Raw genomic sequence first — 56,937 nt, 5'->3', positions numbered from 1 at the left:
GTCGCCGGCGCCGTTCCAATACGTGTTCAGGGCGTCTTGAAAGCCGACGGGCAGGGTAGCGGGCAGGTCCGTAATCAACTGTTCGATAATCGCCATGTCCGGTTCGCGAGGACCGTCGGTGTCATAGGTCAAGCGCGCCGGTGGGCGCTGGGAGAGGAAGCAGCGGCGCTCGTCGATCGCCTCGGTGAGGTTCAACGGCGTGCCGTTGCCCAGGTAGTCGAGGACCACATCGGTCAGCCGCCGCAGGTCCCAGCCGCGCCGCTGGTTGGGGATCGCCAGCTTGACGGTGGAGATGTCCAGCACCAGCGACGGGAATTGTTCCAGCAGGCGTTCATGCAATTGGCGTTCGAGCACCTGGCGCAACGTAGGGCGCCCGGCAAACTGTTGGGCCACCGCCATGGCCTGGGTGTTGCTGCGATGGGGGAGCAGCAGGGGGGCGGATAAAGTGTCCGGCATCAGCGAATCCATTCTGTGGAGGGTCAGCCCTCAGAATGGCAAGCCGTGGTTGGCCGGGTGCGGTAGCCCGTTAACGCGACACGACGCCGGCCATGGATTGGCCTATCATCAACGTTTTTTCCCGTGATGAATGATCCTGATGACTGCCGCCTCCCTGCTTACTGAACTTCACGCCAGCGACATGCTCGAAATCGACGGCCTGCATGCCTTTGATTTCACCCTCGACGATCAAAAACTGTCGATCATCTCCATGGACGGCCGCGTTGAGAAACGTTGGTCTTTCAGCCTGGCGCAAGTGCAGGCCGCCACCTTTGATGACGCGTTGCAAAGTTGGACCCTCACCGGTGATTCGGGCGAGCACCGCCTGGTGTGCATGGCCGCCTTCACCGGCAACAATAACGACGAGGAAGACGAGCATGATGATGCGTAAATTCTGGCCATTGCTGATGGCCGGCAGTGTCGGCGCGATGTCGGTACAGGCCGCGCCGGCCGACACCTACGAACTGCTGGTGGGCAGCTACACCGCCGGCACCAGCCAAGGGATCTACCGCCTGCAGTTTGACAGCCGTACCGGCCATTTCCAGGGCCAGTCGGTGCTGGCGGCGAAGGCGGCCAACCCGTCGTGGCTGACCGTGTCCAAGGACCAGAAGCACTTGTTCGTGGTCAACGAAAACGGCCCGGGCCAGAAAGACCCGGTTGGCCGCGTGAGCAGCTACAGCATCGATCCGCAGAACCATCAGCTCACCCTGATCAACCAGGTACAGAGCCTGGGCAACGAGCCGACTCACTCCAGTGTGGCGGCTGATGGGCGTTACCTGTTCGTTGCCAACTATTCGGTGCTGCAGGATCCGGGCGGCAGCCTGGCCATCCTGCCGGTGGATGCCGAGGGCAAGCTGTCGGCACCGGTGCAGTTGAGCGGGCACCCGGCGAGCCGTGTAAACCCTGAGCGCCAGGCCTCCAACCATGTGCATTCGGTGGTGTCGTCGCCGGATGGCAAGTACGTGTTTGTGCAGGACCTGGGGGCAGACAAGATCTTTGCCTACCGCTACGACCCCAAGGCCAACCACGAGCTGCCGCTGACGCCCGCCGATCCGGCCTTTGTGCAATTGCCGCCGGGCAGCGGCCCGCGTCATCTGCTGTTCAGCGCCGATGGCAAACATGCCTGGGCAACCACTGAGATGAGCGCCCATGTCGCTGTATTCGATTACACCGATGGCAAGCTCACGCAAACCCAACTCGTGGAGTTCGCCGCCGGGCAACCGGTATCCGACAAGGCCGGCGCCGCGCTGCACGCATCCAGCGATGGCAAGTTCCTGTATGTGAGCAATCGCGGCACCGCCAACCAACTGCTGGTGTTCAGCATCGATCCGGCCACCGCGCACCTCAAGGAGTTGCAGCGGCGGTCGGTGGAAGGCGACCACCCACGGGAGTTCAGCCTGGATCCGAGCGGCAGGTTCCTGCTGATCGCCAACCAGAAAAGCAATGAAATCGTGGTGGTTGAACGCGACCCGAAGACCGGCCTGCTGGGTAAAACCGTGCAGAAACTGGCGATTGATGCCCCCAGCGACCTCAAGTTCCTGGTGCGTCAATAAGCCACAGGCCCCGCCGTGCGGGGCCTGACTCGTTGTATTAATTGTATTAATAGCGGCTACTGTTTCAAAGCATTTCTAAGGTTCAACCCTCGGGCGTAAGTTGGGTTCCAAGGCCTTCCCCGGCCACCCAACCAAACGCACACAAGGGTTACCGACATGAATTTGAATCTCTTCTCCATCATCGCCGCCTCCGCCGTTTCCGCCACCGTGGCTTTGCCTGCTGCCGCCAGCGTGGACGTCACCGGCAAAAAATCCAGCACCAGTGCCTACACCCAGAAATACCTGCAACAAAGCGCCAATTTCTATGCGGCCCTGGATCACAAGACCCAGCGCTGATCTGGCACAACCTCATCAATCAACTGATGGTCAGTACGCGCCGCAGTGATTCGTTCAGGTCGACCGCTCGTGCGCGAGTGAAGTTGGTCGAGATGACGTAATACAGCTGCGGCCGGTAGCCCTTGAACGGTTGCAATTGCGCACGGTAGATCAAGCGCTTGACCGGCGAGCCTTCGGGCCAGGCCTGGCCGACTTCCAGTGTTTCGATATGCAGGATGATATCGTTCAGCGACTTCACATAGCGCAGGATCAACGAAATCTTGTCGGTGGGTTGGCGCCAGGCGTAGTAAGGAGCGAGCAAGCTCGCTCCTACAAAACGGTATTAGGACAAGTCCGCTCGCCACAACAGGTCGGTTTCACATCTTAATATTTGCCGGCCCTAGGGTTTTGCCATTGCCGCACAGAACAGAGGCGATTGCAGAATCCGCGCTAGCCAGCACTGCAAACGGGTGTGCGGCGTACCGGCAAACCACTCCCGATCCACGTGGGCAAACTGCCGCACAAACGGTACCAGTGCCACGTCGGCCAGGCTCAAGTGGTCGGCCAGCAAGTATCCATTCTGTGCCAGCAACCCTTCCAGCTTCTGCAAGAACACTTCGCCGTCTGCCCGATAACGTTCCATCGGTTGCTCCGGGTAGCGTTCGGCGTACTTGTATCGATTCAAATGATGTTTGAACGTTGAGTCGTTTTCGGCGATCAGCTCAAGCACCGCCGGATTCCCCTGCAACAACCAGTCATCCGGGTCGTGCTGCGCCAGGGCCCACTGCATGATCCCCAGGCTCTCATCGATCACCCCGCCATCCACCACCAGCACCGGCACCGTGCCTTTGGGCGACAGCGCCAGCATTTCGGGCGGCTTGGCCTTGAGGCTCACCTCGACGATACGCACCGCCAGCCCCGCATAGCGCAATGCCAAGCGAGCGCGCATGGCGTAGGGGCAGCGTCGAAACGAATACAGCAGCGCCTCGCTCACTTGACCTCCAGGGTGCTCAAGCCATTGCCCTGGCGTTTGACCTGGATCTGCACCGGGATGCGCTCGTGCATTTCCTGTACGTGGGAGATCACCGCCACCTTGCGGCCTTGGGCTTGCAAGCCGTCGAGGGCGTCCATGGCCAATTGCAGGGACTCGGGGTCGAGGCTGCCGAAGCCCTCATCGATAAACAGCGATTCGATTTTCAAGGTGCTGGACGCCATTGATGCCAAGCCCAAGGCCAAGGCCAGCGAGACCAGGAACGTCTCGCCACCCGACAGCGAATGCACCGAGCGCAGTTCGTCGCCCATTTCCGTGTCCATCACCAGCAGGCCCAACATGCTGCCGCCGCGCTTGAGGCGGTAGCGGCGCACCAGTTGGCGCAGTTGCACGTTGGCGTGGTGCACCAGCAGGTCGAGGTTGTAGGCCTGGGCGATCTTGCGGAAGGTGTCGCCGGTGGCGGAGCCGATCAGCGCGTTCAGGCGCGCCCAGCGTTGCCACTCCTCATAGGCCTTGGCGATTTGCTCGGCCAGGGCACTGTTGGCGTCCTGGCGACGCTGGTCTTCGGACTGGCGCGCGCGCAGTTCGGCGCAGTGTTTTTCGCCCTCGGCCAAGTGCTGATTGAGTGCGGTCAGGGCGCCATCGAGTTGTTCGGCGTCCAGGTTGCCGTTGTGCAGGGCCTGGTGTTCGGCGAGGCGTTGTTCGCGCTCTTGCAGCAACACCTTGGCTTGCTCAACGGCTTTTTCGCTGCTGTGCAGATGCTCGCGCAGCGCGGTGATGTGCGCGTCATCGAACGCCAGCAGACGCGCCAGGCCCTCGTCATCCAGCTCGGGGTGCAGGGCGCGCCATTCGGTGGTGCGGGCATCGAGGCTGTGCTGTTCGGCTTCGAAGGCTTGCTCGCGCTCCTGCTGGGCCTTGAGGTCGGCGGCCAGTTGGATCAGTTGGTTGCGGATGTCCTGCAACTGCTGGTTGGCATCGGCCTCGCTCTGGCGTGCCTGCACCACGGCCTGTTCCAGTTGCTGTTGCCAGTGTTCGGCGCTGGGGTGTTCGCCCAGCAAGGCACTGAGTTTTTCCTGGGCGGCCTGCTGCTGCGCTGCCAGTTCGGCAAATTGCTGGTTCAGGGCATCGAGTTGCTGCTGGCGATGCTGTTGATGGGTGTGTTCTTTCTCGATGGCCTGTTGGCGCTGCTGTTGCTCGTCCCGCTCATCGCGTTGGTGGCCCAGTTGTTCAAGGCGTTGGCTGACCTGCTGGTCGAGCAGCATAAAGGTCGCGGCGGGTTCGCTGCGCAAGCCTTCGAGGGTTTCTGCCGGCAGGAGGCTGGCGAAGGCGTGCAGCTCTTCGTCAAGACGCTCGCGGTCGTTGGACAGTTCGCGCTGTTGATCCAGCATCAATTGGCGGGCCTGCTGGCTGCTGTCCTGAGCGGTTTGCAGTTGTTGCTGCAAGCGCCCGGCGTTTTGCTGCAGGTTGAGCAGGGCGCCCTGGCGCTGTTCGTCCTGAGTGATGCTTTGGCTCAGTTGGCTGAGTTGCTGGGCCAACCAATGGCTGCGTTTGGCTTCGTCCTGATTGAACAGCGAGGCCGCCAGTGGGTGCGCGTCCAGGCTGGGCTTGAGTGCTTGTTGTTGCGTGGCCAGGAGCTCCTGTTGGTGCAGGAATTCTTTTTGCTGGGCGATCAGGCCGCCGACTTCGCCACGTAGCTCGGTGAGTTTTTCCTTGAGGCTCTCGACGGCTTGCTGCGCCGTGGCCTCTTCGTTGTCGTCGTGGCGACCGAGACTGTGCAGCAGGGCTTCGGGCTGGTGATACGGGTGCTCGTCGCTGCCACACACCGGGCAGGGCTGGCCGTCCTGCAGCTGCTCGCGCAATTCCTCGACGCTGGCACTGCGCGCCAGGCGCTGGCGCTCCAAGAGTTGCTTGGTCACCGTCAGGGTCTGTTCGGCCACCGCCAGCTCGGCCTTGGTTTGCAGGCCGGTCTGGTTCAGTTGGTCGCGTTGCTGCGCGGCATCGGCGAGCTTTTGCGTGATGGCAACCGCTTGCTGCTCCAGCTGCTGCTGACTGTCCCACAGGCGTGACAGGTCTTCGAAGGCGCGCTGCTGCTTGCGATTGTCCTGCAACAGGCTGGCCAGCAGTTGCACCTGTTCGGCCACGGCATGGGGTTCGGCGCCGGCTTCTTGATACAGCAGGTCGAGGGCTTCGCGTTGCTGGGCAAATTTTTCTGCGGCGCTGGTCGCACGCTGTTCAAGCTGTGGCAGTTCGGCCTGGCCTTTTTTCAGGCGATTACCGATCAGCATCAACTGTTGCAGGCGATCGCGGTAGGCGTTCCAGGCATCGCTCAACGGCGCGAGTGCGCTGCTGCGTTCCAGTTCGGCGGCGAGGCGTTGCAGGCGCTCGTCGACTTGTTTTTGCTTGTCGAGCAAGCCATTCAAGTTGGCCTGACCTTCAGTGCAGGCGGTTTGCGCCAAGTGTTTTTCAGACGCGAATTTGCCCAAGCTCTCGGTCAGGTGGGCGAGGGTATTTTGCGCATCGAAGGCTTGGCGTAGTAGGGGGGCGGCGGCGGTTTGCTGCTGCTGTGCGTCAACCAGCGCGGTCTGGGCGGCGGTCTGCTGTTGTTGCAGTTGCGCCTGGCGGGTATGCAGTTCGACCTGTTGCTCGGTGTGCCGCTGAATCTGCGCGGCCAGGGGCGTCAGCAAGGTGAGCAGTTCAGCCTTGCGTGCAAACTGATGGCGTTGCGGTGCCAGTTGGTCGAGACGGTTCAGGTCCTGGCGCTGCGGGGCCTGGTTGTCCCACTCGGCTTGCGCACGCTGCAATTGTTCGGTGGCACTGCGCTGGCGGTCTTGCCATTCATGCAGTTCCTTGAGCCAGGTGTGCTGCAACTCCAACTGCTTGAGCTGGGCCTGCTGGGTCTTGAGCTGCTGCTGGGCCGCATCGAATTGCTGGTCCAGTTCGGCGCGAGCTTCGGGGGCCAGGGGCACCACGCCGGTGGCCTGGTCCTGCAGGTGTTTGTGCGCGTCCTTGGCCTCCTTGGCTTTGTCGAATGCGCGACGGCCAAGCTGGGTATAGAGCGCGGTGTCGGTGAGCTTTTCGAGCAGTTCGCTGCGCTCGTTATCGTTGGCCTTGAGGAAGGCGCTGAACTCGCTTTGCGCCAGCAACACCGCGCGGGTGAACTGCTCGAAGTTCAGGCCCAGGGCCAGTTCCAGCTGGGTCTTGTATTCAGTTTTCTGGCTGGCCAGCAGTTGGTCGCTGTCCAGGTCGATCAGACTCTGACGGCTGTTCTGCAGCTTGCCGCTGGCCTTGTCGCGGGCGCGGTTGGCTTCCCAGCGTGCGCGATAGCGACGGCCGCTGACGCCGACAAAGTCCACCTCGGCATACCCGCCACCGGTGCCGCGACGGATCAGGGTGCGTGGGTCACCGATGGAAATATCGCTGTCGGCATCCGGCATCTTGGCCTGGCCGGTGTCACCCAGGCGTGGCACCGCGCCAAACAGCGCCAGGCACAGGGCATCGAGCAGGGTGCTTTTGCCGGCCCCGGTCGGCCCGGTGATGGCGAACAACCCGGCACTGGCCAAGGGTTCGGCGGTAAAGTCGATTTCGAACGGGCCCGCCAGGGAGGCGAGGTTTTTCAGGCGGATGGCGAGGATCTTCATGGCTGTTCACCCTCCTGTTGCACTTCCTGGAGCAGCACGGCGAAATCCTTCAAGGTCTGTTCATCCACTTCACTGCCGTAGCTGTCCTGCCAGGCACGGCTGAACAACTCCTGGGGCGTGAGCTGGTCGAGTTCGATCAGGTGCTCATCATCGGTGTTTTCGCTGCCGCGTTTACCGGCGTATTCGGCAGCAATACGCACCAGGCGCACGGCCTTGCCTTGCAGGGCGGTTTCGATCTGCTGGCGCAGATCCGGTTGCGGCTCGTCGAGGCGCACGCGCACTTCCAGCCAGGGGTGGCGCTGGGTTTCGGCGAGCAGGTCGATGTCGGGCAAGTCGGCCAGCTGTTTGAGGATGTCTGCCAGGGGCGCTGCTTCCAGACGTTGCAGGTTGACCGAACGGGGAATCAGCAGCGGCTCGACGCTGACCAGTCGTTCGCCCTGGAACGTCACGTCGAGAATCTGGTGCTTGTAGCCAATTTCGGAAAACGACAACGGAATCGGCGAGCCGCTGTAGCGAATGCGCTCTTCGCCATTGACCTTTTGCGGCTTGTGCAAATGGCCGAGGGCAACATAGCCGACACTTTTATCGAACAGTTTGGCCGGCAGCGCCTCGGCATTGCCGATGATCAGGCTGCGCTCGGAATCTTCCGATACCGAACCGCCGGCCATATGCGCATGGCTGATGGCGATCAGTGCCTGGCCTTTTTTGCGTTTGGCGTTAGCCGCCGCGATCAGCCACTCATGGACCTGGCCGATACCGTGCAGGTAGTCGTCACCCAGGTGCGCCCCGGTGACTTCCGCCGGGCGCAAGAATGGCAGCGCCAGGCACCAGCCGGCGACCTTGCCCTTGGCATCCGGCAGAGGGATCAGCAGGCGCTCGGCGTCCAACTGGCCGTCGTCCAGCCACAGCACGCGGCCCAGCGCATGGGTGCGCAAACGGCGCATCAACGGCGCGGGCAGTTCGATCCGCGAGCCGGAGTCGTGGTTGCCGGCGATCATCACGATGGTCAGTTTCGGATTTTGTTCGTGGGCGCTGATGATGAAGTCATACAGCCGCTCCTGGGCCTTGAGCGGCGGGTTCACGGTGTCGAAGATATCGCCAGCGATCAACAGCGCATCGGGTTGCTGGGCAGCGATCTGGCGCAGCAGCCATTCGAGGAAGCAGGCGTGTTCGAAGTCGCGTTCCTGGCCATGCAGGTTTTGGCCAAGGTGCCAGTCGGAGGTGTGGAACAGACGCAAGGCGAACTCCGTGGAGAAGATGAAAAGGAGGGGAGTTTACCTGTATTGCGAACCCGCTGCTCCAGACGACGCCGATCCAATGTGGGAGGAGGCTTGCCTCCGATGGCCGTAGGTATCTACACAACTTTTCAGACCCTGAAAAATCTCCCACAACAGCCGTAGTTCAGCGTTGATTTGATTTTGTGGAGTGTCAGGAATATAGCGGGGGGTTATTTGGGGTAGAGCGGCGGCAAGCTGGTGCTGTCCGTCGCCGGGTCCTGCTCGCGCTCGGCCATCGGGATGGCTTTGACCGCACGCCACAGCTCTTCGCCCAGCCAGTATTGACCGCTCTCGCTGTAGAGCGCGCCGTTGAGCCCATCCAAGGCATCCGACAACGGCACGAACCGCGCCGCCATGTCCGCCAGGGTTTCCGGCTGTTGCCGCGCCCAGGCATCCAGTGCCTGGCGGGTGGCCTGGGGGTCGTTGGCCTGGGTGGCGCGCTTGAGGTCGTCGAGCAAGGTCCGTGGGCTCGGGCCGGTGTGTGCGGCACGCAATACCGCCGGTTGCCAGCGTGCACGCCACCACAGGCCGAAGCCCAGCAGGGTGGTGCAGGCGAGGATGAGTGTGCTGAGTTGCCACAGCCACAGACGGCTGTCGTCCGGCGCGGTGATGATGGTCGGCGTGGCAGGTGTGTCCACCGCCAGGCTGGGGTTATTGGCGACTTGCAGGGTACGGGCCGGCAGGCTGGTGCGTTCCAGATGGTCTTCGTGGGTGTTCCACCACACCACTTCAACAGCGGGCAGTTCCAGGGCGCCGACACGGTTGGGCACCAGGGCTTCGCGGTCTTCGCGGCTGCCGATCAGGCCACGGTCACTGGTCTGGTTGCCGAGCACCGGCTGGTCCGGGTAGCGGCGCAGGCCGTTGATGTCGGTGCTGGGCAGGGCTGGCAGTTGGGCGCTGGACAGACCCTCGGCCTTGACGGTCAGGCTGCGGGTCAGGGAGTCGCCGACTTGTACCTGTTCAGGCTCCGGGTTCCAGCTCTCGGTGAGGGTGAGGCTACGGGCCGGCAACCACGGCGTATCGACGGGGTACAGCGCTGGCTTGGGCTTGACCACCAGTGGCAGCGCCGGCGAACTCACGTGGATCAGTTTGCCCGGCTTGGTGCCTTGCAGCGTGTTTTCCTGGGGCGGCCGCGATTCCACCAGCGTGGCGCTGAACGTCTGCGTCGGAATCTCCAGGGTACCGCTGTGCTGCGGGTAGATCGCGTAGCGGGTTTCGATCACGCCATGGCGGATGCTGTTGATGACCTTTTCGTAGGTGCGCGACTCGCCCAACTGTTCGACACGGGCATCGGGGATCTGCAACGGCGTGAGACTGCTGTCGTCATACAGCGACACCGAGTGGTACACGCGCACGGTCAACAATGCCTGGGCCTGCACATAGACGCTGGTCTGGTCGAGGTTGGCTTCGACAAACACCGGGGCCAACTCGGCGTTGGTGTCCTGGCTGCTGGTTTCCAGCACTTGCAGGCTGATCGGCTGGGTCGTGTACTCACCCACTTGCAGCGGCGGAATCACCACCGTGCCGTTTTCCTTGGGCAGCAGGGTGATGATCCAGCGCGTGGTCGCATGGTTATCGCCACCCAGTGTCGTGAGTTGGTTGAGTTGGCGCGTGCCGCTGACTTCGAATTGCGCATCCAGGGGCGACAGGTCGGGCTTGCCGAACTGGGTGACATCGCTGGATTCCACCGTCAGTTCCACCGTTTCCCCGGAATTGAGGCGGTTGCGGTCGACGCTGGCGACCAGGCTGGCCGCCTGGGCGTGGCCTGCCGACAACGCGAGCAGAAGCAGAAGGGTGGTGCGGCGGCTCATCGAGTCTTGTCCTGATGCTGTTGCTGTTCGTACCAGAATTTGCGTCGCAGCAGTTCACCGGGGTTGTCCGGGATCTCCCGCAGCCATTGTTCCAGGGCCTGGCGGTGTTCACCGTCGAGGTTGGCGTCGGCAGGAAGCAGTGGCGGGGTGGTGGTTTGCTCATCGCCCAACTCGCTGCCCGGCACGTCGTTGCCGCCAGCGTGCGGCGGGGTGCCGGCCTGGGTATCGCCGGTGCCGGCCTCGCCCTGGCCCTGGGACGATTGTTCGCCACCCGTGGCATTTTGCCCGCTGGCGCCCGGTTGCGCAGTTTGGCCGGGTTGGGTGGTTTCGTCATCCTCGTTTTTTTCCGGCTTTTCCGGCTCGGGTTCTGCCTGTTCCTGGATCAGGGTTTCTACCAAGGCCTTGTTTTTCAGCGCCGGTTGCAGGTCGGGCTGGGCTTCCAGCGCTTGTTCGTAGGCGTCGATGGCCGCTTCCAGCTCACCGGACTTGGCCAGGGCGTTGCCGCGATTGTAGTGGGAATAGGCGTCATTACCCTCGGCAAACCGCTTGATGGCCTCTGCGTAGTTGCCGGCCTCGTACAGGGCGACGCCTTGCCACTGCGGGTCCTGGAAATGCTCGGCGGCCTCGGCGGGGCGTTTCTGCTTGAGCAGGTATTGGCCTTGCTGGTCGGGTCGCAGCCACAAATCCTGGAATTCAAAGGCGTAGCTGGGTTGCGGCGCGCCCAACAGCAGCAGCGGTAAACAGAACAACCAGCCGCGCCGCCCGGCGCAGGCGGCCAGCAGCAACAGCGGCAGCAGTAACCAGTAACCCTGGTCGGCCCAGGTGTCGAGGTGCAGCAACTGGCCGTCGTTGCGCAGGGCTTGGGGCGGGTCCAGCACGCCGAGCTGGCGCAGGTCTTTATCGTCCAGGCGTGCGGCACGGTAACGGCCGCCCATTTCGCTGGCGAAGGCCTTGAGTGTCGGGCTGTCGAGGCGTGGCACGAGGATCGCGCCTTGTTCGTCCTTGAGGAATTCGCCGCTTTCCTGGGTCACCGGCGTGCCTTCACGGCTGCCGATCCCCAGGATTGACAGGCTTGGGGTCTGGTTGCTTTGCAGCAGCAGGCGAATGCCCTGGCGTTCCTGTTTGGACAACGATGAGCCGACCAGCAGCAGGCGTCCTTGACCCAGGCCACCGTGCTTGAGCAGGTCGAGGGCCTTCTCCACGGCCAGGTCGGCGCGGTGGCCGGGCTCGGGCATGATCGAGGGGCGCAGGGCTTCGAGCAGGTTGCGGCTGGTGGCCAGGTCATCCGACAGCGGCACCAGGGTGTGGGCGCTGCCGGCATACACGACGATGGCGGTTTGCGCATCGGTGCGCGCCTGCAACAAGTCATAGAGCTTGCGCCGTGCCTGTTCCAGGCGGTTGGGCGGGCTGTCGGTGGCGAGCATTTCCGGGGTCAGTTCCAGCAGCACCACCAACGGGTCGGAGGGCTTCTGGCTGGTTTGTTCAACCCGCTGCCAACTGGGACCCAGCAACGCCAGCACGGCCAACAGCCAGGCGAGGCCCAGCAACACCCACGGCGATTTGCTTTCGCGCCCATTGCCACCACTGAGCAGCACGGCGTGGAAGGCCGGCGGCAGGATCATCTGCCAGCGCCCGGCGCGTTTTTGTCGATGCCACAGCTGCCACAGCAACCAGCCAAGCAGGGGCAGCAGCAACAGCCACCAGGGACGGAACCAATGCGGCCAGAGGTCGATCATCGACGCCTCCGCAAACGCAGGCGTTTAAGGCGCTGGCGCCATTCCGGATGCTGTTGCAGGAAGATCCCCTTGCTCGACAGTTTGTTGAACCCGCGTTGCAATGCGTTGTTCGGCCAGCGCTCCTGGATCACCAGCAACATGCTCAGGATCAGCGCCAGGGCCAGCGGCCCGCTGTACAGCGCCTGCGCCGGGCGCGCCTGGGTCGGTTGCTGTTCGACGGGCTCAAGTTTGTCCAGTGTTTGTTTGATCGCTTCCAGCTCTTCGCCATCACGGGCACGGAAGTATTGGCCTCCGGTGGCTTCAGCGATGGCCTTGAGCGCCGGCTCGTCGAGGTCCAGGCTCGGGTTGACGCCAAGGATGCCCAGGGAGCCGGTTTGCTCAGGGTCGGCGCCGATGCCGATGGGGTAGATCTTCACCCCTTCTTCAGCTGCCAGGCGCGCGGCGGTCAGCGGGTTGATCTGCCCGGCGTTGTTGGCGCCATCGGTGACCAGGATCAGCACGCGGCTTTGCGCAGGGCGCTGGCGCAGGCGTTTCAGCGCCAGGCCAATGGCATCGCCAATGGCGGTGTTCTTGCCGGCGATGCCGATGCGCGCTTCATCCAGCCAGGTGCGCACGGTGCGGCGGTCAAAGGTCAGCGGCGCTTGCAGGTAGGCCTGGCTGCCGAACAGGATCAGGCCCACGCGATCGCCTTCGCGGCCTTCGAGAAAGTCGCCGAGCAGGTGCTTGACCAGGTTCAGGCGGCTTACGTCTTCGTCCTGCCAATGCATGTCGGGAAAATCCATCGAGCCGGACACGTCCACCGCCACCAGCAAATCACGGCCACTGGCGGCAATCGGCAGTGGTTCGCCGAGCCATTCCGGGCGCGCGGCGGCGGTCAACAGCAGCAGCCACAGCAGCACGAAGGGTGCCTGTTGGCGCCAGCCCGGCAGGTTCACCCGGGCACGGCGGCGGGCCAGGCCTTCGAGGTCGCTGAGGTAGCTGACTTTAAGGGCGGGCTCGCCGCTGTCGGCCGCCGGCAGGACCAAGCGCATCAGCCAGGGCAAGGGCAACAGGACGAAGATCCACGGCCAGGCGAACTCAAACATGTTTGCGAATCCAAGTGTCGACCGCTTGGGTCAGGCCGGCAATGGCCTTGTCGTCGAGTTTGCATTCGGGTTTGTAGGCGCCTTCCACCAGGACCATCCAGCGTGTGAGGCCGGCAGCCGGGCAGCGGTTGTCGAGGAATGCCAGCCATTTGCGACCGTTGAGGGTGTGGCTCTGGCTGTAGGGGTAGTCATTGCGGCATAGGCGCTTGAGCAGGCCGTTGAGCTGTTGCAGCCAGGCACCGGCGGGCGCGCCGTCGTAGGGCTTGGGCATCAGCGCCAATTCGGCCAGCGCAGCGATGCGCAGCGGGTCCAGCGGTTGTTCGGCGCGGGCCAGGGGGCGTCGGGTCGGCAGGAAGCGCCGAAGTGACCATAACCCCCAACCGATCAGCGGAATCACCAGCAACAACAGCCACCAACCCGGCGCGGGTGGCCAGAAGCCGATGGTCGGCGGGGCGATCAGCGGTTGCAGTTGGTCGAGGCTGCTCATTGTTTTTTGGCCGGGCGTTGCGGGTTTAGGTATTCGCGCAGTTGCTCGACCATTTCACTCTGGGTGCTCAAGGGCATCAGCAGTATCCGCAGCTTCTGTGCGAGCAGCTCCCAGCGGGCGATGCGCGCTTCGGCCTGGGCCTTGTAGGCTTGGCGCAAGTCGAAGTTCAGGGTGTCCAGTTCCAACTGTGCGCCTCGTTGCGCGAAACGCAACAGCCCGGCCGCCGGCAGGGCGTGGTCCAACGGGTCGGAGATTGGCAACAGCAGCAAGTCGCAATGGCGTGACAGCAGGCTCAATTGTTGCTCGGCGCCTTCGGTGAGGGCGCGTTCGTCGCAGATCACAATCACCAGGCTGCCGGGGCGCAGCACTTCGCGGCCACGGCGCAGGGCCATGCCCAGGGCGTCGGCCTCCGGGCGGCGTTCGGTGTCCAGGCTCTGGTTGACGCGCACCAGGCGGTTGAGCAATTGCAGCAGGCTTTGCTTGCTGCGGCGCGGCTTGATTTCGTAGTGCTCGTTGTCGCCGAACACCAGCCCGCCGACGCGGTCGTTATGCCCCAGCGCCGCCCAACCGATCAAGCTGGCGGCCTGAGCGGCGAGTACGGACTTGAACATCTGCCCCGAGCCGAAAAACAGCCGGCAGCTTTGCTCGACCATGATGAAAATCGGCCGTTCGCGCTCTTCGTGGAACAGCTTGGTGTGCGGCTCCTGGGTACGTGCCGTGACGCGCCAGTCGATGGTGCGCACATCGTCGCCGGCCTGGTACACCCGCACCTGATCGAAGTCGACACCGCGCCCGCGCAGCTTGGAATGGTGCAGGCCGATCAGCGGGCTGCGCTGGCTCGGCGTGGAGAACAGCTGCACTTCGCGCACGCGGTGGCGCATCTCGATCAGCTCGCTGAGCGTGACGTGCACCCCTACGCTGGCGTTCATCGACTTCAAGCGACGGCAACGACGTCGAGAATGCGTTGCACCACACGGTCCTGGTCAATCCCGGCCGCTTCGGCTTCGAACGACAGGATGATGCGATGGCGCAGCACGTCAAACAGCACGGCCTGGATGTCTTCCGGGCTGACAAAGTCGCGGCCGGCCAGCCAGGCATGCGCTCGTGCGCAGCGGTCCAGGGCGATGGAGCCGCGCGGGCTGGCGCCGTAGGCGATCCACTCGGCCATTTCCGGGTCGAACTTGGCCGGGGTGCGCGTGGCCATGACCAGTTGCACCAGGTATTCCTCCACGGCATCGGCCATGTAGAGGCCGAGGATTTCCTTGCGCGCGGCAAAAATCGCCTGCTGGCTGACGCGGCGCTCGGGCTTGGTTTCGCCGTTGAGCGCTTCGCCACGCGCCTGTTGCAGGATGCGCCGTTCGACGGCGGCGTCGGGGAAGCCGATCTTGACGTGCATCAGGAAACGGTCGAGCTGGGCCTCGGGCAGCGGATAGGTGCCTTCCTGCTCGATGGGGTTTTGCGTGGCCATCACCAGAAACAGCGGGGACAGGTCGTAGGTACTGCGCCCGACGCTGACCTGGCGCTCGGCCATGGCCTCCAGCAGGGCCGACTGCACCTTGGCCGGGGCGCGGTTGATCTCGTCCGCCAGCACCAGGTTGTGGAAGATCGGCCCTTGCTGGAACACGAAGCTGCCGGTTTCCGGGCGATAGATTTCGGTGCCGGTGATGTCGGCGGGCAACAGGTCGGGAGTGAACTGGATACGATGGAACTGCGCTTCGATGCCTTCGGCCAGCTCTTTGATGGCCTTGGTCTTGGCGAGGCCTGGTGCGCCTTCGACCAGCATATGGCCGTCGGCGAGCAGGGCGATCAGCAGGCGATCGATGAGTTTTTCCTGGCCGAGAATCTGCGTAGAAAGAAAGGTTCGCAGCGCGAGCAGCGCTTCACGATGTTCCATCGATGACGGTTCCTGGAGAGATGAGCCTGTGCGTCATGTAACAAACGACAGCCTGGGGCGCCTACTTTAATGCATGGCAGGGGCTAGCGACTAACGGCGCGCGGGGTATTTTTAGCAAAACTTGTAGGAAAATTGTGTGAGAGGCGCAAATGGCGGTGAGCTGGCGTGTGCGCTCACCACCTTTGCTTCAAGGGCAGGGCACGCCGAGCTGCCATTCCTTGCCGTAGGCGGCAGAGTTGGCATCCGGTGGCTTGTTGATGCTGTAGAAGTTCTGCTTGTAGATCATGCCGTTGTACGCCACCGACTCTGCGGAGGTCGAATACACCTTGGTAGCCGACCAGGCGGCAATAGCGCCGCAATTGCCGGACGGTGGTGGCGCCTTGACGGTGATTGGTTTGTCCAGCCGCAGCACGCCGCCGCGCCCGTCACTGACCGCGACGCTGACGGTGGCGTGGGTATCGCCGGTGACGGCAGGGGCGGTGAGGGTCACGCTGCGAGTATTGCCGACGGTGCCGGTGAAGCCGCCCGGACGCGTCCAGGCGTAGGTCATTGGGTCGCCGTCCGGGTCGCTGGTGTTGGCGGTGAAGGCCACGGCTTTGCCTGAATCCACCGTATCGCTGCCCTGCAGGCTGCCCACGGGTGGGCGGTTGGCCGGTGTGCCGGCGAGCACCGTCAGGGTGTGGCTGGCAGTCGCCGTGCGGCTGTGTTCATCCGTGACGGTCAATAGGATGCTGCGCGCGCCGGCAGTATTGGGTGCAACGAAGCTGCTGGACGCCTGTGTCGATGTGGCCGGGTTGAATCCATTGGCTGCCCAGGCAAAACGCAAGCCTTGACCTGTGGATGACACTCCCGACAGCAGCACGGCTTTGCCGGCTTCAACCGTGGATGGCCCGGTTATCCTGGCGACTGGCAGTCCACTACCGCAGGTGCCCAGGCGTAGCCAGGGTTTGGCGGCGCCGGATTCGACAAAATGCAAATCGGGGCGATTGTTTTGCGTCCAGTGCGTCACTTGGTAGTTGTAACCGCCGTAGGAGACTTTTTCGCCGGCTGAGGCATACACCTTGCTCGCGATCCAGGCAGCGGCGCAGTCCCCGACCGGAGGCGCGTCAGGCGCTTTGATGGTGATGTTCTCGCTCAGATCGAGGGTGTGCGTGCCGTCGGACACCGTCACCGATATCGAGGTGAGCGTGTCGACGGGGACGATCGGAGCGGTCAAAGCCAAGGTTGACCCATCCCCGTAGGGCGGGGTGAATCCACTGGCATTCCAGCGGTACGCCAGCGGTTTTTGAGTCGGCGATTCAGCGTAGACATGGCTGTTGAACGTCTGCCCCGATTTGGCTTCTTCGGGGATAGCCAGCCGGCCTGTGGGCGGTTGGCCGGCACCCTCTTCGAGCAGTTTCCTGATCGCCGCGTCCAGGTCAGGCTGTACGCCGATTTCGGTCCGATTGCCGTTAACCTGCGGGTAGCCCGTGGCCACGAGGATGCTACGCAGCGTTTTTGGTGGAATATTGCCCAGGCCATGGGACCGCGCGACCCCCTGTAGAGACGCGACGACCGCCGCAATGATCGGGTTCGCGGAAGAGGTGCCGCTGTAGGTGTGGGTATAGCCGGTGGTGGGGTTGGCGGCGCTCCATGTCGTCGTGGTGACGGCGCCGCCCCAACTGAACAGATCGACGCGGCTGCCGTATTGGGAAAAGCTGGCTCTCAAGCCGGTGGTGGGGGAGACGGCGCCCGCATAAATGCTGCCGGAATCGAAGGTATTGCGATCAAAATAATCCTTGAAGTAAGGGTGATCCAAATTGATATTGCCGTTTGCCGCAGCCAGGACGACATGCACACCTTTTTCGACCGTCATGTAGGTGATGATGTCCCGCACCGTCCGGTTGTATTCAAGGGGCATGAAGCAGTCCTTGCTGCAGCCTATCCCAGGAAGGGCCGAGTAACTCAGGTGCACGCCCAGTTGCACGACGTCACCCGGGCTCAGCTGTTCGGCAGTTTGCATCAATCGGCTGGTGCCAAATTGCGAATAGCCCAACTGGACCAAGGGCACGATGCCGGTGGTGCCGAAGCCGTTGTCCCTGGAGCCGATGGTGCCGACGCTGGCCGTGTCGTGGTAGCCGGTGATGGCCCCTTCATCGACTGCCAGGAAAGGTTTGGGCAAGTCCACGTGATCGTAGGACCAATGATCGATTTCCGCAGAGACCACCCGCATGTTCTCGCCTTTGCCACCGGGAACCTTCCAGGCCTGCACGGCATTCACGCCGCCGATCTTGTAGGGCGACACGGCTTGCCGGCCCAGCAGATAGTGCTGGCGTGGGGTGTAGTCCGGAATGCTGTTGCGTGCAGTTTCAGCGATGGGCTCGGCCTTGTCCTCGTACATGCCTTCTACCCGGGGTTCAAAGTCGACGGCTTCGATGGCAGGGTCCTGTTTGAGTTGCAGGGCCAGTGTTTCCGCCTGTTGCTGGGTCAGGTGGCGGGTATCGATGAGGTAGTAGCGGTCCAGTCGGTGCCGGCGCAGGGCGTCTACATCCTCCAGCGTCCGCGCTTTGGCGGGCGTCACCAGGGGGGTGATGTTGGGCACGTGGGACTGGAAGGTGCTGGACGGATCGCTACGGTCTTGAAGGGTTCGCGAGCTGGATCCGTCGTCTTTGATCAGCAGGACCAAGTGTGAATAGTCAGGGGAGGGCGCCTGCGCCGCCAGTGCTGATGAGGCAGCGGCCAACAGGCCGATAGCCAGGAGTTTGCTGGTGGATTTCATGGTGGCACCCGTGCAGTCATCGTTGCTTCGATGAGCTAAGGCGCAAAACACCCAGGCGGGTACTGTTAGAAATAACAGTGGCGACCAACGGTCAAGGGCGTTGGCCGTGACTGCATCGACGGGTGCCGGACGCGATTCAGGCGCGAATGTAGGTGCCGGTGCCTTTGAGAATGTTCTGCAGGGTTTCTTCCACTTCTGACATATCTGCCGGCGCCGTGCTGTGGCTGATCTGCAGGCAATCCTTGCCACCCAGGGCATCGGTATCGCCGGCGGCCAGTTCGACCAGCAGGGTGGTGTCACCCAGGGTGACTTTCAGTCCATTCAGGGTCGAGGGCTCGTAGTCCCAGGTCAGTTCTACTTCATCTTCGTCGGGGTAGCGGCTGAGCATGAACATCTCGCCGTTCTTGCCGTGGCAGCAGAGCATGGCCATGTTGTCTTCTTCTTCGTCGCACGGGGTGGCCATCAGGGCGTCGGTATTCAGTTGCAGCATGGGGAATCCTGTCTGGAGTAGGGCGTTGCGTGGGTGATTGTGCCATTGCGGCGAATTTTGTGCTGCATCCTGTGTCAGACGCTCATGCGTGACCTTGTGAGCTGAATCAGTCATTTCCGACACATCCAGTGTAGGGAAAGGCTGGTTTTTCCCCGGATGATCCTGGGTTGCCCAAGTTGCAACCCCGGGCCTGCTTACCGATGACCGAATATGTCGCAGCCTCGCAAGCAGGCGGCTTCCTACACTCGTTAAGCTGCGCAACGGATGCGGCTCTCGTTCCACAGCCTGCCAGGCGTCTGACCTGCCCGTCGTACCGTCACCCGGCAAGGCCCGCATCTTATGGAAGTTGTATGTGACCTCATTGTCTTGTCCAGCTTCACCCACCTGTCACCCTGATTCGTTTATGGTGCTTAACTCGTTACCTGCGAACAGAGCTGACGGTCTCCCCGCAAGGGGATAACACGCGACGCTTCCATCAATAACAAGCCCAAGCGGAGTACCACAGATGGCGTTCTTCACCGCAGCCAGCAAGGCCGACTTCCAGCATCAACTGCAAGCGGCACTGGCGCAGCACATCAGTGAACAGGCACTGCCACAAGTGGCGCTGTTCGCTGAACAATTCTTCGGCATCATTTCCCTGGATGAACTGACCCAGCGTCGCCTTTCCGACCTGGCCGGTTGCACCCTGTCTGCCTGGCGCCTGCTTGAGCGCTTTGATCACACCCAACCGCAAGTGCGGGTCTACAACCCCGATTACGAACGTCATGGCTGGCAATCGACCCACACTGCGGTCGAAGTGCTGCACCATGACCTGCCATTTCTGGTGGACTCGGTACGCACCGAGCTGAACCGCCGTGGCTACAGCATCCACACCCTGCAGACCACCGTGCTCAGCGTGCGCCGTGGCAGCAAGGGCGAGCTGCTGGAAATCCTGCCCAAAGGCACCCAGGGCGAAGGTATCCAGCAAGAATCGCTGATGTACCTGGAAATCGACCGCTGCGCCAACGCCGCCGAATTGAACGTGCTGAGCAAAGAGCTTGAGCAGGTGTTGGGCGAAGTGCGCGTGGCCGTGGCCGATTTCGAACCGATGAAGGCCAAGGTCCAGGAGCTGCTGGACGGTATCGACGCCAGCCCGTTCGGCATCGACGGCGAAGAGAAAGCCGAGATCAAGAACTTCCTGGAATGGCTGGTGGGCAACCACTTCACCTTCCTCGGCTATGAAGAGTTTGTGGTACGTGACGAGGCGGACGGCGGTCATATTGAATATGACGCCAGCTCGTTCCTCGGTCTGACCAAACTGCTGCGCGCCGGCCTCACCGCCGACGACCTGCGCATCGAAGACTACGCCGTGTCGTACCTGCGCGAACCGACTGTGCTGTCGTTCGCCAAGGCCGCGCACCCAAGTCGCGTTCACCGCCCGGCTTACCCGGACTACGTGTCGATCCGCCAGATCGATGCCGACGGCAAGGTGATCAAGGAATGCCGCTTCATGGGCCTCTACACCTCTTCGGTGTACGGCGAAAGCGTGCGCGTGATCCCTTATATCCGCCGCAAGGTCGCGGAAATCGAACGCCGTTCGGGCTTCCAGGCCAAGGCGCACCTGGGCAAGGAGCTTGCGCAGGTCGTTGAAGTGCTGCCCCGCGATGACCTGTTCCAGACCCCGGTCGACGAGCTGTTCAGCACCGTGATGTCGATCGTGCAGATCCAGGAACGCAACAAGATCCGCGTGTTCCTGCGCAAAGACCCGTACGGTCGTTTCTGCTACTGCCTGGCCTACGTGCCGCGCGACATCTATTCCACCGAAGTGCGCCAGAAGATCCAGCAAGTGCTGATGGATCGCCTGAAAGCCTCGGACTGCGAGTTCTGGACGTTCTTCTCCGAATCCGTGCTGGCGCGTGTGCAACTGATTCTGCGGGTCGATCCGAAGAACCGCCTGGACATCGATCCGCTGCAACTGGAAAAAGAAGTGGTGCAGGCCTGCCGCAGCTGGCAGGACGACTACTCCAGCCTCGTCGTCGAAAGCTTCGGCGAAGCCCACGGCACCAACGTGCTGGCGGACTTCCCGAAAGGCTTCCCGGCCGGCTACCGCGAGCGTTTCGCTGCGCATTCGGCCGTGGTCGACATGCAGCACCTGCTCAGCCTCACCGAAGCCAACCCACTGGTGATGAGCTTCTATCAGCCCCTGGGCCAGGTGTCCGGCCAGCGCGAGCTGCATTGCAAGCTTTACCACGCGGATACCCCGCTGGCGCTGTCCGACGTATTGCCGATCCTGGAAAACCTTGGCCTGCGCGTGCTGGGTGAGTTCCCGTATCGCCTGCGCCATGCCAACGGCCGCGAGTTCTGGATTCACGATTTTGCGTTCATCGCTGCCGAAGGCGTGAACCTGGATATCCAGCAGCTCAACGACACCCTGCAGGATGCGTTCGTGCACATCGTCCACGGCGATGCCGAGAACGATGCGTTCAACCGTCTGGTATTGACCGCCGGCCTGCCATGGCGCGACGTCGCGCTGCTGCGTGCCTACGCCCGTTACCTGAAGCAGATCCGCCTGGGCTTCGACTTGGGTTACATCGCCAGTACCCTGAACAACCACACCGACATCGCCCGCGAGTTGACCCGGTTGTTCAAAACCCGCTTCTACCTGGCGCGCAAGCTCACCGCCGATGACCTCGAAGACAAGCAGCAACGCCTGGAACAAGCGATCCTCAGCGCCCTGGATGACGTCCAGGTGCTCAACGAAGACCGCATCCTGCGTCGCTATCTGGACCTGATCAAGGCGACCCTGCGTACCAACTTCTACCAGACCGACGCCAACGGCCAGAACAAGTCGTACTTCAGCTTCAAGTTCGACCCGCGCGCCATCCCCGAGCTGCCCAAGCCGGTGCCGAAGTTTGAAATCTTCGTCTACTCGCCGCGTGTCGAAGGCGTGCACCTGCGCTTTGGCAACGTTGCCCGTGGCGGCCTGCGCTGGTCCGACCGTGAAGAAGACTTCCGCACCGAAGTGCTCGGCCTGGTAAAAGCCCAGCAAGTGAAGAACTCGGTGATCGTGCCGGTGGGCGCCAAGGGCGGCTTCCTGCCGCGTCGCCTGCCATTGGGCGGCAGCCGTGACGAGATCGCGGCCGAGGGCATCGCCTGCTATCGCATCTTCATTTCCGGCCTGTTGGACATCACCGACAACCTCAAGGACGGCGCCCTGGTGCCGCCGGCCAACGTCGTGCGCCATGACGACGATGACCCGTACCTGGTGGTGGCAGCGGACAAGGGCACCGCGACCTTCTCCGACATCGCCAACGGCATCGCCATCGACTACGGCTTCTGGCTGGGCGACGCGTTCGCCTCCGGTGGTTCCGCCGGTTACGATCACAAGAAAATGGGCATCACCGCCAAAGGCGCGTGGGTCGGTGTGCAGCGTCACTTCCGTGAGCGCGGCATCAACGTGCAGGAAGACAGCATCACGGTGGTGGGCGTCGGCGATATGGCCGGTGACGTGTTCGGTAACGGCCTGTTGATGTCCGACAAGCTGCAACTGGTCGCGGCCTTCAACCACCTGCATATCTTCATCGACCCGAACCCGAACCCGGCCACCAGCTTCGTCGAGCGCCAGCGCATGTTCGAGCTGCCGCGTTCGGCCTGGACCGACTACGACACCAGCATCATGTCTGAAGGCGGCGGTATCTTCTCGCGCAGCGCGAAGAGCATTGCCATCTCGCCACAGATGAAGGAACGCTTCGACATTTCGGCCGACAAGCTGACCCCGACCGAACTGTTGAACGCCTTGCTCAAGGCGCCGGTGGACCTGTTGTGGAACGGTGGTATCGGTACCTACGTCAAGGCCAGCACCGAAAGCCATGCGGATGTGGGCGACAAGGCCAACGACGCGCTGCGCGTCAACGGCAACGAGCTGCGCTGCAAGGTAGTGGGCGAGGGCGGTAACCTCGGCATGACCCAACTGGGTCGTGTGGAATTCGGCCTCAATGGCGGCGGTTCCAACACCGACTTCATCGACAACGCCGGCGGTGTGGACTGCTCCGACCACGAAGTGAACATCAAGATCCTGCTCAACGAAGTGGTGCAGGCCGGTGACATGACCGACAAGCAACGCAACCAGTTGCTGGCGAGCATGACCGACGAAGTCGGCAGCCTGGTGTTGGGCAACAACTACAAGCAGACCCAGGCCCTGTCCCTGGCTGCACGCCGTGCCTACGAGCGTGCCGCCGAGTACAAGCGCCTGATGAGCGACCTGGAAGGCCGTGGCAAGCTGGACCGCGCCATCGAGTACCTGCCGACCGAAGAGCAGCTCACCGAGCGTGCTTCCACCGGCAAGGGCCTGACCCGTCCGGAGCTGTCGGTGCTGATCTCCTACAGCAAGATCGACCTCAAGGAAGCGCTGCTCAAGTCACTGGTACCGGATGACGAATACCTCACCCGTGACATGGAGACGGCGTTCCCACCGAGCCTGGTCGCCAAGTTCGGCGAGGCCATGCGTCGTCACCGTCTGAAGCGCGAGATTGTCAGCACCCAGATCGCCAACGACCTGGTCAACCACATGGGCATCACCTTCGTGCAGCGACTCAAAGAGTCCACCGGCATGAGCCCGGCGAACGTGGCCGGTGCTTATGTGATCGTGCGCGACATCTTCCACCTCCCGCACTGGTTCCGCCAGATCGAAGCCCTGGACCACCAGGTCTCCGCTGACGTGCAGTTGCAGTTGATGGATGAGCTGATGCGCCTGGGCCGTCGCGCTACGCGCTGGTTCCTGCGCAGCCGTCGCAACGAGCAGGACGCTGGCCGTGACACCGCGCACTTCGGTCCGCACCTGGCCGCGTTGGGCCTCAAGCTCGACGAACTGCTGGAAGGTCCGACCCGCGAAGGCTGGCAGACCCGCTACCAGGCCTACACCGAAGCCGGCGTGCCGGAGTTGTTGGCGCGCATGGTTGCAGGCACCACTCACCTGTACACCTTGCTGCCGATCATTGAAGCCGCTGACGTGACCGGGCATGACGCCGCTGAAGTGGCCAAGGCCTACTTCGCCGTTGGCAGCGCCCTGGACTTGCCGTGGTACCTGCAGCAGATCAGCGATCTGCCTGTGGCCAACAACTGGCAGGCCCAGGCCCGCGAAGCGTTCCGCGACGACGTGGATTGGCAGCAACGGGCGATCACCATTTCCGTCCTGCAAATGGCCGACGCGCCACAAGACATGGAAGCCCGCGTGGCCCTGTGGCTTGAGCAGCACAAGGACATGGCTGATCGCTGGACTGCGATGATGCTGGAAATTCGTGCTGCGGCTGGCACGGACTACGCCATGTACGCGGTGGCTAACCGTGAGTTGCTGGACCTGGCGATGAGCGGTCAGTCGGTGCTGCAACCGGCTTGATGCCTGGGTGAAACCAATGTGGGAGGGGGCAAAGCCCTCTCCCACATTTGGATTTTTATTTATCTGGATATCAGTGGTGTTTGAGTAGTTTGCTTTCCAGGTGATCCAGGTGCTGGGTCATCAGGGTCACTGCGGTGCTTGAGTCGCGTTGCTCAATCGCATCCACAATCCCCACATGCTCTTGCCACGTGCAATACGTGCAGGCTTTCGCTTCGAATTGGGCGATGATCAACGACGTCAACGGCACCAGGCTGTTGAGAAACTGCGCCAACGGCGCGTTGCCCGCCATCTGCGCCAATTGCAGGTGAAACTCCCCGGACAATCGAATCGCCGGCCCTCGCTGGTTACGTTCTATACAGTCGCGTTCCCGTGCTATCAGCTCGCGCAACTGGCGTATCTGCGCGGTTGTCGCCTGGGCGCAGGCTAATTGCACCACTGTGATTTCGGTCATGCGCCGTGCTTCAAGAATCTGCCGGGTCTGCTGGGCATCCGGTGCCGCGACCTGGGCACGCTGGTTGGGGCGCAAAATGACTACCTGCTGATGGGACAGCTTGGCCAGCACCCGGCGAATCACGCTGCGGCTCACGCCAAAGGTTTCGCCCAGGCCTTCTTCGGTAAAGCGGCTGGACGGGGCGATGCGTTGTTCGAGGATGGCGTCGAACAGGCGAGGGTAGATGTCATCCACCGAAGGTTTTTTACCGGCCACCAGGCGCAGGGTGGGCAGGAAGGGATCGTGTTGCAGGGCGTGAGCGGTCATGGCCGGTCTCCAAAAAATCAACTGCCCAGGTGGTCGTCCGGGATGTTCAAGTGAATGCCCATGCGCAGGCCTTCCTGGAGGATGTGCCGACGCATCTCGGCACTGGCCAGGGCGCTGTTTTTGTTGCGGATGGCGCGTACCACCGCTTCGTTTTCCTGCAAGCGTTCCGCCAGATGCTCGGGGGAGTTGCGCAGCACTTGCGCGCTTTGCTTGAGGGCGTTGCTGGTTTGCTGCACCACGTTCTGGAAGATCGGGTTGGAGGTGAGCGCGAACAGTTCTTCGTGAAAATCGAGGTAGGCGTTCATGCCGGCTTCGGCATCACCGGCATCGAGGGCTTCGCGCATGTCCATCAGGGTCAGGCGCAATTGGCCGACCTCCTTGTTGCTGATGGACTGCGCCACCAGGCCGACAATGAAGGGTTCGAGGGTGTAGCGCAGTTGCAGGATATCTTCGAGGCTGGCGTCGGCCACGGCGTCGCTCGATTGCGGTTCGCTGACGCTGGTTTCCAGCACGACCACGCCTTTTCCGGGCATGGAACGCACCAGGCCAAGGGTTTCGAGCACGATCACCGCTTCACGCAGGCTGGGACGGCTGATACCCATCTGCTCGGCCAGTTCGCGCTGGCCGGGCAGCATTTCGCCCCGGCGCCACTGACCGCGAGCCAGGGCGGCGCGGAGTTTTTCTACGACTGAATTGACGACGGTTGAGGTGCTGATCACGTCGTGCGCTCCTTAAAAAATGAATAATCCCTGCACTGTAGGAGCGAGCTTGCTCGCGAAAAACTTCAAGTCACCGCGTGCATCCAGAATGCCCGCGTTATCGTTGACGACCTTCGCGAGCAAGCTCGCTCCTACAGTGGAAAGCGTTTAGCGTTTTAAAATTCCTGGTGGGCCGGCACTACCGGCTTCTTGGCCTGGAAGGCATAACCTTGCTGGCCGTCCAGCACCTTGTTGGCGCGTTGGATATCGATGTCTTTTTCCCAGCGGGCAATGGCCACGGTGGCGACGCAGTTGCCGATCAGGTTGGTCAACGCGCGACCGATACCCATGAACCAATCCACTGCCAATACCAGCACCAGGCCGACCACCGGGATCGCTGGGATCGCCGTAAGGGTTGCCGCGAGGATCACCAGAGCCGAGCCGGGAATCCCGTGGGCGCCCTTGGAGGTGATCAGCGACACCAGCAGGATGGTCAGCAGATCGGTCATCGACAGTGGCGTGCCGGTGGCGTTGGCGATAAACACGATGGCCAGGGTCAGGTAAATCGAGAAACCGTCGAGGTTGAACGAATACCCGGTGGGAATCACCAGGCCCACGGTGGAGCTGCCAATGCCCAGGTGTTCGAGTTTGCGCATGACCTGCGGCAGCACGGCATCGGAGGAGGCGGTGCCCATCACGATCAGCAGTTCTTCACGCAGGTACTTGAGCAGCGGCAGCATGCGCAGGCCCGACAGGCGCATCACCAGGCCGAGGATCAGCGCGACAAACGCAAAGCAGGTCAGGTAGAACAGGCCCACCAGGCTGCCCAGGTGTTGCAGGGAGTCCAGCCCGTAGGTGCTGGTGGTGAAGGCGATCGCGCCAAACACGCCGATCGGAGCCAGGCGCACGATCATGCCCATGATGCGGAAAATCACATGGCTCAGTTCATTGATCAACCGAGTGATACCGGAAGCCGCTTCGCCCACCAGGTTCAACGCGCTGCCGAACAGCACCGAGAACAGCAGCACTTGCAGGACATTGTTGTCGGCAAAGGCGCCGATCACCGAGTTGGGGATCAGGTCCATCAGGAACTGGCTGGTGCCCTTGATGTGCTGGCCTTTGTCGGCCAGTTCATTGAGACCGGCGGAGGACAGTTGTTCCAGGTGGATATTGGCGCCGGTGCCGATCCCGGTGCTGAAGGCCATGATCAGGCCGATCACCAGGGCGATGGTGGTGAGCACTTCAAAGTAGATCACCGACTTGAGGCCGATGCGCCCGACTTTCTTCAAGTCGCCGGCACCGGAAATACCGCTGACCACTACGCAGAACACGATCAGGCCGATCAGCATCTTGATCAGCTTGATAAAGCCGTCACCCAGGGGTTTGAGTTGCGAGGAGAATTCGGGAAGGGCCAGGCCGCACACGATGCCGAGCATCAGGCCAATCACGACTTGCAGGAAAATCGAACGCGAGCACCATCTGAGCATGGGAGGGATCTCTATGCGGTGCCCCGGTGGTTCCAGGGCTTAATTGTTGTGGTCATACCGGTAAGTCCAGTGCGTCGCCAGTCTAGGCCAGGTATTTTTGAAATAACAAGTCATTCTTCGTCGGTTGACAGGTCCCGGTCTGACCAGTTGGTCGCGAAGGGGGATGCTTGAGCGGTTGGCAGGGGGTAAATTTTTTCGCTTATCATCCGCCGCCTGGCACATGAGGTGATTAATGGATAAACCAGGGCTGACCACCGACGAAGCAGGGCAGACCCACTGCACCTGGCGCACGGCTGCGCCGGAATACCCGCGTTATCACGACCACGAGTGGGGCGTGCCGGTGGCGGATGATGTTCAACTGTACGAGAAGATTTGCCTGGAAGGCTTCCAGGCCGGCATGGCCTGGATCACCATCCTGCGCAAGCGCGAGCAATTCAGGGCGGCGTTCGACGGTTTTGATTTTCGCCGGGTGGCGCAGTACGGCGAGACGGATATTGCGCGGTTGATGCAGGACCCGGGCATCGTGCGTAATCGAGCGAAGATCGTTTCCACGATCAACAACGCACGCCGGGCGTGTGAGTTGGTGGATGAGACCGGCTCGCTGGCGCAGTGGTTATGGGCGTTCGAACCCGGCCCTGAAGAACGCCCGGCAGTGGTGGACCTGGCTTACTGGACCGGCAATCCCACCGCGCCGGCGTCGGTGCGGCTGTCCAAGGCGTTGAAGAAGCGCGGCTGGACGTTCGTCGGGCCGACCACGATGTATGCGCTGATGCAGGCAATGGGGATGGTTAATGATCACCTTGAAGGGTGTGCCTGCCGCCCGCAGATTGAAGCGTTGCGCCGCCAGTTCAAACGGCCGTGAGTCGCTGACTCACCGCTATCGGGGGCAAGCCCTCTCCCACCTTTAGCCCCCCCACCCACACCTCTGACTGGTGGTGCGGTTGATCATTTTGGAAGGGGGGTCAGCACCTCGGCCTTGTCATCCAGCACCATCACCACCAGCAACCTGGCCGGCTGGCTCTGGCTGGCGTTGCTGGATTCAAAATGCCGCGAACCGGCCGGTTCGTAGAACGATTCGCCCACCTTGTAGGTCACGGCCTTCTCATCATTGACCCTCGAAGTGATCGCGCCTTCGAGCACATAGGCCACGGCGGTGCCCGTGTGACTATGGGGTACGGTGGCCTGGCCGGGGGCGTAGTCCACGGTGAGCATGAGGGTTTTCTTGCCGGGCACATTGGTCAGCGCGTGTTCTTGCAGGACCTTGATTGATTCCTGGTTGTACACGGGTTCGTGGGCAAAGGCGCTGACGGAGGCGAGCATCAGGGTGGTGGCGAGCAGGCGTTTCATGGCGACGTTTCCGAGTAGTTCGAGACCTGCCCACCGTACGCCGGGATGTTCGAGTGACCAATGACCAATGCGCCGGAAAACCCCCTAGCCAATCTGCTGGAGAATATCGCGCACCTTGTCCAACGCCGGGTCGATGTCGAGGGTCTCGATGGCCCCAAACCCGATGATCAGGCCCTGGCGCACCGGCGTGTCGTGGAAGAACACGTCCAACGGGTACAGGCCGACTTCCACCTGGCGCGCCAATTCCATCAGCAACGGGATATTCACCGGTACTTTGCACAGCGCCGCCATATGGAACCCGGCCACGGTAGGCACGGCTTCGAACCACGGCGACAGGTCTGCCGCCAGGCGCTGCAGAATGCGCTCGCGGCGCCCGGCGTACACGGTGTGGCAGCGGCGAATATGCTTGAGCAAATAGCCTTCGCTGATGAACTTGGCCAGCGCCCATTGCGGCAATGTGGAGCTGTGCTGGTCGGTCAATTGTTTGGCCTTGAGCACCGCACCGTAAATCGCCGGTGGCACCACCGCATAACCCAGGCGCAGCTCGGGCAGCAGGGTTTTGGAGAAGGTCCCGACGTAGGTGACTACGCCACGGCTGTCCATGCTTTGCAGGGAGTCGGTGGGTCGGCCTTCGTAGCGGAATTCGCTGTCGTAGTCGTCCTCGATGATGATCGCACCCAGCTCGAAGGCGCGTGCCAACAGCGCCTCTCGACGCGGCAGGCTCATGGGCATGCCGAGGGGGAACTGGTGGGAGGGCGTGACGTAGATCAGCCGTGCGCCATCGGGAATCTGGTCGACCTGGATGCCTTGCTCATCGACGGGAACACCGATGACCAAGGCCCCCATCGCCATGAACAACTGGCGCGCGGGACTGTAGCCGGGATCTTCCATGGCGACGATGCTGCCCGGCTCCAGTACTACGCGGGCGATCAGGTCCAACGCCTGTTGCGCGCCGTTGGTGACCACGATGTCGCTGTCGCGGCATTTGACCCCACGGGAAAACGCGATATGCCCGGCGATGGCACTGCGCAGTGCCGGCAACCCTTCGGGCTGGCTGTAGAACCCACTGTTCTGGGCGATGCGCCGCAGCGCATCCTGGGTGCAGCGCCGCCATTCATCCTGGGGGAACTGGTTGCGGCTGGTGGCGCCGCCGATAAATTCGTAGCGCAACGTGCTGTCGCGTGTGGGGTGGTGCATGGGCGAGGGCAGCGACTGCCACTTCGCCAGGTTGGCGGCGCAGGCCAGGTCGGTGGCGGTCTGCACGCGATTGGGCTGTGGCGCCCATGCGTTGACGAAGGTGCCTCGGCCAATCTTGCCCACCAGCAGACCTTCGTAGGTCAAGGTGGCGTAGGTATCGGACACGGTCTTGCGCGATACGCCCAGTTGCGCGGCCAGCAGGCGGCTGGGCGGCAGTTGCGCGCCCGCCGCGAGACGCCCGGCGGCGATGGCTTCGCGCAACTGTTGATAAAGCTGGGCAGCCAAGTCCTTGCGGCCGTTGATGACGATGTGCAGTTCCATGTTTCATCCTGAGACAGATCGATCTACGCCAAGGTTACGCGTAAATCGATCCGTAGAAACCCAGGTGCACTCAGGACAGGAAGCCGCCATCCACATTCAGCGACACACCGGTGGTGTAGCTCGACGCATCGCTGGCCAGGTACAGCACCGCACCGGCCATCTCGCTCGGATCGGCTACGCGCTTGAGTGGAATCTGCGCCAGGGCCATTTTCAGGATCGCGTCGTTCTTCACCAGCGCCGAGGCGAACTTGGTGTCGGTCAGACCCGGCAGCAGCGCGTTGCAACGGATGCCGAACGCCGCGCATTCCTTGGCAAACACCTTGGTCATGTTGATCACGGCGGCCTTGGTCACCGAGTAGATGCCCTGGAACACCCCCGGCGAAATGCCGTTGATCGACGCCACGTTGATGATGCTGCCGCCGCCGTTCTCGCGCATCAGCTTGCCGGCTTCCACTGACATGAAGAAGTAGCCGCGAATGTTCACGTCAACGGTCTTCTGGAAGGCGCCGAGGTCGGTGTCCAGCACGTTGCAGAACTGCGGGTTGGTCGCGGCATTGTTGACCAGGATGTCCAGGCGGCCGAACTGCTCGCGAATCCCGGCGAATACCTGGGTGATCTGCTCCATCTCGCCGATATGACAGGCAATCGCCGTGGCCTTGCCGCCGTCGGCGATGATGGCATCCGCCACGTGCTGGCAGCCTTCGAGCTTGCGGCTGGAGACGATCACATGGGCGCCTTGCTGGGCCAGCAACTTGGCGATGGCTTCGCCGATGCCACGGCTGGCGCCGGACACAAAAGCAATCTTGCCGTCGAGGTCGAACAGGTTGGTCTTGGACATTAGCGATTCCTTAGAGGGCTGATTTACCGATGACATTCAGGCTCATCTGCTCCAGCAGCTTGTTCATCTGGATGAACTGCGCAAAGCGTTTGTCCTGGGTCTGGCCGTGGAAGAAGCGGTAGTAGATCTGCTGCACGATGCCGGCGAGGCGGAACAGGCCGTAGGTGTAGTAGAAGTCGAAATTGTCGATCTGGATGCCCGAGCGCTCGGCGTAGTAATCCACGAACTGGCGGCGGGTGAGCATCCCAGGGGCATTGCTCGGCTGGCGGCGCATCAGTTGTACCGGTGCCGGGTCGCCGGCTTCGATCCAGTAGGCGAGGGTGTTGCCCAGGTCCATCAGCGGGTCGCCGAGGGTGGTCAGCTCCCAATCCAGCACGCCGATGATCTGCATCGGGTTGTGCGGGTCGAGGATCACGTTATCGAAGCGGTAGTCGTTGTGCACGATGCTCGACGTGGGGTGGTCGGCGGGCATTTTATCGTTGAGCCAGGCGCGGACGGCCTCCCATTTGGGCGCGTCGGGGGTCAGGGCTTTCTCGTAGCGATCGCTCCAGCCACCAATCTGGCGTGCCACATAACCTTCAGGCTTGCCCAGGTCGGCCAGGCCACAGGCGCTGTAGTCGACCTGGTGCAGTTCGACGAACTTGTCGATAAAGCTTTTGCATAGCGCCTCGGTCCTGGTGGCGTCGAGGCCCAACTCGGTAGGCAGATCTGAGCGCAGGATGATGCCTTTGACGCGTTCCATGACATAGAACTCGGCGCCAATCACCGACTCATCGGTGCAGTGCACATAGGCCTTGGGGCAATACGGGAAGCCATCCTTGAGCTGGTTGAGAATGCGGTATTCGCGGCCCATGTCGTGGGCGGACTTGGCCTTGTGGCCAAAGGGCGGTCGGCGCAGCACGAATTCCTGGCCGGGGTATTCCAGCAGGTAGGTGAGGTTGGACGCACCACCGGGGAACTGGCTGATCGTGGGCGTGCCGCTCAGGCCCGGGATATGGGCCTTGAGGTAGGGATCGATCAGATTGGCATCAAGTTCTTCGCCTGGGCGAATCTGGGTTGATTGGTCGTTAAGCGCCATGCTTATCCCTTCTGCTTATTCTAAAGGCGTCGGACTATTTCCTAATCTAATGCGCACCACCGCCCAGCGACAAGGTCGGGGCGGCTTAATAGGTTAGCGTGTTGGACGATGATCAGCGTGCCTGATCGGTCACTTTACGGGCGCGGGCAAGGCGATCGGGGTGAGTACCGGTCGGCCGGCGAAGTACTCCACCAGGTTGTCGGCCACCCGTTGCACGGTATCGTGGGCCGCTTCCGGCGAGAGGCCGGCCACATGGGACGTCAGCACGGTATTGCTCAAGCGTTTGAGGGCATCCGGTACCTTGGGTTCATCGTCGAACACGTCCAGTGCGGCGCCACCGATACGGCGTTGCTCAAGGGCGGCAACCAGGTCGTCGGTGACCACCACGCTGCCACGGCCGATATTCACCAGATAGCCGTTCGGGCCGAGAGCGTCCAGGGCGTGACGGTCGATCAGGTGACGGGTGCTGGCACCACCGGGCGTGGCCAGGATCAGGAAGTCCGAGGCGCGCGCCAGTTCCACGGCAGTGGCGCAGTAGGTGTAGTCCACATCATCGCGCGGCTGACGGTTGTGATAGCTCACTTCCATGCCAAAGCCGAGGGCTGCGCGCTTGGCGATCTCCAGGCCGACGGCGCCGAGTCCGAGAATGCCCAGTTGCTTGCCAGCCAGGGAAGGGCGCATGACCTTGGGCCATTCGCTACGGCGTACCGCGGCGTCCGTCTGGGGAATGCCGCGCACCAGTGACAGCAGCAGCGCCATGGCGTGGTCGGCCACTGACGGTGCATTGACCCCGGCGCCATTGGTCACCACGATCCCGCGATTGCTCGCCGCCTGCAGGTCCACGTGCTCATAGCCGGCGCCGATCACGCAGATGATCTCCAGCAGTGGCAGGGCGGCGATTTCTTCGGCATACAAGCCCAACGGGCCACGGGTCAGTACGGCCTTGATCTGCCCGCCATGGGTCTTGATAGCCTGGGCACGCTCGGCGGGTGTTGGCGCCAGAATCACATGAAAGTCGTTGCTCTCGATGATTTGCAGGTATTCATTGATGGTTTCAACCAGAACCAGAACAGTGGTGGTCATCGGAAGGCTCTTCCTGAAGGGTTTGAGAGGTTGAGTATGCGGGATTTGTAGGACAGAGCGTTTTGCTGGGATAGAAAAAACTTACTCCTGTCGGTACCTGACGTCAGTCGGTGTGTGCCAGTAGGCGGAGTAACAAAAAGCCCCGTCCATTGCTGGCGGGGCCTTAAGGAGCTTGCCCGATAGCTCTTTACCTCACGAGCTGCCGGAACAGGGGCGTTGCCGCCATCAGGCAATCACTGCTTTCTAGCTTTTTCCTGCTCTGCTTGGGCGATGGGCATGAAATTGTAGGTTGGAAAGAATTCCGTGGTGTAGACCCCCCATGCGGTGTTTTCAATCGCCAGGTTGACTTCTGCCAGCCGCGACGCAGGCAGGCGCAGCACAATGACTTGGCCGATGCCCATGGTGATGTTCCAACTGACCACTTCCACTCCGGCAGGCGGGAATACTTTGTGAAACTCCTGCTTGGCCAGTTGTTCTTTCAACTCGCCCAGCGGGCGTGATTGATCGTGTTTAAGAAATACAGTCAACATGACGGAATTGTCCGGCGTGGCTGCAGTACTTTGTGCGGCAGTGGCTGTTGTGGTTTGTGCAATTACCACGCCGGGTAACAGGGTCGCGGCCAGCAGTGCAGGTAGTAATAGCTTGCGCATATTCATTGTCAGGTACCTCGCTTGTTATTCGGTCTTGTTGCTAAACATTGATGTTTAATTAGTTCGACATGACTGTCTTTATGGGGCCGGTGTAGGGGGCGTGTACCACATAAATTCGAACGGGCGGGTTAGTGCTGACCATGTCGCGCGGCACTTCGCGGGAATAGGTGAATTCGCTGCTGTCGAGTTTTTCGAGCCGTCTGACAATGGTTTTGGTCGGGCCAACGTCAGGAACCAGGATATGGGTCTTCTTATCGCCGGTGACCAGGAAGTAACCGCCGCCGCCATCGGCGTGCTTCGAGCGACCGGTATCGGTGTAGAAGAACTCATAGCGATTGCGCTGCGGGTCCCACATCGAGATGCCTACCACGCCGGGGTAGCTGGCCTTGACGTCGGTGTCCGGCTCGCCTTCGATATAAACCTTGGTGGTCAGCCATTGAGGCGAGGAGGCCAGTGCGTGAACGTCAGGTTCAGGCACCGCTTGATTGGCGTAACTTTCGGACGAGCAGAGTAGGCCCGTGATTAACAATCCAGCAAAAACAACAGTGAGTCTTCGCATATTGGAATCCTTGTTATTTTAAATAAGCATGTTGTTCTTCGATTGGAGCGGGGCGATGTTAGTTTGGTTTTTGGCGCTTGCTCAATGGCTGTGTAGGGTTGTGTAACAATTGCAAGGGCGTTGTGATTAAACTTTTAATTAGATACAGGAAGTCTCTGGTTTTTCTGTAGGCGACTTCTCTAAAAGTATGGGAAGTGTATTGATTAGAGTCCCAGCGCGCGCTCGTCAACGCAGCTCGGCAGCCACTCGAAAAACCAGCCGCAGCTCCCCGAAACCACCGCCCAGGGCCGCGCTTGAGCGACTGCACCGCATAACCGTTCTTCAGCTAAGTCTTTGCTTATTCAAGAGAATCCCGGACAATCCGGCCCCTTCTATGGTCGGGGCGCTGCCTGTCAGGTTTTTCTGACTCGTCCCGGCCGTGTAAATGCGGAGATCCGACCGGATGAATGATCAGGCCAATAGCGTCGACGAACGCTATGCAACGACACCTGCAACCCTCACAAGCTGGAGCCGCCAGGACACCACCTGGATGCTTGGCCTGTTCGGCACCGCCATTGGCGCCGGTACCTTGTTCCTGCCGATCAACGCCGGCCTGGGCGGCTTCTGGCCCTTGGTGATCCTGGCGGTGCTGGCGTTCCCGATGACGTTCTTTGCCCACCGAGGCCTGACCCGTTTCGTACTCTCTGGTCGTGCGGGTTCCGACATCACCGACGTGGTCGAAGAACATTTCGGCGTCAAGGCCGGTGCGTTGATTACGCTGCTGTACTTCTTCGCGATCTTCCCGATCCTGCTGATCTACAGCGTGGCCCTGACCAACACGGTCAGCAGTTTCATGGAGCACCAACTGCACATCATGCCGCCACCGCGCGCGCTGTTGGCATTTGTGCTGATCCTCGGCCTGCTGGCGGTGGTGCGTTGCGGTGAGCAGGTGATCGTCAAGGCCATGAGCCTGATGGTGTACCCGTTTATCGTCGCCTTGCTGTTCCTCGCGGTGTACCTGATCCCGCATTGGAACGGTGGCATCCTCAGCACTGCGAGTGTGGTCCCGGCGCCTTCGGCCCTGCTCAATACCCTATGGCTGGCGATTCCGGTGATGGTGTTCTCGTTCAACCACTCGCCGATCATCTCGGCGTTTGCGGTCGACCAGAAGCGCCAGTACGGCGAGCACGCCGATGAGCGCAGTTCGCAGATCCTGTCCCGCGCGCACCTGTTGATGGTGGTGATGGTGCTGTTCTTCGTGTTCAGTTGCGTGCTGACCCTGTCGCCGGCGCAGTTGGCTGAAGCTAAACAGCAGAACCTGTCGATCCTGTCGTACCTGGCCAACCACTTCAACAACCCGACCATCGCGTTTGCCGCGCCGTTGATCGCGTTCGTGGCGATTGCCAAGTCGTTCCTGGGCCACTACATCGGCGCCAGCGAAGGCCTTAAGGGCCTGGTGCTCAAAAGCGGTCGCCGCCCGGCCGCCAAGACTCTCGACCGTATGACCGCCGCCTTCATGCTGGTGGTGTGCTGGATCGTTGCCACGCTGAACCCGAGCATCCTCGGCATGATCGAGACCCTGGGCGGGCCGATCATTGCATCGATCCTGTTCCTGATGCCGATGTACGCGATCCGCAAGGTGCCGGCCATGGCCAAGTACCGTGGGCAAGCGTCCAACGTGTTTGTCACGGCGGTGGGCCTGGTGGCGATTACTGCATTGATTTACTCGCTGATGTCCTGACACCGGGGCGTACGCAAACAGGCCGATTCGTGCACAGCACGAATCGGCTTTTTTTTGCCTGCGCAAAACCTGACGCGGCGCAACCACCGTCGGGCAATGAGGGCTAAGCTTACGCACGCTTTTTGCCAGGATGGGTTGGGCCGATTGAAGACTGAAACCGATGCACCCGTTGCCGTACCGTCGAATCGTATCCAGGACCTGCTGGCGGGTTTATCCATCGCCGGGTTGCTGCTGCCGGAGGCCGTGGCCTATTCCAGTATTGCCGCGCTGCCGCCCCAGGCCGGGGTGATCGCCTTGTTTGCCGGGCTGGTGTGCTACGGCCTGTTCGGCACCAGCCGTTTTGCGATTGTTTCGGCTACCTCGTCGTCGGCAGCGGTGTTGGCGGCCGCCACGGCGAGCCTGGCAGGGGATGATCCGGCATTGAGGCTGTCCCTGGCCTTCGGCTTGGTGTTGCTGACCGGGGTGTTTTTCCTGTTGGCCGGGCTGTTCAAGCTTGGCGGCGTCACCTCGTTTATCGCCAAGCCGGTGTTACGGGGCTTCGCCTTCGGTCTGGCGTTGACCATCATCCTCAAGCAGTTGGCCAGTGTAGTGGGCGTACACCTGAGCGATAACAACCTGATCCGTTTTCTGCCGCAGTTGTTGGAGCAGCTACCGCGCTGGAACTGGCCTGCCGCACTGGTGGCGGCGTTGGCGTTGCTGGTGTTGTGGCTGTGCGCACGCCTGCCGCGCGTGCCTGGTGGGCTGGTGGTCGTGGTGCTCGGCATCGCTGCGGGGCAGTACCTGGACCTGCAGGCCTATGGCGTGGCGCAGATCGGCATGATCGACCTGCGCCTGGAGTTGGGGCATTTGCCGGTGCTGCCGTTTGCCGACTGGCTGCGCCTTGGGGAATTGGCGTTTGCGCTGGTGATGATCCTGTACGCGGAGTCCTACGGCTCTATCAGTTCGTTCGCGCTCAAGCATGGCGACCGCGTGTCATCCAACCGGGATCTGCTTGCGCTGGGCGCGGCCAACCTGGTTTCCGGGCTGTTCCACGGCATGCCGGCCGGGGCGGGTTATTCGGCGACGTCGGCCAACGAGGCGGCCGGCGCTTATTCGCGTCTGGCGGGGATTGTCGCGGCGCTGGTGATCCTGCTGATCGTGCTGACGGTGTTGCCCTATGTCGCGCTCACGCCCGAGCCAGTGCTGGCGGCTGTGGTCATCTATGCCCTGGGGCGCGGCTTGAGCTTGCAGCCCCTCGGGCGTTATTTCCTGTGGCGGCGTGATCGCGTGCTGGTGATCTGCGCGGTGGCGGCGGTACTGGTGCTGGGTGTGCTGGATGGCTTGCTGGTGGCGGTGGGGATCAGTGTGGTGTTGATGCTGCGCCAGATGTCGTCAGCCGACATTCAAGTGCTGGGGCGCCTGGGTGACAGCCATGACTTTGTCGACCGTCAGCACCATGCCGATGCCCTGGCCGTGCCTGGAGTCTTGATCGTACGGCCCAGCGAGGCGCTGTTTTTTGCGAATGCCGAGCGCATCCTCGGCGCCGCCTTACGCCTGATGCGGCAGTCACAGGTAGAGGTGGTGGTGTTGAGCCTGGAAGAATCGCCGGACCTCGACGGCACCAGTATCGAAGCGCTGGCGGCGTTTTTTGCCCAGGTACGTGGGGAGGGCAAGCGCTTGGTGCTGGCCCGCGTCCGGCATGAGGCTCGTGAGGTGTTGCAGGGCTTGCCTGAGGCATTGGCGCCCCATGTATTGCTCAGTGGCCTGAGCGTCGATGGCGCGGTGCAGCTGGCGCTTGAGGTAGGAAAAGCGTGAGGAAGGGGGCTTATGCGATGGCGGTGGGTCAGTGACAGATGGATCAACTGAATGTGTTGGTATTCCAGGCATAAAAAAACGCCGCGTACCTTGCGATACGCGGCGTCCTTCACATCAACACACCGTTAAGCTTGAATCACCGGGATGTTGGCGCTTGCTGCGATTTTGCGGAACTCGGCGATCTGGTCGAAGTTCAGGTAGCGGTAGACGTCACTGGCCATGGTGTCCAGTTTCGCTGCGTAGCCCATGTACTCTTCGACGGTCGGCAGGCGACCCAGGGTGGAGGCGACTGCCGCCAGCTCAGCCGAAGCCAGGTAAACGTTCGCGCCATCACCCAGACGGTTCGGGAAGTTACGGGTAGACGTCGATACAACCGTCGAGTTCGGCTCTACCCGTGCCTGGTTACCCATGCACAGCGAGCAGCCCGGCATTTCCATGCGCGCGCCAGCCTTGCCGTAGATGCCGTAGTAGCCTTCTTCGGTGAGCTGGTGAGCGTCCATCTTGGTCGGCGGCGACAGCCACAGACGGGTTGGCAGCTGACCCTTGACCTGCTCCAGCAGCTTACCGGCAGCGCGGAAGTGACCGATGTTGGTCATGCACGAACCGATGAACACTTCGTCGATCTTCTCACCGGCAACGCTGGACAACAGACGAGCGTCGTCCGGGTCGTTCGGTGCGCAGAGGATCGGCTCGTTGATTTCGGCCAGGTCGATCTCGATGATTTCGGCGTATTCCGCGTCGGCATCGGCTTCCATCAGTTCCGGGTTGGCTACCCAGGCTTCCATCGCTTGGGCGCGACGTTCCAGGGTACGTGCATCGCCGTAGCCTTCGCCGATCATCCAGCGCAGCAGGGTGATGTTGGAGTTCAGGTACTCGGTGACGGATTCTTTCGACAGCTTGATGGTGCAACCGGCAGCCGAACGTTCAGCCGAGGCGTCGGACAGCTCGAAAGCCTGCTCCAGCGTCAGGTCGTTCAAGCCTTCGATTTCCAGGATGCGGCCGGAGAAGGCGTTTTTCTTGCCTTTCTTCTCTACGGTCAGCAGGCCAGCCTGGATCGCGTAGTAAGGAATGGCATGAACCAGGTCACGCAGGGTGATGCCAGGTTTCATTTTGCCTTTGAAGCGCACCAGGATCGATTCCGGCATGTCCAGAGGCATCACGCCAGTGGCTGCGGCGAACGCTACCAGACCGGAACCGGCCGGGAACGAGATGCCCATCGGGAAACGGGTGTGGGAGTCACCACCGGTGCCGACGGTATCCGGCAGCAGCATGCGGTTCAGCCAGCTGTGGATGATGCCGTCGCCTGGACGCAGCGATACACCGCCACGGGTCATGATGAAGTCAGGCAGGGTGTGGTGGGTGGTCACGTCGATCGGCTTTGGATAGGCCGCGGTGTGGCAGAAGGACTGCATCACCAGATCGGTCGAGAAGCCCAGGCACGCCAGGTCTTTCAGTTCGTCACGGGTCATCGGACCGGTGGTGTCCTGGGAACCCACGGTGGTCATCTTCGGTTCGCAGTACGTACCTGGACGAACGCCTTTGCCTTCCGGCAGGCCGCACGCCTTGCCGACCATTTTCTGGGCCAGGGTGAAACCCTTGCCAGTGTCGACCGGTGCTTCAGGCAGCTTGAACAGGTCGGTAGGACCCAGACCCAGCTCGGCGCGCGCCTTGTCGGTCAGGCCACGGCCGATGATCAGCGGGATACGGCCGCCGGCGCGAACTTCGTCCAACAGGACCGGAGTCTTCATTTCGAAGGTGGTCAGGACTTCGTCGGTACCGTGCTTGCAGACTTTGCCAGCATGAGGGTACAGGTCGATCACGTCGCCCATGTTCATGTTGGTGACGTCGAACTCGATTGGCAGTGCGCCGGCATCTTCCATGGTGTTGTAGAAGATTGGAGCGATCTTGCTGCCGAAGCAGAAGCCGCCAGCGCGCTTGTTCGGCACGTAAGGAACGTCGTCGCCGAAGAACCACAGTACCGAGTTGGTAGCGGATTTACGCGACGAACCGGTACCGACCACGTCACCGACGTAGGCGATAGGGAAGCCTTGGCCGCGCATTTCTTCGATCTGCTTCATCGGACCGGTCTTGCCTTGCTCGTCCGGTACGATGCCTTCGCGTGCCATTTTCAGCATGGCCAGGGCGTGCAGCGGGATATCAGGGCGGGACCAGGCGTCCGGGGCAGGGGACAGGTCGTCGGTGTTGGTTTCGCCGGTGACCTTGAACACGCGCAGGCTGATCTTGTCGGCCAGGGTAGGGCGGTTGCGGAACCACTCGCCGTCAGCCCAGGACTGGATCACGGCTTTGGCGTGGTCGTTGCCGTTGCGGGCTTTTTCGGCGACGTCGTGGAACGCGTCGAACATCAGCAGGGTGTGCTTGAGTTGGGCGGCCGCGACAGGCGCCAGCTCGGCGTCGTCCAGCAGCTCGACCAAAGTCACGATGTTGTAGCCGCCTTGCATGGTGCCGAGCAGTTCAACAGCGCGTTTCTTGTCGATCAGGGGGGAAGTGGCTTCGCCCTTGGCCAGGGCAGACAGGAAACCGGCCTTGACGTAGGCAGCTTCGTCAACGCCTGGTGGAATGCGGTTGGTGATCAGGTCAACGAGGAATTCTTCTTCGCCAGCCGGGGGATTTTTCAGCAGCTCGACCAGGCCTGCGGTTTGTTCGGCGTTAAGCGGCTGGGGAACGATACCCAGTGCTGCGCGCTCTTCGATATGTTTGCGGTAGGCTTCAAGCACAGTTATTACCCTCATCAGTGGTCCCACGGGACGCTCATCCAGAAATGAACGGCACGCATGCGCTCGGGGGCTTTTTGGGCCGCAAAGCCAGCGCTGCCGGCATTCCTCACAGAAGCTGCTTTCAAAGTTTTACGCCTGCAGAACGGAGCTGATGAGGGTTGGCGCGGGTCCTGACCTACCGGGTCGAACCTGCGCCAACACCGTTCTGAAGGAACGACTGTGCTCGTGACGCTTTGAAAACAGCTTCCAGCGGATTGTTGGCGCCTTACAAGGCCGGGTGATTCTACGGCAAAAAATTTCTAAAGGTAAGTTGCCTCACCAAGTTTGCTGGGTGATCAACCTTAGACAAAGGGCTAACATGGCGCACTGTTTCGCTGATTTGCGTGTTGTCGCCCATGTCCAACCAAACCATCAAGACCCCCTGCGTAGGCCTGTGCTCCACGGTTTACGGCGATCTCGTGTGCCGTGGCTGCAAGCGGTTTCACCACGAAGTTATCCAGTGGAACGGCTATAACGAAGAAGAAAAACGCGCGGTATGGCTGCGGTTGGAGCAGCTTTTGGTGCAAGTGATGGCCGGCAAGCTGGAGGTTTTCGATCCCAAGACCCTGCGCGGTCAGTTGGAGCAGCGCAAGATCCGCTTCGTGCCGCACCAGTCCGAGTACTGCTGGGCGTACCAGTTGATTGCCCGCGGAGCGCGGGTGATCAATAACCTGGAAGCGTACGGCATGGTGCTGTTGCCGGAGTTTCGCGACTGGGCCTTGCCGGAACTGCGCGACGCCATCGACCGTGAGTTCTTTATCCTGTCCGAGGCGCATTACCAGCGCTATATCGCCCCGGGGTTCCTTAAAGACGCGCTGGCTGACTGACAACACACATCCAAATTCGGGAGGGGCGGTGCGACGATTCGACTTGCCCCCTCCCGCAGGTTGATCTTCATTGTTTGAAGAATCGGTGTCAGGCCTTGGTCGCCAGTTCTTGCAGGTGATCCATCAAGGTCTGCGGCTTGAGTACCAGCACATCACTTTCCAGCGCATCCAGTATCACCTCCGCCGTATTGCCGATCAGCGCCCCGGAAATGCCGGTGCGTGCAACGGTGCCGATGATGGTCACGGCCGCCTGCCATTTATGCGCCGCAAAAGGAATCAGCACATCCGCCGGGCCTTCCTCGATATGCAGGTGCGCGTCATCCACGTCGAATTCCGCCTGGAACGCCTTGCACTGCTCGCGATAGCGCGCTTCGATGGTTTCCTTGAGTTGAAACGTCGGATCCGCCGCCGACAACATCGGCGACGGGTGGGCGCTGATCACATGCAACTGCGCCTTCGCCAGGCTGGCGATATCAAAGCCGTGATCGATGATCGAATTATGCAGCGAGCGGTGCTCGGCATCGGTATTGCCCACATCAATCGCCGCCAGAATCACTCTCTCCGCCCAAGGGGTGGACGTCTTGACCAGCAACACCGCCGTCGGGCAGTAGCGCAACAGCTTCCAATCCGCCGGCGTCAGCAGCGCTTTTTTCAGCGGGCTGTCGGGAAAGTGCTGCTTGATCACCAGCCCGCAACCTTCGGCCTGCTGCACGTCGATAATGGTTTCATGCAGGCTTTCATTCCACGCTTGCTCGGTGCTGACGCTGTAACCGTCCTCCTGCAAGCCGGACTTGAGCAGGCTCAACAGCGCCGAGTGCTCATGTTTCTTGTCGCAGACCAGCAAGTGCAGATGCGCGTCGGTAACCCCGGCGATCAGCTTGGCGCGCTTGAGGGCCAGGCTTTCCGAATGCTCGGGCTCGATGACCACCAGGATGCTGCGAATGGCTTGCATGATCGGATCTCCAAAAAGGTGGGCGTGGAACAACTATAGTTGCTGCCCGCCAGACGTCATGTTGATGCACATCAAGGCCGGTGGCTGGTGGTCTGCGGCGCGGTCGGTATAATCGGCGGCCTTTTCTGAGCCTTTGCCCGTGAGCCCGATGAACCTGCCCGAAATCCACGAATTCCTCGGTTGCCCCACCCCCGACGCCTGGGTGCAGGCCGCATTGGCCGATCAGGACACCCTGCTGATCGACCACAAGAACTGCGAATTCAAAGCGGCCAGCACCGCCCTGAGCCTGATCGCCAAGTACCACGGCCACGTTGACCTGATCAATATGATGTCGCGCCTGGCCCGGGAAGAACTGGTGCACCACGAGCAGGTCATGCGCCTGATGAAAAAGCGCAAGGTTGAACTGCGCCAACTGCACGCCGGGCGTTATGCCTCGGGTTTGCGCAAGGTGGTGCGCAGCCACGAGCCGGTCAAGCTGGTGGATACCTTGGTGGTCGGCGCCTTTATCGAAGCGCGCAGTTGCGAGCGTTTCGAAGCACTTGTGCCGCATTTGGACGAAGAACTCGGCAAGTTCTACTTCGGCTTGCTGAAAAGCGAGGCGCGGCACTTTCAGGGTTACCTGAAACTGGCCTACCAGTACGGCGACGCCAAGGACATTGCCCAGGTGATCAAGCGGGTGAGGGCGGCCGAGCAGGAGCTGATCGAATCACCCGACATCGAGTTCCGCTTTCACAGTGGCGTGCCAGCCTGAGGCCACGGCCACGCCGATCAAGGCGCTGACCCCGGTCAGTAGCAGGATCACCGTCTGCGTGCCCAAGGGCGCCGCCAGCACTGCAATCACCAGGCCCGCCAGCGGCTGGGCCAGGTTGTTGAGCAAGGTGATCACGCCTACGGTCTTGCCGAAGTCCTGCACCGGAATGACCCGCTGACGGGTACTGCGCAGGTAAACGTTGAACATCTTGTCGAAGCCGGTGACCAGCAGGAATCCCAAGGTGTACGCCCACAGGCTGGGACTGACCGCCATGACCAACGCCCCGGCGCCGATCATCGAGTAAGACAGCCCGCCCAGCACTTTCAAGGGCAACGTGGCGCGCGCCAGGTAAAACAGAATCGCGATGGTCACCCCCGCGCCGGCCGCCTGCAGCAGGGCATAGGTGTCCTTGTCGGCAGCGTAGAGGCCGGTGACCATGGCCGCGGACGTGGCCAGCGTCACGCCGATGATCAGGTTCACACCGACCGCCAGGGTAATGATCCGCTTCAGGTCCGCCAGGTTGCGGATATGCCCGAATGCGATGCGCAGCGGTTGCAGCCAGATATCCCGGTGCTGCTGATGGGTTTCCAGGCTTGCCGTGGTTTTGCGCTGCCAGGCCAGCATCGCCAGGTCCGCCAGCACAAACAGCCCGGCAATCCCCAGCACCACCCAATGCCAGGCCCACACCCCCAGCATCAGCGCGGCCACCAGCGGCCCCAGCACCAGGCCGCTCTGGTCGGCGATCTGCGAGTAGGAGAGGGTCTTGGCATAGCTGTACTGCGGGAAGACATGCGGCATCAACACTTCGCGGGCCATGATGCCCTGGGTCGTCAGCACCCCGCACAACGCCGACAGCAGCACCAGCCAGTAGATGCCGTCGAACACCCCATACAATGCCACCGCCACCACACAGGCCAACGCCCGGTAAACCTGGCTGATATGCAGGATGCGCACCGGCGAATACTTGTCGCACAACGCCCCGCACACCGGAAACGCGAGATAGCGCGGCAGTGACTCGACAAAGAAGGCCAGCCCCGCCCAGGACACGCTGTGGGTGGTCTGGAACACGATCAGTGGCACGATAAACAACAGAATCTGATCCGCCAGCCGCGACAGGAACAGTGAAACGAAGAACGCCAGGTAATCCTTGCGCATACAACTCCCTGTGAATGGCGTTAAAGAGTGCAGGCTATTTGTTAAAAACTCTTAAAAGCATGAAGCTTCGTCGGCGCCCGCTGGCCAGTTGCTTTAGTTGCCCAGCTTGCCACCTATAATGCCCGCTCTTCAATCCGCGTCTGCACACTGAGAACTTATGGAAAACCTGGGTCTGGGCAAGGTCCTGCTCGTTGAGGACGACGAAAAGCTGGCAGGGCTGATCGCGCATTTTCTGTCACAGCATGGTTTTGAGGTGCGCGTGGTGCACCGCGGCGACGAAGCCCTGGCGGCGTTCCTCGACTTCAAACCCAAGATCGTCGTGCTTGACCTGATGCTGCCGGGCCAAAGCGGCCTGCATGTGTGCCGCGGGATCCGCACGGTGTCCGACACGCCGATTGTGATCCTCACCGCCAAGGAAGACGACCTCGACCACATCCTCGGCCTGGAGTCGGGTGCCGATGACTATGTGATCAAGCCGATCAAACCGCCGGTACTGCTGGCCCGCCTGCGCGCCCTGCAACGTCGCCAGGCGCCGGAGCCAACGGTGCGCGGTGCCCTCGCGTTCGGCCGCTTGGCGATTGACCGCAGTTGCCGGGTGGTCAGCCTGGGAGACGAGCAGATCGACCTCACCACCATGGAGTTCGAACTGCTGTGGTTGCTGGCCAGCAGCGCGGGCAAGATTCTTTCCCGCGACGATATCCTCAACCGCATGCGCGGCATCGCCTTCGACGGCCTTAACCGCAGCGTCGACGTATACATCAGCAAGCTGCGCGGCAAGCTCAATGACAACCCCCGTGAGCCGGTGTGCATCAAGACCATCTGGGGCAAGGGCTATCTGTTCAATCCGTTTGCGTGGGAGGTCTAGATGCTGCGCCTGTTTCTGCGCCTGTATGTGATTCTGGCGATCGGCCTGGCGGCGGCTATCTGGGCGGTCAACTACACGTTTGATGAGCTGATGCCCGAAGCCAATGAAACCTATAACCGCGAAGCCGTGCGTGGCCCGGCATATGGACTGGTAGAGCAGTTGCGGCCCCTGCAGGGGGAGGCGCGTCAGGCCCGGCTGGACGAATTGCAGCCTCATTACGGGCTGCGCCTGAAGCTGGTGCAGAAGGACACCCAGGCCCTCACCGAGCGCGAACGAAAGCTCCTGGACCAGGGCTTGCTGGTGGTGCGCGGCGACTTCATGGAGTTTCTCACGGCCATCGATGGCGGCCCGCAACTGCTGGAAATCAAGCTGCCGGAGGAGCCCAAGTGGTTGTACCTGTGGGCCTATAGTTTTCTCGGGCTGTGCCTGGCCATCGTCCTGTATTTCTGGGTGCGCCCGCACTGGCGCGACCTGGAGCATATCCGCCTGGCCGCGCAACGCTTCGGCGACAACGACCTCGGCTCGCGCATCCTGTTGCCACGCCGCTCCACCGTGCGTGAACTGGCCGGGCACTTCAACCAGATGGCCGAGCGCATCGAAAGCCTGATCGCCAACCAGCGCGAACTGACCAACGCCGTGTCCCATGAACTGCGCACGCCGATTGCGCGTCTGTCATTCGAACTCGACCAGCTCAAGCAACAGGCCGACCCGCGCCAGAGCCGCGAGTTGATCGCCGATATGTACGCCGACCTGGGCGAACTGGAAGAGATGGTCTCCGAACTGCTCACCTACGCCAGCCTGGAGCGCGGCGCCACCCAGGTCACCCGCGAGCGCATTGAGGCCCACAGCTGGCTCGACAGCGTGATCGGCAGCGTCGCGCTGGAGGCAGAGGCGGCCGGTATACAGCTGTCGCTGCGCACCTGCGAGGTCGACTTTATCCAGATCGAACCGCGCTTCATGGCCCGCGCAGTGATCAACCTGCTGCGCAATGCCATCCGTTATGCCGAACGCCGGGTCGAGGTGTCGCTGATCAAGTTCGGCGAAGGTTATGAGGTGCGCGTGTGTGACGACGGCCCCGGCGTACCCGAAGAGGGCCGGGCCAAGATCTTCCAGCCCTTCACACGCCTGGATGCCAGCCGTGATCGCCGTACCGGTGGCTTTGGCCTGGGCCTGGCGCTGGTGCAGCGGGTGTCGCAGTGGCACGGCGGGCAGGTGCAAGTGATGGATTCGGAGTGGGGCGGGGCATCGTTTCGCATGACGTGGGCGTATGCCGAGTAATTCGTTTGAATACTGTAGAGATCAGATGTGGGAGGGGCGTGCCCCCGATAGCGGTGGGTCAGCCAGCTTATCGATAGCTGATCTGCCGCCATCGGGGCATAGGTATGGGCTCAACGATGAACGCCCGGCCCATAGGGCTGTTGTGTTGAGCGGGCTTATTGGTCAATCGCGCTCAAGATCCCATGGGCCAGTTTTACCCGTTCGGCATTCGGGTAGTTCTTGTTTGCCAATATCACCACGCCCAATCCCTTGCTCGGCACATAGGCCACGTAGGCACCAAACCCATTGGTGGAGCCGGTCTTGTTCACCAGCGTGTCGGCGTGAGGCGCCTCGGGCGGGGTCAGCCAGTTGACCGTGTGCGGCTCCATCGCCATTGGCGTGGAGTTGCCGGCAACCAGCGCATCGAGTTGGATGGGGTAGGGGTACATTTCCCAGCCCAGGCCCTGGGTCATGCCGTCCACGCGGTAGTAACCGGTGTGAGTGAGGCTGATTGCCTGCTGCAAGGTTTTATCCAGCTTCGCCGGGTACATGTTCACCTCGACGTACTTGAGCAGATCTGCAGCGCTGGTCTTGATGCCGTAGGCTTCGCTGTCCAGGGCGCCAGGGCTGACGCGCACGGGTTTGCCGTCCTTGCCATAGCCCTGGGCGTACAGGCTCATCTGGCTCTGCGGCACCTTGACGTAGGTGTGCTTGAGCCCGAGTTGGGGCAGCAGGGTTTTCTCCATCAAGCGATCGAACGGCTGCTTCAGGCTCTGCGCCGCCAGGTACCCGAACAACCCCAGGCTCGGGTTGGAATACAGGCGCCGGGTGCCAGGGGCGAAGTCGGGTTGCCAGTGCTGGAAGTAGCTGATCATGCGCTGGCTGTTATCCGCCTGAGCGGGGAACTGCATCGGCAAGCCGCCTGCGGTGTAGGTGCCGAGGTTGAGCACGCTGATGTGATCGAACTTGCCGCCGCCCAGTGCCGGCAGGTAGTGGCTGGCCGGGTCGGAAAGCGTGAGTTTGCCGTTGGCTACCGCGTAACCGGCCAGGGTGGCGGTGAAGGTTTTGCTCACCGAACCGATTTCGAACAAGGTGTTTTCGCTGACCGGCTGTCGGGTGTCGGTGGCCGCGACGCCGTAGTTAAAGTATTGCGCCTTGCCGTCCCGTACCACACCGACCACCAGGCCGTTAATCGACTGCTGCTGCATCAGCGGTTTGACGTTGGCATCCACCACCGCCTGCAGGTCGGTGGCGGCCAGGCAGTTGCCGGCGGCGATAAACACTGAGAGGGCGGTGAAATTACGCACGCCAGACAATAAATGTTGGGGCATGATAACGCTTCCATGAGAATGATCGATTGAATGAAGAGCCTGCGCGGGCGAGGCAAATGTAGGCAGTTTGCCGGCCCCGAACAAACGATGATATCTCGCACCAGCCATTAGAAAATCTGGGGTCAGCATGCTCCGTTCCCATTTGCCCCTCAATGCCCTGCGCGCCTTCGAGGCCTCGGCCCGGCATTTGAGCTTCACCCGCGCGGCCATCGAGTTGTGCGTGACCCAGGCAGCGGTCAGCCATCAAGTCAAAAGCCTGGAAGCCCAACTCAATGTCACTTTGTTCAAGCGCCTGCCGCGCGGCCTGATGCTCACCCGCGAAGGCGAAACCTTGCTGCCGGTGGTGCGTGATTCGTTCGACCGCATTGCCCATACCTTAGGCCAGTTCGAGGGCGGGCATTACCGCGAGGTGCTGACCGTCGGCGCAGTGGGCACCTTCGCGGTGGGCTGGCTGCTGCCGCGCCTCGCGGAGTTTCAGGGCCGCTACCCGTTTATCGACTTGCGCCTGTCCACCCACAACAACCGCGTGGATGTTGCCGCCGAGGGCCTGGATTACGCGATCCGCTTCGGTGCCGGCGCCTGGCACGGCACCGAAGCCATTGAATTGCTTGAAGCGCCGCTCACGGTACTGTGCGTGCCGTCACTCGCCGAGCAGTTGCACACGCCGGCCGACCTGCTGAAACACACGCTATTGCGCTCCTACCGCGTGGATGAGTGGAGCCTGTGGCTTCAGGCCGCCGGGCTGCCCGCCGACACTCTGGTACCGCGCAGCATCGTGTTCGACTCGTCGCTGGCGATGATGGAGGCTGCGCTGCAAGGCAGCGGCGTGGCGCTGGCGCCGGCGATGATGTTCTCGCGGCAACTGGAGAGTGATGTGATTCGCCAGCCCTTCGACATCGGCATCAGCACCGGCAGCTACTGGCTGACGCGCCTGCAGTCGCGGACCGAGACCTCGGCCATGCAGGCCTTCAAGGCGTGGTTGCTGGAGGAGAGTGGGCGTGTCTGAGTTTATTTCTGAAACATAATGAAACATTTGCTCGGGGCCGGCGTTCTACCGCTACACCTGCACTGAGTTATTCCATGAAAATACCGCGCCCCTCCGCTCGCATGCCACACCTCACCCAACTGCGCAATTTGAAGATGGCACGCTCCGCCCACGCGTATGTGCGCGGCAGCACCGTGCAATTCTACGAGTGGCTGCACAGCCAGATGGGCAGGCGTCTGCCGCAAGGTCCGGCGATCTGGATTTGCGGCGACTGCCACGCCGGCAACCTGGGCCCGACTGGCGACAACAAGGGCCGTATCGATATGCATATCCGCGACCTTGACCAGACCGTGATCGGCAACCCGGCCCATGACCTGGTGCGCCTGGCCCTGTCCCTGGCCACCGCCGCGCGCGGTTCAGACCTGCCGGGCGTGACCACCGCGCGCATGCTCGAAGAAATGATGGTGGGCTACGAACAGGCGTTCAAGGACAAGCCCGACGAGGCGCCGCCGCGCCCGTCCCAGGTCAAGGCAGGAATGCGCAGCGCTGTCGAGCGCACCTGGAAAAGCCTGGCCCGTGAACGCATCGACAACGTGCGGCCGACCATCCCGCTGGGCAAGCATTTCTGGTCGCTGTCGCGAGCGGAAAAAGCTGCGCTGGAAACGGTCTGTGCGTCGGATGAAATCCATCAGTTGGTCTCCTCACTCAAAGGCCGCCCCAAGGACGCCAAGGTCGAACTGCTGGACTCGGCTTACTGGGTCAAGGGCTGCAGTTCCCTCGGTCTGTTGCGCTACGCCGTCTTGCTGGGGGTGGGCGACAAAGACGATCAGGAATACTGCCTGATCGACATCAAGGAAGCCGTCGGCGCCGCTGCACCGCGTGCGGCACGGGCGAAGATGCCCCGGGATAACGGCCGCCGGGTGGTGGAGGGCGCCCGCCAACTGTCGCCGGGCCTGGGTGAACGCATGGTAGCGACGCGGTTTTTGGACCATGGTTTCTTCATCCGCGAACTGCTGCCCCAGGACATGAAGCTGGAACTGGACGAACTGAGCGAACTCGATGCCATGCACGCCGCCGGCTACCTGGCGCGCGTGGTCGGTATCGCCCATGCCCGGCAGATGGACCGCGCGACACGCAAGGAGTGGATGGCGGTGCTGCAGGAAAACCGCTCCAGACAGCTGGATGCACCGTCCTGGTTATGGACCAGCGTGGTGCAGTTGGTGGGTAGTCATGAGCAGGGCTACCTCAACCACTGCCGCCGGTATGCCTTGGAACACTGATCTGGAATGTGATGATTTTCCAATGAGGGAGGGGGCAGCCCCCTCCCACATTTGGATTGCGATCAGGCCAGGTATTTGTGGAACCAGCCGAGTGTCCTTTCCCACGCCAGATTCGCCGCTGCCTCGTCATAGCGCGGCGTCGAATCATTGTGGAAGCCATGGTTGGCGCCCTTGTAGATATACGCTTCATAGGTCGTGCCGGCGGCCTTCAGGGCTTTTTCATACGCCGGCCAACCCTCGTTGATCCGCGTATCCAGCTCGCCAAAATGCAGCATGATCGGCGCCTTGATGCGCGGCACGTCCTTGGCTTCCGGCTGGCGCCCGTAGAACGACACCGCCGCGCCCAGTTCCGGATAAGCCACCGCCGCCGCATTGGTCACGCCGCCGCCATAGCAGAAGCCGGTGATGCCGACCTTGCCGGTGCTGCTGTCGTGGTGCATCAGCCATTCGATGGCGGCGAAGAAGTCGTTCATCAGCTTGGTCGGGTCGACTTTCTGTTGCAGTTCCACGCCTTTTTCATCGTTGCCGGGATAGCCGCCCACTGAGGTCAGGCCGTCCGGCGCGAGGGCGATAAACCCGGCTTTGGCCAGGCGTCGGGCGACGTCTTCGATGTAGGGGTTGAGACCTCGGTTTTCGTGGACCACCACCACAGCCGGCAACTTGCCGGCGGCCTTGGCCGGACGCACCAGGTAGCCACGCACCGTGCCGTTGCCCTTGGGCGAGGGATAGGTGATGTAGTCGGCGACGATGTCCGGGTCGGTGAATTTCACCTGTTCGGCCAGGGCATAGTTGGGGCTCAGGGCCGCAAGCAGGGCCGAGGCGGTGAGGCCGCCAAAGGTGAACAGCGCGGCGCGGTCGAGAAATTCGCGGCGGTTGATCTTGCCGTGGGCATAGCCGTCGTAGAGTTCCAGCAGTTCGGGGGCAAAGTCTTTCGCGGTGAGACGAGTCATCGGTTCGGTCCTCGATTAGCGGTGCCAGTCAATGTAGACCAGGATCAGCCTTCACGGCCATGGGCGGCCGCAGCCAGTTCGCGGGTGTCGACGCGCACGAACAGCGAATCGCCGATCGCCGTGAGCACCTCGCCGGCGTACACCTTGCAGACCACGCGGCTTTTGCGCCCCACTTCGCCCTCGACCCGAGCCCGCAGGGTGAGCGGCACGCCCATGGGCGTGGGCTTGATAAATTTGATGCCCAGGTTGCCGGTGACGCAGTCGATGCGCGGCAGGCTGCCGGGTTCGCGCTGTTCGGCACGGTAGTGGTAGGCCATGGCGGTCCAGTTGGAATGGCAGTCCACCAGCATGGCGATCAGGCCGCCGTAGACCAGGTCGGGCCAGCCGCTGTATTTTGCCTCGGGGTGATGTTCGGCGATGAGATGGACACCATCGGCATCCCAGCGGCTCTTGATATGCAAACCATGGGGGTTACTGCCGCCGCAGCCATAGCAGATGCCTTCCGGCGCGGTGATGTCCTGTAGAAAAGGGGTAGGCATGCAACGTCCTTATTGTTGTGAGTGACGAGTCTGTTTAGCAGTACAGGCACCTGATGGGAATACATCCATTTTTTTGCGGAGCGTGGCATGAAGCGTCGAATTCTCACGTTGGCCCTGGTCCTGGGCGTTATCGGCTGCGCCCAGGCGGCGCAGTACACGGATGTCAACCGCACCGCCAGCCAGATCAGTTTTACCTATAAGCAGTTGGGGCAGCGGGTGTATGGCACCTTCGGCGACTTCGAAGGCACGCTGAGCTTTGACACGCAAAAGCCCGAAAGCGGACATGCCTTGCTCAAGATCCAGCTGGCGAGTATCGATGCCGGCAGCCCCGATGCCAACGACGAGCTGCAACGGGCCTCGTGGTTCGATACCGCGACCTATCCGGTGGGCGTGTATGAGTCCACCGCTGTAAAGGCCCTGGGGGATAACCGCTTCAACATCAGCGGCAACCTGACGATCAAGGGCACCACGCGCCCGGTGGCGGTCAACGTAGTGCTCAAGGAGCTGGATGGTATCGGCGTGTTCGACGGTGAGTTCATCCTCAAGCGCGGCGACTTCAAGATCGGCGAAGGTGAGTGGGCCGGCAACAGCGTGGTGTCCAACGACATCAACATCAAGTTCAAGATGGTCGCGCCGCAGCGTTAGCGCGCGAAGCGCTTGGCCCCGGCCACGCAGCCGATCACCGCAACCGTCACCAGCAGCATGCCCAGGCTGACCTGTTCATGCAGCAAGCCCGCTGCCAGCGCCAGGCCGAAGAACGGTTGCAGCAGTTGCAATTGGCCGACGGCAGCAATGCCGCCCTGGGCCAGGCCGCGATACCAGAACACAAAACCGATCAACATGCTGAACAGCGACACATAGCCCAGGCTCAGCCAGGCCGGCAGGCTGATGCCGCTGACGCTTGACGGTGCCAGCGCCAGGCTCAGCGGCACCACCACCGGCAACGCCACCACCAGCGCCCAGCAGATCACCTGCCAGCCGCCCAGGCTGCGCGACAGTTTGGCGCCTTCGGCATACCCCAGGCCGCACACCAGCACCGCCAACAGCATCAGCACGTCACCTGCAGGTGCGGCGCTCAAGCCTTGGGCAAAGGCGTAACCCATCACCAGTAGACTGCCGAGGATCGAGAACAGCCAGAACACCGGGCGCGGGCGCTCGCCGCCGCGCAGCACAGCAAACACGGCGGTCGCCAGCGGCAGCAGGCCGATGAAGACGATGGAGTGTGCGGAGGTCACGTATTGCAGCGCCAGCGCAGTGAGCAGGGGGAAGCCGATCACCACGCCGAGGGCGACGATGGTCAGGGGCGTCCATTGATGGCGCGCGGGGCGTTTTTCCTTGAATAGCCACAGCAAGGCCAGCCCCAGCAGGCCGGCGATGGCGGCGCGGATCATGGTCAGGAACACCGGGTCGAATTCCATCACCGCCAGGCGCGTGGCCGGGAGTGAACCGCTGAAGATCACCACGCCGATAAAGCCATTGATCCAGCCCTGGGTGCGGGTGTCCAGGGAGCGGAGTGGGGACGTAAGTTCCATGAGCGGCGCCCTAAAAGGATGAGTTGCGTAGGGCGCAGCCTAGGGCTGAAGATAAAGACAATCAAAAAATTGTCATGGATACATCGCTTATGCCCCGCGCTCGTTACAAGTCGTTGGTCGATCGCTTCGCCGAGGCCATTCGCTCAGGCAGCATGCCACCCGGTACAAGGCTGCCGACCCACCGCCAGTTGGCCGCCGAGCATGGCCTGGCGTTGGTCACCGCCAGCCGGGTATACACCGAGCTGGAGGCCATGGGCCTGGTCAGTGGCGAGATCGGCCGAGGCACCTTCGTGCGCGAGATCTCGCTGCCGCCGGGGCAGGGCAGCGGGCAGATGAGCGTGGCGGCGGGCATGCTGGATTTGAATTTCAACTACCCCTCATTGCCCAGTCAGGCGGACTTGCTGCGCACGGCCTTGCGCCAATTAGCGCTGTCCGGCGACCTGGACGCGCTGCTGCGTTACCAGCCCCACGCCGGTCGCCTGCATGAGCGAGCCGCCGTTGCGCGGCATCTGTTGAACCGAGGGCTGACGGTCGCGGCCGAACAGGTGTTGGTGGTCAGCGGCGCCCAGCACGGCCTGGCGGTGACGATGATGGCGTTGCTCAAGCCTGGGGATGTAATCGCCGTGGACGCGCTGACCTATTCGGGGTTCAAAGTGCTGGCGGAGACGCTGCACCTGGAGATGGTCGCCCTCCCGGTCACGGCCGATGGTCCGGACCTGGACTACCTGCACAGCCTGTGTCGCAAGCGCCCGGTGCGTGCCGTGTACAGCATGCCGACCCTGCATAATCCGTTGGGCTGGGTGCTGAGCCTGGCGCAGCGGGAGCAGTTGGTGGCGATCGCCCGTCAGCACAACGTGATGATCATCGAGGACGCCGCCTACGCGTTCCTTGCCGACGCTGCGCCGCCGCCCCTGGCGACATTGGCACCGGAGCGCACGGTCTACGTAGGCGGGCTGTCCAAAAGTGTCGCGACCGGTTTGCGTGTGGGCTTTATCGCAGCCCCTCCAGCCTGGGTGCAAGCGCTGGAGCGCAGCATCATGGCCACCACCTGGAACGTGCCGGGGGTGATGAGTGCGATTGCGGTCGCCTGGATCGAAGACGGCACGGTGGCGCAACTTGAAGCGCAGAAACGCCAGGATGCGCGGGCCCGACAGGCCTTGGCGGCGCAGGTGTTGAAGGGGCTGGCGTACATCAGCCATCCGTCTTCGTATTTCTTGTGGTTGCCTTTGGCAGAGGATGTACGCGCCGATCAGGTCGCCATGCTGTTGCAGCGCGAGGGCATCTCGGTGTCCACCGCCGAACCGTTTGCGGTCTCCACGCATGTGCCCCACGCGCTGCGCCTGGCCTTGGGCTCGGTAGACATGCCGGCGCTGCGTGAAGCGTTGTTGACGGTGCGCAAGGTGGTGACGTGGTGAGCCGGGCGGCTCACCGCAGCCATCAGAATTTGAACGCCTGACGACCGATCAGCAGCCAGTGGCCTTTCTGTTTTTGCCAGATCTGGAAGTTCTCGATTTCGGTCGGCACTTCTTTGCCACTGTTCACCGCCAGGGCGGAGAAGTGGTTGCGTACCAGCGCGGTATCGCCACTCAGGGTGATGGTCTGTTTCTGCATTTCCAGGGTCTTGAAGCCGCTGCGGCCGGTCTCGATATCGGCGATGAACTCCTGCTTGTTCTGGATCTTGCCGCTGGAGTGGCCGTAGGTGAGGTTCTCGGCGGTCAGGCTCTGGAGCTGCTTGAGGTCTTTATGCAGCATCGCCTGGGTCAGGTGGTCGACCGCTTGGGCGACGTCTTTGTCGGCGGCAGGGGCGGCGGCCACATACCCGCTGAACAGGCACAGAAAACCGATCAGCACTTTGACGTTTTGCATGGGTGTTTCCTTATTGTTGTTGGGGGCGGACGTGACTCATTGAGTCATCGTACAACCATGCCGTATTTTTCCTGGGGAAGGAAAGTGAAATTTGAAAAATCTTGAAAGGATTGGATTTCAAGGCGTCATAAATATTCGAGCTTCTTGTACGATGTCTCAACACATGGCTTGGCTTAACGCTGATTTCCTGTGTAAGTAGCACATCGCTATGCTATTGCCTCACCCACAGATCCCAGGAAAGACAAAATGGATTTTGACTGGCACAGCGACCCCATCACCCGCGCCACTCCCGTGACCCCACACTATAAAAACACCCAGAATGTCCGCCGTTTCATGCTTGAACACTGTGGGCCGGGGTTCAAGTTCGACCGGCCTTTTATGGCCTGGATTCGCAACGCAACACCCAAGACGATCGGCGACGTGGTGGATGAGTGGCAGCGTCGCAACGAGGACTCCCGAGCATGACACCGGATGAAAAATACCAAGCCGTGCAACAACGCCTCGGCTATCAATTGGATGAATTCAAAGTCGGCGGCAACTACACGCCGCTGGTGCGCGACGGCAACCACCTGTACATCAGCGGGCAGATTCCTCGCGTAGGCGACACGATCATGCTGCCGGGTAAAGTCGGTGACACCTTGACCCTGGCCCAGGCACAAATCGCCGCTGGCATCAGTGCATTGCGCTGCCTGGGCCTGCTCAAGCAAGCGCTCGGCTCCCTGGACCGGATCAAGGCCATCCTGCGGATCACCGTGTATGTGCGCAGCGCCGAGGACTTCGATCAGCAGAGTGAAGTGGCCAACGGCGCCTCGGACCTGTTGCACGAAATCCTCGGCAGTGCCGGGGTGCATACGCGCACGTCAGTGGGGGTGATGCAGTTGCCGAAGTCGGCGGCGGTGGAGATCGACATGATCGCGGTCGCGCACGACTGATGATCAGCCAAGGCATGGTGGTACTGCTCAACTATGGCCTGCACCTGGCGCCGGGTTTGTTGCTGTTTGGCCTGTGGTTCGCGCTGACGCCCAAGTCGCTGCCGGCCATACGCATCCTGATTCTGCTCGCGGCGTTCGTGCTGATGCGCGATGCGATGACGCCCTTGGGCATGTGGGCGCTCAGTGACGAGGTGCAAATCGCCTTTACCGCGAATGCCTTTGTATTGGCAGCGCTGGGTGGCCTGTCGGTGCTGCTGGTCGTAGGGTTATCCCAGGTGGCGCCGGAGTTGTGGCGCCTGGTGCTGTGGACCCGGGGCAACCGCGCCCTGGGCCTGCCGGTGGGGCTTGCGGTCGGTTGCCTGATCGGTGTGCCGTTGCGGCTCTATCAAGGGATAGAGCCGCACGCGATCCCCGGCTACTGGGTGTGGCTGCCGGGTATGGTGGTGTTGGCGTATGGCGCCAATGCGCTGGAGGAAGTGTTGTTTCGCGGGTTTTTGCAGGGCTACCTTGAACAGCAGGTGACACCGCTGCGAGCGGCGCTGATCAGTGGCGTGGCGTTTGCTGCCTGCCATGCCTTCCTGGCCTTGAGCGTGACCCAACTGGGCTGGCCGGTGTTGCTGTTTACCCTGATCGAAGGGCTGGCCTGCGCACTGGTGCGCATGCGTCATGGCGTGTTGGCTGCGACGGCCTGCCATGGCACGGCAATCCTGCTGATTGCCGTGCCCTACATGGCCTGACTTGAAATGCGGTTAGAACTGTGGGAGGGGGCTTGCTCCCGATGGCAGTGGGTCAGCCACAGATGCATCAACTGACACTCCCTCATCGGGAGCAAGCCCCCTCCCACATTTTTTACCGAGTACACCAGCCCAACTCCAGTTGGCTCCAAGGCCGAAAAAGCCAGAGCAAAAGCAGACCGAGATCTACCTGATATATGCAGTTCCAAATGTGGGAGGGGGCTTGCTCCCGATTGCAGTAGTTCAGCCACAGATGTATCAACTGACACTCCCTCATCGGGAGCAAGCCCCCTCCCACATTTAACCGAGTACACCAGTGACAACTCCGGTCGGCTCGAAGACTGCAAAAGCCAGAGCAAAAGCAGACCGAGATCTACCTGATATATGCATTTCCAAATGTGGGAGGGGGCTTGCTCCCGATGGCAGTGGGTTAGCCACAGATGCATCAACTGACACTCCCTCATCGGGAGCAAGCCCCCACACTTAGCCGAGTACACCAGTGACAACTCCGGTCGGCTCGAAGACTGCAAAAGCCAGAGCAAAAGCAGACCGAGATCTACCTGATATATGCAGTTCCAAATGTGGGAGGGGGCTTGCTCCCGATGGCAGTAGTTCAGCCACAGATGCATCAACTGACACTCCCTCATCGGGAGCAAGCCCCCTCCCACACTTAACCGAGTACACCAGTGACAACTCCGGTCGGCTCGAAGACTGCAAAAGCCAGAGCAAAAGCAGACCGAGATCTACCTGATATATGCAGATCCAAATGTGGGA

General features: G+C 61.8%; 49 protein-coding genes and 1 pseudogene (1 of these 50 only partly in view). 18 read left to right on the top strand and 32 right to left on the bottom strand.

Annotated features, from left to right (window positions below):
- On the bottom strand, positions 1-456 hold the start of the coding sequence (locus tag AD670_RS15615; RefSeq protein WP_053133963.1) for a dermonecrotic toxin domain-containing protein. The gene continues 4,326 nt to the left of window position 1, outside the view; only the first 456 of its 4,782 coding nucleotides appear in the window; its start codon is at positions 454-456; the stop codon falls past the left edge of the window.
- Positions 457-595: 139 nt separating this feature from the next.
- Here AD670_RS15615 and AD670_RS15610 point away from each other — a divergent pair, with 139 nt between their 5' ends.
- From AD670_RS15610 to AD670_RS15600, 3 genes are all read left to right on the top strand, one after another.
- A complete protein-coding gene (locus tag AD670_RS15610) occupies positions 596-886 on the top strand; it encodes a DUF5629 family protein (protein WP_053134006.1) in 291 nt (96 codons plus the stop codon).
- On the top strand, positions 873-2,048 hold the full coding sequence (locus AD670_RS15605; RefSeq protein ID WP_053133960.1) for a lactonase family protein: 1,176 nt from the start codon (positions 873-875) through the stop codon (positions 2,046-2,048). The genes AD670_RS15610 and AD670_RS15605 overlap by 14 nt, the downstream gene beginning before the upstream one ends.
- A gap of 156 nt (positions 2,049-2,204) precedes the next feature.
- The gene (locus tag AD670_RS15600; RefSeq protein WP_053133957.1) at positions 2,205-2,384 is read left to right on the top strand and encodes a hypothetical protein; all 180 of its coding nucleotides are present in this window, start codon (positions 2,205-2,207) and stop codon (positions 2,382-2,384) included.
- 19 nt (positions 2,385-2,403) lie between these two features.
- Here AD670_RS15600 and AD670_RS15595 read toward each other — a convergent pair whose 3' ends face one another.
- From AD670_RS15595 to AD670_RS15540, 12 genes are all read right to left on the bottom strand, one after another.
- A complete protein-coding gene (locus AD670_RS15595) occupies positions 2,404-2,685 on the bottom strand; it encodes a hypothetical protein (protein WP_053133954.1) in 282 nt (93 codons plus the stop codon).
- 78 nt (positions 2,686-2,763) lie between these two features.
- Positions 2,764-3,357, bottom strand: a complete 594-nt coding sequence (locus AD670_RS15590; protein WP_053133951.1) for a glutathione S-transferase — start codon at positions 3,355-3,357, stop codon at positions 2,764-2,766.
- Positions 3,354-6,992, bottom strand: a complete 3,639-nt coding sequence (locus AD670_RS15585; protein ID WP_053133949.1) for an AAA family ATPase — start codon at positions 6,990-6,992, stop codon at positions 3,354-3,356. The genes AD670_RS15590 and AD670_RS15585 overlap by 4 nt, the downstream gene beginning before the upstream one ends.
- A complete protein-coding gene (locus AD670_RS15580; RefSeq protein ID WP_053133945.1) occupies positions 6,989-8,230 on the bottom strand; it encodes an exonuclease SbcCD subunit D C-terminal domain-containing protein in 1,242 nt (413 codons plus the stop codon). The genes AD670_RS15585 and AD670_RS15580 overlap by 4 nt, the downstream gene beginning before the upstream one ends.
- Before the next feature lie 209 nt (positions 8,231-8,439).
- Entirely contained in the window at positions 8,440-10,080 is a 1,641-nt protein-coding gene (locus AD670_RS15575) for a BatD family protein (protein WP_053133942.1), read from the bottom strand.
- Positions 10,077-11,816: a tetratricopeptide repeat protein gene (locus AD670_RS15570; RefSeq protein ID WP_053133939.1), complete on the bottom strand. Its 1,740-nt coding sequence runs from the start codon at positions 11,814-11,816 to the stop codon at positions 10,077-10,079. Before AD670_RS15570 ends, AD670_RS15575 begins: the two co-directional genes overlap by 4 nt.
- Positions 11,813-12,901 (bottom strand): VWA domain-containing protein, encoded by a 1,089-nt coding sequence (locus tag AD670_RS15565; protein WP_053133936.1) that lies wholly within the window; start codon positions 12,899-12,901, stop codon positions 11,813-11,815. Before AD670_RS15565 ends, AD670_RS15570 begins: the two co-directional genes overlap by 4 nt.
- Positions 12,894-13,388, bottom strand: a complete 495-nt coding sequence (locus AD670_RS15560; protein WP_053133933.1) for a DUF4381 domain-containing protein — start codon at positions 13,386-13,388, stop codon at positions 12,894-12,896. Before AD670_RS15560 ends, AD670_RS15565 begins: the two co-directional genes overlap by 8 nt.
- Positions 13,385-14,317 carry a DUF58 domain-containing protein gene (locus AD670_RS15555; protein WP_053133929.1) on the bottom strand — a complete coding sequence of 311 codons (933 nt, stop codon included), beginning with the start codon at positions 14,315-14,317 and terminating at the stop codon, positions 13,385-13,387. The genes AD670_RS15560 and AD670_RS15555 overlap by 4 nt, the downstream gene beginning before the upstream one ends.
- 5 nt (positions 14,318-14,322) lie before the next feature.
- Entirely contained in the window at positions 14,323-15,282 is a 960-nt protein-coding gene (locus AD670_RS15550) for a MoxR family ATPase (protein WP_003174327.1), read from the bottom strand.
- A gap of 187 nt (positions 15,283-15,469) precedes the next feature.
- Positions 15,470-18,040: a S8 family serine peptidase gene (locus tag AD670_RS15545; RefSeq protein WP_053133926.1), complete on the bottom strand. Its 2,571-nt coding sequence runs from the start codon at positions 18,038-18,040 to the stop codon at positions 15,470-15,472.
- 136 nt (positions 18,041-18,176) lie between these two features.
- Entirely contained in the window at positions 18,177-18,530 is a 354-nt protein-coding gene (locus AD670_RS15540; protein ID WP_053133923.1) for a hypothetical protein, read from the bottom strand.
- 505 nt (positions 18,531-19,035) lie between these two features.
- Here AD670_RS15540 and AD670_RS15535 point away from each other — a divergent pair.
- Positions 19,036-23,904 (top strand): NAD-glutamate dehydrogenase, encoded by a 4,869-nt coding sequence (locus AD670_RS15535; protein ID WP_053133921.1) that lies wholly within the window; start codon positions 19,036-19,038, stop codon positions 23,902-23,904.
- Between the two features lie 70 nt (positions 23,905-23,974).
- Here the strand turns inward: AD670_RS15535 and AD670_RS15530 are convergent, their stop codons facing one another.
- From AD670_RS15530 to AD670_RS15520, 4 genes and pseudogenes are all read right to left on the bottom strand, one after another.
- The gene (locus AD670_RS15530; RefSeq protein WP_053133917.1) at positions 23,975-24,661 is read right to left on the bottom strand and encodes a GntR family transcriptional regulator; all 687 of its coding nucleotides are present in this window, start codon (positions 24,659-24,661) and stop codon (positions 23,975-23,977) included.
- A gap of 17 nt (positions 24,662-24,678) precedes the next feature.
- Complete coding sequence (locus AD670_RS15525) at positions 24,679-25,380, bottom strand: FadR/GntR family transcriptional regulator (RefSeq protein ID WP_053133914.1); 702 nt, start codon at positions 25,378-25,380, stop codon at positions 24,679-24,681.
- 33 nt (positions 25,381-25,413) lie between these two features.
- Positions 25,414-25,503: pseudogene (locus tag AD670_RS32285) on the bottom strand (outer membrane lipoprotein carrier protein LolA); the annotation flags it as partial.
- 32 nt (positions 25,504-25,535) lie between these two features.
- Positions 25,536-26,861, bottom strand: coding sequence for a C4-dicarboxylate transporter DctA (locus AD670_RS15520; RefSeq protein WP_172681483.1), 1,326 nt, complete (start codon positions 26,859-26,861; stop codon positions 25,536-25,538).
- Positions 26,862-27,078: 217 nt separating this feature from the next.
- Between AD670_RS15520 and AD670_RS15515 the strand changes: the two genes are divergently transcribed.
- Positions 27,079-27,708, top strand: coding sequence for a DNA-3-methyladenine glycosylase I (locus AD670_RS15515; RefSeq protein WP_053133908.1), 630 nt, complete (start codon positions 27,079-27,081; stop codon positions 27,706-27,708).
- 83 nt (positions 27,709-27,791) lie between these two features.
- Here the strand turns inward: AD670_RS15515 and AD670_RS15510 are convergent, their stop codons facing one another.
- The 7 genes from AD670_RS15510 to AD670_RS15480 all read right to left on the bottom strand — a co-directional run bounded on the left by AD670_RS15510 (position 27,792) and on the right by AD670_RS15480 (position 33,919).
- Positions 27,792-28,193, bottom strand: coding sequence for a cupin domain-containing protein (locus AD670_RS15510; RefSeq protein ID WP_053133905.1), 402 nt, complete (start codon positions 28,191-28,193; stop codon positions 27,792-27,794).
- An 84-nt stretch (positions 28,194-28,277) separates the two neighbouring features.
- Entirely contained in the window at positions 28,278-29,711 is a 1,434-nt protein-coding gene (locus tag AD670_RS15505) for a PLP-dependent aminotransferase family protein (RefSeq protein ID WP_053133902.1), read from the bottom strand.
- 70 nt (positions 29,712-29,781) lie between these two features.
- The gene (locus tag AD670_RS15500) at positions 29,782-30,549 is read right to left on the bottom strand and encodes an SDR family oxidoreductase (RefSeq protein WP_053133900.1); all 768 of its coding nucleotides are present in this window, start codon (positions 30,547-30,549) and stop codon (positions 29,782-29,784) included.
- 10 nt (positions 30,550-30,559) lie between these two features.
- Positions 30,560-31,627 (bottom strand): phosphotransferase family protein, encoded by a 1,068-nt coding sequence (locus tag AD670_RS15495; protein WP_053133897.1) that lies wholly within the window; start codon positions 31,625-31,627, stop codon positions 30,560-30,562.
- 129 nt (positions 31,628-31,756) lie between these two features.
- The gene (locus tag AD670_RS15490) at positions 31,757-32,710 is read right to left on the bottom strand and encodes a 2-hydroxyacid dehydrogenase (protein WP_053133895.1); all 954 of its coding nucleotides are present in this window, start codon (positions 32,708-32,710) and stop codon (positions 31,757-31,759) included.
- Positions 32,711-32,943: 233 nt separating this feature from the next.
- On the bottom strand, positions 32,944-33,366 hold the full coding sequence (locus AD670_RS15485; RefSeq protein WP_371263184.1) for a hypothetical protein: 423 nt from the start codon (positions 33,364-33,366) through the stop codon (positions 32,944-32,946).
- Positions 33,367-33,418: 52 nt separating this feature from the next.
- Entirely contained in the window at positions 33,419-33,919 is a 501-nt protein-coding gene (locus AD670_RS15480) for a DUF4822 domain-containing protein (RefSeq protein ID WP_053133892.1), read from the bottom strand.
- A 442-nt stretch (positions 33,920-34,361) separates the two neighbouring features.
- On the opposite strand from AD670_RS15480, the gene AD670_RS15475 reads away from it, so the two are divergent.
- Together AD670_RS15475 and AD670_RS15470 are read left to right on the top strand one after the other, a co-directional pair.
- On the top strand, positions 34,362-35,639 hold the full coding sequence (locus AD670_RS15475; RefSeq protein ID WP_053133890.1) for a serine/threonine transporter: 1,278 nt from the start codon (positions 34,362-34,364) through the stop codon (positions 35,637-35,639).
- Positions 35,640-35,783: 144 nt separating this feature from the next.
- Positions 35,784-37,433, top strand: coding sequence for a SulP family inorganic anion transporter (locus tag AD670_RS15470; RefSeq protein ID WP_053133887.1), 1,650 nt, complete (start codon positions 35,784-35,786; stop codon positions 37,431-37,433).
- Between the two features lie 125 nt (positions 37,434-37,558).
- Here AD670_RS15470 and acnB read toward each other — a convergent pair whose 3' ends face one another.
- Positions 37,559-40,168 carry a bifunctional aconitate hydratase 2/2-methylisocitrate dehydratase gene (gene acnB, locus AD670_RS15465; RefSeq protein ID WP_053133884.1) on the bottom strand — a complete coding sequence of 870 codons (2,610 nt, stop codon included), beginning with the start codon at positions 40,166-40,168 and terminating at the stop codon, positions 37,559-37,561.
- Positions 40,169-40,563: 395 nt separating this feature from the next.
- On the opposite strand from acnB, the gene AD670_RS15460 reads away from it, so the two are divergent.
- Complete coding sequence (locus tag AD670_RS15460) at positions 40,564-41,034, top strand: DUF1289 domain-containing protein (protein WP_053133881.1); 471 nt, start codon at positions 40,564-40,566, stop codon at positions 41,032-41,034.
- An 88-nt stretch (positions 41,035-41,122) separates the two neighbouring features.
- Here AD670_RS15460 and AD670_RS15455 read toward each other — a convergent pair whose 3' ends face one another.
- Entirely contained in the window at positions 41,123-41,986 is an 864-nt protein-coding gene (locus AD670_RS15455; protein WP_053133878.1) for a universal stress protein, read from the bottom strand.
- 148 nt (positions 41,987-42,134) lie between these two features.
- Here AD670_RS15455 and AD670_RS15450 point away from each other — a divergent pair, with 148 nt between their 5' ends.
- Positions 42,135-42,737 (top strand): tRNA-(ms[2]io[6]A)-hydroxylase, encoded by a 603-nt coding sequence (locus AD670_RS15450; protein ID WP_053133873.1) that lies wholly within the window; start codon positions 42,135-42,137, stop codon positions 42,735-42,737.
- Here AD670_RS15450 and AD670_RS15445 read toward each other — a convergent pair.
- On the bottom strand, positions 42,693-43,892 hold the full coding sequence (locus AD670_RS15445) for an MFS transporter (protein WP_053133870.1): 1,200 nt from the start codon (positions 43,890-43,892) through the stop codon (positions 42,693-42,695). The two genes, AD670_RS15450 and AD670_RS15445, sit on opposite strands and share 45 nt — an antisense overlap.
- Positions 43,893-44,049: 157 nt before the next feature.
- Here AD670_RS15445 and AD670_RS15440 point away from each other — a divergent pair, with 157 nt between their 5' ends.
- Together AD670_RS15440 and AD670_RS15435 are read left to right on the top strand one after the other, a co-directional pair.
- Positions 44,050-44,757, top strand: coding sequence for a winged helix-turn-helix domain-containing protein (locus AD670_RS15440; protein WP_053133867.1), 708 nt, complete (start codon positions 44,050-44,052; stop codon positions 44,755-44,757).
- Entirely contained in the window at positions 44,758-46,035 is a 1,278-nt protein-coding gene (locus AD670_RS15435) for a HAMP domain-containing histidine kinase (protein ID WP_053133864.1), read from the top strand. It abuts the gene before it with no gap.
- Between the two features lie 155 nt (positions 46,036-46,190).
- Here AD670_RS15435 and ampC read toward each other — a convergent pair whose 3' ends face one another.
- Positions 46,191-47,345 carry a class C beta-lactamase gene (gene ampC / locus AD670_RS15430; RefSeq protein ID WP_053133861.1) on the bottom strand — a complete coding sequence of 385 codons (1,155 nt, stop codon included), beginning with the start codon at positions 47,343-47,345 and terminating at the stop codon, positions 46,191-46,193.
- A gap of 127 nt (positions 47,346-47,472) precedes the next feature.
- Between ampC and AD670_RS15425 the strand changes: the two genes are divergently transcribed.
- Both AD670_RS15425 and AD670_RS15420 read left to right on the top strand, forming a co-directional pair.
- Positions 47,473-48,351, top strand: coding sequence for a LysR family transcriptional regulator (locus AD670_RS15425; protein WP_053133858.1), 879 nt, complete (start codon positions 47,473-47,475; stop codon positions 48,349-48,351).
- 74 nt (positions 48,352-48,425) lie between these two features.
- Positions 48,426-49,610 (top strand): DUF2252 family protein, encoded by a 1,185-nt coding sequence (locus AD670_RS15420; protein WP_053133855.1) that lies wholly within the window; start codon positions 48,426-48,428, stop codon positions 49,608-49,610.
- Between the two features lie 62 nt (positions 49,611-49,672).
- Here AD670_RS15420 and yghX read toward each other — a convergent pair whose 3' ends face one another.
- Together yghX and AD670_RS15410 are read right to left on the bottom strand one after the other, a co-directional pair.
- Positions 49,673-50,560, bottom strand: coding sequence for a YghX family hydrolase (gene yghX, locus AD670_RS15415; protein WP_053133852.1), 888 nt, complete (start codon positions 50,558-50,560; stop codon positions 49,673-49,675).
- Between the two features lie 44 nt (positions 50,561-50,604).
- Positions 50,605-51,099, bottom strand: a complete 495-nt coding sequence (locus AD670_RS15410; protein WP_053133850.1) for a PaaI family thioesterase — start codon at positions 51,097-51,099, stop codon at positions 50,605-50,607.
- 87 nt (positions 51,100-51,186) lie between these two features.
- Between AD670_RS15410 and AD670_RS15405 the strand changes: the two genes are divergently transcribed.
- On the top strand, positions 51,187-51,744 hold the full coding sequence (locus AD670_RS15405; RefSeq protein ID WP_053133847.1) for a YceI family protein: 558 nt from the start codon (positions 51,187-51,189) through the stop codon (positions 51,742-51,744).
- Here AD670_RS15405 and AD670_RS15400 read toward each other — a convergent pair.
- Positions 51,741-52,631 carry a DMT family transporter gene (locus tag AD670_RS15400; RefSeq protein WP_053133844.1) on the bottom strand — a complete coding sequence of 297 codons (891 nt, stop codon included), beginning with the start codon at positions 52,629-52,631 and terminating at the stop codon, positions 51,741-51,743. The two genes, AD670_RS15405 and AD670_RS15400, sit on opposite strands and share 4 nt — an antisense overlap.
- An 89-nt stretch (positions 52,632-52,720) precedes the next feature.
- Between AD670_RS15400 and AD670_RS15395 the strand changes: the two genes are divergently transcribed.
- Positions 52,721-54,046, top strand: coding sequence for a PLP-dependent aminotransferase family protein (locus AD670_RS15395; RefSeq protein WP_053133841.1), 1,326 nt, complete (start codon positions 52,721-52,723; stop codon positions 54,044-54,046).
- Positions 54,047-54,068: 22 nt separating this feature from the next.
- On the opposite strand, the gene AD670_RS15390 is transcribed toward AD670_RS15395, so the two are convergent.
- Entirely contained in the window at positions 54,069-54,497 is a 429-nt protein-coding gene (locus AD670_RS15390) for a nuclear transport factor 2 family protein (RefSeq protein ID WP_024075865.1), read from the bottom strand.
- A 246-nt stretch (positions 54,498-54,743) separates the two neighbouring features.
- Between AD670_RS15390 and AD670_RS15385 the strand changes: the two genes are divergently transcribed.
- The 3 genes from AD670_RS15385 to AD670_RS15375 are packed head-to-tail and all read left to right on the top strand — an operon-like array spanning position 54,744 to position 56,166.
- Complete coding sequence (locus AD670_RS15385) at positions 54,744-54,962, top strand: DUF6434 domain-containing protein (RefSeq protein WP_053133838.1); 219 nt, start codon at positions 54,744-54,746, stop codon at positions 54,960-54,962.
- Complete coding sequence (locus tag AD670_RS15380) at positions 54,959-55,429, top strand: RidA family protein (protein WP_053133835.1); 471 nt, start codon at positions 54,959-54,961, stop codon at positions 55,427-55,429. The genes AD670_RS15385 and AD670_RS15380 overlap by 4 nt, the downstream gene beginning before the upstream one ends.
- A complete protein-coding gene (locus AD670_RS15375; protein WP_053133833.1) occupies positions 55,429-56,166 on the top strand; it encodes a CPBP family intramembrane glutamic endopeptidase in 738 nt (245 codons plus the stop codon). The genes AD670_RS15380 and AD670_RS15375 overlap by 1 nt, the downstream gene beginning before the upstream one ends.
- Positions 56,167-56,937: the final 771 nt, after the last annotated feature.

Origin of the sequence: Pseudomonas sp. MIACH (assembly GCF_001269925.1) — a bacterium.
GTDB lineage: Bacteria > Pseudomonadota > Gammaproteobacteria > Pseudomonadales > Pseudomonadaceae > Aquipseudomonas.
The sequence above is the reverse complement of the archived record's forward strand: the minus strand, read 5'-3'. Positions and strand labels throughout refer to the sequence as shown.

What these genes read in the sequence shown, in the direction of transcription:
- AD670_RS15610 (WP_053134006.1), top strand. Translation starts at nt 596, where the DNA reads ATGACTGCCGCCTCCCTGCTTACTGAACTTCACGCCAGCGACATGCTC.
- AD670_RS15605 (WP_053133960.1), top strand. Translation starts at nt 873, where the DNA reads ATGATGATGCGTAAATTCTGGCCATTGCTGATGGCCGGCAGTGTCGGC.
- AD670_RS15600 (WP_053133957.1), top strand. Translation starts at nt 2,205, where the DNA reads ATGAATTTGAATCTCTTCTCCATCATCGCCGCCTCCGCCGTTTCCGCC.
- AD670_RS15585 (WP_053133949.1), bottom strand. Translation starts at nt 6,992, where the DNA reads ATGAAGATCCTCGCCATCCGCCTGAAAAACCTCGCCTCCCTGGCGGGC.
- AD670_RS15575 (WP_053133942.1), bottom strand. Translation starts at nt 10,080, where the DNA reads ATGAGCCGCCGCACCACCCTTCTGCTTCTGCTCGCGTTGTCGGCAGGC.
- AD670_RS15570 (WP_053133939.1), bottom strand. Translation starts at nt 11,816, where the DNA reads ATGATCGACCTCTGGCCGCATTGGTTCCGTCCCTGGTGGCTGTTGCTG.
- AD670_RS15565 (WP_053133936.1), bottom strand. Translation starts at nt 12,901, where the DNA reads ATGTTTGAGTTCGCCTGGCCGTGGATCTTCGTCCTGTTGCCCTTGCCC.
- AD670_RS15560 (WP_053133933.1), bottom strand. Translation starts at nt 13,388, where the DNA reads ATGAGCAGCCTCGACCAACTGCAACCGCTGATCGCCCCGCCGACCATC.
- AD670_RS15555 (WP_053133929.1), bottom strand. Translation starts at nt 14,317, where the DNA reads ATGAACGCCAGCGTAGGGGTGCACGTCACGCTCAGCGAGCTGATCGAG.
- AD670_RS15550 (WP_003174327.1), bottom strand. Translation starts at nt 15,282, where the DNA reads ATGGAACATCGTGAAGCGCTGCTCGCGCTGCGAACCTTTCTTTCTACG.
- AD670_RS15545 (WP_053133926.1), bottom strand. Translation starts at nt 18,040, where the DNA reads ATGAAATCCACCAGCAAACTCCTGGCTATCGGCCTGTTGGCCGCTGCC.
- AD670_RS15540 (WP_053133923.1), bottom strand. Translation starts at nt 18,530, where the DNA reads ATGCTGCAACTGAATACCGACGCCCTGATGGCCACCCCGTGCGACGAA.
- AD670_RS15535 (WP_053133921.1), top strand. Translation starts at nt 19,036, where the DNA reads ATGGCGTTCTTCACCGCAGCCAGCAAGGCCGACTTCCAGCATCAACTG.
- AD670_RS15530 (WP_053133917.1), bottom strand. Translation starts at nt 24,661, where the DNA reads ATGACCGCTCACGCCCTGCAACACGATCCCTTCCTGCCCACCCTGCGC.
- AD670_RS15515 (WP_053133908.1), top strand. Translation starts at nt 27,079, where the DNA reads ATGGATAAACCAGGGCTGACCACCGACGAAGCAGGGCAGACCCACTGC.
- AD670_RS15510 (WP_053133905.1), bottom strand. Translation starts at nt 28,193, where the DNA reads ATGAAACGCCTGCTCGCCACCACCCTGATGCTCGCCTCCGTCAGCGCC.
- AD670_RS15505 (WP_053133902.1), bottom strand. Translation starts at nt 29,711, where the DNA reads ATGGAACTGCACATCGTCATCAACGGCCGCAAGGACTTGGCTGCCCAG.
- AD670_RS15500 (WP_053133900.1), bottom strand. Translation starts at nt 30,549, where the DNA reads ATGTCCAAGACCAACCTGTTCGACCTCGACGGCAAGATTGCTTTTGTG.
- AD670_RS15495 (WP_053133897.1), bottom strand. Translation starts at nt 31,627, where the DNA reads ATGGCGCTTAACGACCAATCAACCCAGATTCGCCCAGGCGAAGAACTT.
- AD670_RS15490 (WP_053133895.1), bottom strand. Translation starts at nt 32,710, where the DNA reads ATGACCACCACTGTTCTGGTTCTGGTTGAAACCATCAATGAATACCTG.
- AD670_RS15485 (WP_371263184.1), bottom strand. Translation starts at nt 33,366, where the DNA reads ATGAATATGCGCAAGCTATTACTACCTGCACTGCTGGCCGCGACCCTG.
- AD670_RS15480 (WP_053133892.1), bottom strand. Translation starts at nt 33,919, where the DNA reads ATGCGAAGACTCACTGTTGTTTTTGCTGGATTGTTAATCACGGGCCTA.
- AD670_RS15475 (WP_053133890.1), top strand. Translation starts at nt 34,362, where the DNA reads ATGAATGATCAGGCCAATAGCGTCGACGAACGCTATGCAACGACACCT.
- AD670_RS15460 (WP_053133881.1), top strand. Translation starts at nt 40,564, where the DNA reads ATGTCCAACCAAACCATCAAGACCCCCTGCGTAGGCCTGTGCTCCACG.
- AD670_RS15455 (WP_053133878.1), bottom strand. Translation starts at nt 41,986, where the DNA reads ATGCAAGCCATTCGCAGCATCCTGGTGGTCATCGAGCCCGAGCATTCG.
- AD670_RS15450 (WP_053133873.1), top strand. Translation starts at nt 42,135, where the DNA reads ATGAACCTGCCCGAAATCCACGAATTCCTCGGTTGCCCCACCCCCGAC.
- AD670_RS15445 (WP_053133870.1), bottom strand. Translation starts at nt 43,892, where the DNA reads ATGCGCAAGGATTACCTGGCGTTCTTCGTTTCACTGTTCCTGTCGCGG.
- AD670_RS15440 (WP_053133867.1), top strand. Translation starts at nt 44,050, where the DNA reads ATGGAAAACCTGGGTCTGGGCAAGGTCCTGCTCGTTGAGGACGACGAA.
- AD670_RS15435 (WP_053133864.1), top strand. Translation starts at nt 44,758, where the DNA reads ATGCTGCGCCTGTTTCTGCGCCTGTATGTGATTCTGGCGATCGGCCTG.
- ampC (WP_053133861.1), bottom strand. Translation starts at nt 47,345, where the DNA reads ATGCCCCAACATTTATTGTCTGGCGTGCGTAATTTCACCGCCCTCTCA.
- AD670_RS15425 (WP_053133858.1), top strand. Translation starts at nt 47,473, where the DNA reads ATGCTCCGTTCCCATTTGCCCCTCAATGCCCTGCGCGCCTTCGAGGCC.
- AD670_RS15420 (WP_053133855.1), top strand. Translation starts at nt 48,426, where the DNA reads ATGAAAATACCGCGCCCCTCCGCTCGCATGCCACACCTCACCCAACTG.
- yghX (WP_053133852.1), bottom strand. Translation starts at nt 50,560, where the DNA reads ATGACTCGTCTCACCGCGAAAGACTTTGCCCCCGAACTGCTGGAACTC.
- AD670_RS15410 (WP_053133850.1), bottom strand. Translation starts at nt 51,099, where the DNA reads ATGCCTACCCCTTTTCTACAGGACATCACCGCGCCGGAAGGCATCTGC.
- AD670_RS15405 (WP_053133847.1), top strand. Translation starts at nt 51,187, where the DNA reads ATGAAGCGTCGAATTCTCACGTTGGCCCTGGTCCTGGGCGTTATCGGC.
- AD670_RS15400 (WP_053133844.1), bottom strand. Translation starts at nt 52,631, where the DNA reads ATGGAACTTACGTCCCCACTCCGCTCCCTGGACACCCGCACCCAGGGC.
- AD670_RS15395 (WP_053133841.1), top strand. Translation starts at nt 52,721, where the DNA reads ATGCCCCGCGCTCGTTACAAGTCGTTGGTCGATCGCTTCGCCGAGGCC.
- AD670_RS15390 (WP_024075865.1), bottom strand. Translation starts at nt 54,497, where the DNA reads ATGCAAAACGTCAAAGTGCTGATCGGTTTTCTGTGCCTGTTCAGCGGG.
- AD670_RS15385 (WP_053133838.1), top strand. Translation starts at nt 54,744, where the DNA reads ATGGATTTTGACTGGCACAGCGACCCCATCACCCGCGCCACTCCCGTG.
- AD670_RS15380 (WP_053133835.1), top strand. Translation starts at nt 54,959, where the DNA reads ATGACACCGGATGAAAAATACCAAGCCGTGCAACAACGCCTCGGCTAT.
- AD670_RS15375 (WP_053133833.1), top strand. Translation starts at nt 55,429, where the DNA reads ATGATCAGCCAAGGCATGGTGGTACTGCTCAACTATGGCCTGCACCTG.